At 57.2% G+C, this 56,863-nt stretch carries 52 protein-coding genes (2 of these 52 running past the window's edge); 21 read left to right on the top strand and 31 right to left on the bottom strand.

What is annotated here, in order from left to right; all coding sequences use genetic code 11:
* Positions 1–1,167: the 3' portion of an S-type pyocin domain-containing protein gene (locus tag ABRP31_RS26670; protein WP_349971205.1), read on the top strand. Its footprint begins 720 nt before the window's first position; 1,167 of the gene's 1,887 nt are visible here — the last part of the coding sequence; the start codon falls outside the window, past its left edge; the stop codon is at positions 1,165–1,167.
* 77 nt (positions 1,168–1,244) lie between these two features.
* Here the strand turns inward: ABRP31_RS26670 and ABRP31_RS26665 are convergent, their stop codons facing one another.
* Positions 1,245–1,871 carry a TonB family protein gene (locus tag ABRP31_RS26665; RefSeq protein ID WP_349971204.1) on the bottom strand — a complete coding sequence of 209 codons (627 nt, stop codon included), beginning with the start codon at positions 1,869–1,871 and terminating at the stop codon, positions 1,245–1,247.
* Between the two features lie 23 nt (positions 1,872–1,894).
* The gene (locus ABRP31_RS26660) at positions 1,895–2,530 is read right to left on the bottom strand and encodes an energy transducer TonB (protein ID WP_349971203.1); all 636 of its coding nucleotides are present in this window, start codon (positions 2,528–2,530) and stop codon (positions 1,895–1,897) included.
* 270 nt (positions 2,531–2,800) lie between these two features.
* Between ABRP31_RS26660 and glpT the strand changes: the two genes are divergently transcribed.
* Complete coding sequence (gene glpT, locus ABRP31_RS26655) at positions 2,801–4,138, top strand: glycerol-3-phosphate transporter (RefSeq protein WP_349971202.1); 1,338 nt, start codon at positions 2,801–2,803, stop codon at positions 4,136–4,138.
* 263 nt (positions 4,139–4,401) lie between these two features.
* Here the strand turns inward: glpT and ABRP31_RS26650 are convergent, their stop codons facing one another.
* Entirely contained in the window at positions 4,402–5,076 is a 675-nt protein-coding gene (locus ABRP31_RS26650; RefSeq protein ID WP_349971201.1) for a gamma-glutamylcyclotransferase, read from the bottom strand.
* A 342-nt stretch (positions 5,077–5,418) separates the two neighbouring features.
* Here ABRP31_RS26650 and ABRP31_RS26645 point away from each other — a divergent pair, with 342 nt between their 5' ends.
* Entirely contained in the window at positions 5,419–5,913 is a 495-nt protein-coding gene (locus ABRP31_RS26645) for a sn-glycerol-3-phosphate transporter (protein ID WP_349971200.1), read from the top strand.
* Positions 5,914–5,924: 11 nt separating this feature from the next.
* Here ABRP31_RS26645 and ABRP31_RS26640 read toward each other — a convergent pair whose 3' ends face one another.
* The 5 genes from ABRP31_RS26640 to ABRP31_RS26620 all read right to left on the bottom strand — a co-directional run bounded on the left by ABRP31_RS26640 (position 5,925) and on the right by ABRP31_RS26620 (position 11,584).
* Complete coding sequence (locus ABRP31_RS26640) at positions 5,925–6,893, bottom strand: CDP-6-deoxy-delta-3,4-glucoseen reductase (RefSeq protein WP_349971199.1); 969 nt, start codon at positions 6,891–6,893, stop codon at positions 5,925–5,927.
* On the bottom strand, positions 6,893–8,359 hold the full coding sequence (ubiD, locus tag ABRP31_RS26635) for a 4-hydroxy-3-polyprenylbenzoate decarboxylase (RefSeq protein WP_087271921.1): 1,467 nt from the start codon (positions 8,357–8,359) through the stop codon (positions 6,893–6,895). Before ubiD ends, ABRP31_RS26640 begins: the two co-directional genes overlap by 1 nt.
* Positions 8,360–8,778: 419 nt before the next feature.
* Positions 8,779–10,038 carry a transcription termination factor Rho gene (gene rho / locus ABRP31_RS26630; RefSeq protein WP_024689162.1) on the bottom strand — a complete coding sequence of 420 codons (1,260 nt, stop codon included), beginning with the start codon at positions 10,036–10,038 and terminating at the stop codon, positions 8,779–8,781.
* Positions 10,039–10,268: 230 nt separating this feature from the next.
* On the bottom strand, positions 10,269–10,598 hold the full coding sequence (gene trxA / locus ABRP31_RS26625) for a thioredoxin TrxA (protein ID WP_005792406.1): 330 nt from the start codon (positions 10,596–10,598) through the stop codon (positions 10,269–10,271).
* A gap of 281 nt (positions 10,599–10,879) precedes the next feature.
* The gene (locus ABRP31_RS26620; RefSeq protein WP_087271918.1) at positions 10,880–11,584 is read right to left on the bottom strand and encodes a FadR/GntR family transcriptional regulator; all 705 of its coding nucleotides are present in this window, start codon (positions 11,582–11,584) and stop codon (positions 10,880–10,882) included.
* A 252-nt stretch (positions 11,585–11,836) separates the two neighbouring features.
* On the opposite strand from ABRP31_RS26620, the gene ABRP31_RS26615 reads away from it, so the two are divergent.
* The 4 genes from ABRP31_RS26615 to ABRP31_RS26600 are packed head-to-tail and all read left to right on the top strand — an operon-like array spanning position 11,837 to position 14,688.
* Positions 11,837–12,622 (top strand): transporter substrate-binding domain-containing protein, encoded by a 786-nt coding sequence (locus tag ABRP31_RS26615; protein ID WP_349971198.1) that lies wholly within the window; start codon positions 11,837–11,839, stop codon positions 12,620–12,622.
* 29 nt (positions 12,623–12,651) lie between these two features.
* Complete coding sequence (locus tag ABRP31_RS26610; RefSeq protein ID WP_087271912.1) at positions 12,652–13,317, top strand: amino acid ABC transporter permease; 666 nt, start codon at positions 12,652–12,654, stop codon at positions 13,315–13,317.
* Complete coding sequence (locus ABRP31_RS26605; protein WP_193441876.1) at positions 13,314–13,964, top strand: amino acid ABC transporter permease; 651 nt, start codon at positions 13,314–13,316, stop codon at positions 13,962–13,964. Before ABRP31_RS26610 ends, ABRP31_RS26605 begins: the two co-directional genes overlap by 4 nt.
* Complete coding sequence (locus ABRP31_RS26600) at positions 13,951–14,688, top strand: amino acid ABC transporter ATP-binding protein (RefSeq protein ID WP_349971197.1); 738 nt, start codon at positions 13,951–13,953, stop codon at positions 14,686–14,688. The genes ABRP31_RS26605 and ABRP31_RS26600 overlap by 14 nt, the downstream gene beginning before the upstream one ends.
* Before the next feature lie 138 nt (positions 14,689–14,826).
* Here ABRP31_RS26600 and ABRP31_RS26595 read toward each other — a convergent pair whose 3' ends face one another.
* On the bottom strand, positions 14,827–16,194 hold the full coding sequence (locus tag ABRP31_RS26595; protein WP_349971196.1) for a CYTH domain-containing protein: 1,368 nt from the start codon (positions 16,192–16,194) through the stop codon (positions 14,827–14,829).
* 299 nt (positions 16,195–16,493) lie between these two features.
* Entirely contained in the window at positions 16,494–17,036 is a 543-nt protein-coding gene (locus ABRP31_RS26590; protein ID WP_349971195.1) for a hypothetical protein, read from the bottom strand.
* 204 nt (positions 17,037–17,240) lie between these two features.
* Here ABRP31_RS26590 and argE point away from each other — a divergent pair, with 204 nt between their 5' ends.
* Together argE and argA are read left to right on the top strand one after the other, a co-directional pair.
* Positions 17,241–18,389, top strand: coding sequence for an acetylornithine deacetylase (gene argE / locus ABRP31_RS26585; RefSeq protein WP_349971194.1), 1,149 nt, complete (start codon positions 17,241–17,243; stop codon positions 18,387–18,389).
* Between the two features lie 125 nt (positions 18,390–18,514).
* Positions 18,515–19,819: an amino-acid N-acetyltransferase gene (argA, locus tag ABRP31_RS26580; protein WP_087271900.1), complete on the top strand. Its 1,305-nt coding sequence runs from the start codon at positions 18,515–18,517 to the stop codon at positions 19,817–19,819.
* Between the two features lie 137 nt (positions 19,820–19,956).
* On the opposite strand, the gene gshA is transcribed toward argA, so the two are convergent.
* The 3 genes from gshA to ABRP31_RS26565 form a co-directional block, all read right to left on the bottom strand.
* Entirely contained in the window at positions 19,957–21,546 is a 1,590-nt protein-coding gene (gene gshA / locus ABRP31_RS26575; protein ID WP_349971193.1) for a glutamate--cysteine ligase, read from the bottom strand.
* Between the two features lie 197 nt (positions 21,547–21,743).
* A complete protein-coding gene (locus ABRP31_RS26570; protein WP_087271894.1) occupies positions 21,744–22,127 on the bottom strand; it encodes a PaaI family thioesterase in 384 nt (127 codons plus the stop codon).
* A complete protein-coding gene (locus ABRP31_RS26565) occupies positions 22,127–24,454 on the bottom strand; it encodes a Tex family protein (RefSeq protein WP_087271891.1) in 2,328 nt (775 codons plus the stop codon). The genes ABRP31_RS26570 and ABRP31_RS26565 overlap by 1 nt, the downstream gene beginning before the upstream one ends.
* A gap of 292 nt (positions 24,455–24,746) precedes the next feature.
* Between ABRP31_RS26565 and ompR the strand changes: the two genes are divergently transcribed.
* The gene (gene ompR, locus ABRP31_RS26560) at positions 24,747–25,487 is read left to right on the top strand and encodes a two-component system response regulator OmpR (protein ID WP_027902703.1); all 741 of its coding nucleotides are present in this window, start codon (positions 24,747–24,749) and stop codon (positions 25,485–25,487) included.
* 167 nt (positions 25,488–25,654) lie between these two features.
* Complete coding sequence (locus tag ABRP31_RS26555; RefSeq protein ID WP_087271888.1) at positions 25,655–26,977, top strand: ATP-binding protein; 1,323 nt, start codon at positions 25,655–25,657, stop codon at positions 26,975–26,977.
* A gap of 147 nt (positions 26,978–27,124) precedes the next feature.
* On the opposite strand, the gene rimK is transcribed toward ABRP31_RS26555, so the two are convergent.
* Genes rimK through ABRP31_RS26540 form a run of 3 tightly spaced genes read right to left on the bottom strand, consistent with a single transcriptional unit; the run spans position 27,125 to position 29,308 of the window.
* Positions 27,125–28,030: a 30S ribosomal protein S6--L-glutamate ligase gene (gene rimK / locus ABRP31_RS26550; RefSeq protein ID WP_020293260.1), complete on the bottom strand. Its 906-nt coding sequence runs from the start codon at positions 28,028–28,030 to the stop codon at positions 27,125–27,127.
* Positions 28,027–28,476, bottom strand: coding sequence for an ATP-dependent zinc protease (locus tag ABRP31_RS26545; protein WP_176470003.1), 450 nt, complete (start codon positions 28,474–28,476; stop codon positions 28,027–28,029). The genes rimK and ABRP31_RS26545 overlap by 4 nt, the downstream gene beginning before the upstream one ends.
* Before the next feature lie 49 nt (positions 28,477–28,525).
* Positions 28,526–29,308, bottom strand: a complete 783-nt coding sequence (locus ABRP31_RS26540; protein WP_087271885.1) for an EAL domain-containing protein — start codon at positions 29,306–29,308, stop codon at positions 28,526–28,528.
* A 117-nt stretch (positions 29,309–29,425) separates the two neighbouring features.
* Between ABRP31_RS26540 and ABRP31_RS26535 the strand changes: the two genes are divergently transcribed.
* Positions 29,426–29,830 carry an RNA-binding S4 domain-containing protein gene (locus tag ABRP31_RS26535; protein WP_087271883.1) on the top strand — a complete coding sequence of 135 codons (405 nt, stop codon included), beginning with the start codon at positions 29,426–29,428 and terminating at the stop codon, positions 29,828–29,830.
* Between the two features lie 194 nt (positions 29,831–30,024).
* Here the strand turns inward: ABRP31_RS26535 and ABRP31_RS26530 are convergent, their stop codons facing one another.
* Positions 30,025–30,825, bottom strand: a complete 801-nt coding sequence (locus ABRP31_RS26530) for a phosphatase PAP2 family protein (RefSeq protein ID WP_349971192.1) — start codon at positions 30,823–30,825, stop codon at positions 30,025–30,027.
* A 101-nt stretch (positions 30,826–30,926) separates the two neighbouring features.
* Between ABRP31_RS26530 and hslO the strand changes: the two genes are divergently transcribed.
* Positions 30,927–31,820, top strand: a complete 894-nt coding sequence (hslO, locus tag ABRP31_RS26525; RefSeq protein ID WP_087271877.1) for an Hsp33 family molecular chaperone HslO — start codon at positions 30,927–30,929, stop codon at positions 31,818–31,820.
* Between the two features lie 178 nt (positions 31,821–31,998).
* Positions 31,999–33,540 carry a phosphoenolpyruvate carboxykinase gene (locus ABRP31_RS26520; RefSeq protein WP_087271874.1) on the top strand — a complete coding sequence of 514 codons (1,542 nt, stop codon included), beginning with the start codon at positions 31,999–32,001 and terminating at the stop codon, positions 33,538–33,540.
* A 187-nt stretch (positions 33,541–33,727) separates the two neighbouring features.
* Here ABRP31_RS26520 and ABRP31_RS26515 read toward each other — a convergent pair whose 3' ends face one another.
* Both ABRP31_RS26515 and ABRP31_RS26510 read right to left on the bottom strand, forming a co-directional pair.
* The gene (locus ABRP31_RS26515) at positions 33,728–34,858 is read right to left on the bottom strand and encodes a hypothetical protein (RefSeq protein ID WP_349971191.1); all 1,131 of its coding nucleotides are present in this window, start codon (positions 34,856–34,858) and stop codon (positions 33,728–33,730) included.
* A 190-nt stretch (positions 34,859–35,048) separates the two neighbouring features.
* Complete coding sequence (locus tag ABRP31_RS26510) at positions 35,049–35,873, bottom strand: hypothetical protein (protein ID WP_349971190.1); 825 nt, start codon at positions 35,871–35,873, stop codon at positions 35,049–35,051.
* 183 nt (positions 35,874–36,056) lie between these two features.
* Here ABRP31_RS26510 and ABRP31_RS26505 point away from each other — a divergent pair, with 183 nt between their 5' ends.
* Together ABRP31_RS26505 and ABRP31_RS26500 are read left to right on the top strand one after the other, a co-directional pair.
* Positions 36,057–37,994 (top strand): ATP-dependent DNA helicase RecQ, encoded by a 1,938-nt coding sequence (locus ABRP31_RS26505; RefSeq protein ID WP_349971189.1) that lies wholly within the window; start codon positions 36,057–36,059, stop codon positions 37,992–37,994.
* Between the two features lie 101 nt (positions 37,995–38,095).
* Positions 38,096–38,527: a thioesterase family protein gene (locus tag ABRP31_RS26500; protein WP_349971188.1), complete on the top strand. Its 432-nt coding sequence runs from the start codon at positions 38,096–38,098 to the stop codon at positions 38,525–38,527.
* 56 nt (positions 38,528–38,583) lie between these two features.
* Here the strand turns inward: ABRP31_RS26500 and ABRP31_RS26495 are convergent, their stop codons facing one another.
* Positions 38,584–39,045 (bottom strand): YMGG-like glycine zipper-containing protein, encoded by a 462-nt coding sequence (locus ABRP31_RS26495; RefSeq protein WP_243243977.1) that lies wholly within the window; start codon positions 39,043–39,045, stop codon positions 38,584–38,586.
* Positions 39,046–39,462: 417 nt separating this feature from the next.
* Between ABRP31_RS26495 and ABRP31_RS26490 the strand changes: the two genes are divergently transcribed.
* Positions 39,463–39,735 (top strand): hypothetical protein, encoded by a 273-nt coding sequence (locus ABRP31_RS26490; RefSeq protein ID WP_349971187.1) that lies wholly within the window; start codon positions 39,463–39,465, stop codon positions 39,733–39,735.
* A gap of 52 nt (positions 39,736–39,787) precedes the next feature.
* On the opposite strand, the gene ABRP31_RS26485 is transcribed toward ABRP31_RS26490, so the two are convergent.
* From ABRP31_RS26485 to ABRP31_RS26475, 3 genes are all read right to left on the bottom strand, one after another.
* Positions 39,788–42,124, bottom strand: coding sequence for an FdhF/YdeP family oxidoreductase (locus tag ABRP31_RS26485; RefSeq protein WP_349971186.1), 2,337 nt, complete (start codon positions 42,122–42,124; stop codon positions 39,788–39,790).
* Positions 42,121–42,960 (bottom strand): formate dehydrogenase accessory sulfurtransferase FdhD, encoded by an 840-nt coding sequence (gene fdhD / locus ABRP31_RS26480; RefSeq protein WP_087271853.1) that lies wholly within the window; start codon positions 42,958–42,960, stop codon positions 42,121–42,123. The genes ABRP31_RS26485 and fdhD overlap by 4 nt, the downstream gene beginning before the upstream one ends.
* A 94-nt stretch (positions 42,961–43,054) precedes the next feature.
* Positions 43,055–43,942 (bottom strand): LysR substrate-binding domain-containing protein, encoded by an 888-nt coding sequence (locus ABRP31_RS26475; RefSeq protein ID WP_349971185.1) that lies wholly within the window; start codon positions 43,940–43,942, stop codon positions 43,055–43,057.
* A gap of 152 nt (positions 43,943–44,094) precedes the next feature.
* Between ABRP31_RS26475 and lysM the strand changes: the two genes are divergently transcribed.
* Positions 44,095–44,544, top strand: a complete 450-nt coding sequence (lysM, locus tag ABRP31_RS26470; RefSeq protein WP_349971184.1) for a peptidoglycan-binding protein LysM — start codon at positions 44,095–44,097, stop codon at positions 44,542–44,544.
* Between the two features lie 86 nt (positions 44,545–44,630).
* Here the strand turns inward: lysM and yrfG are convergent, their stop codons facing one another.
* Complete coding sequence (yrfG, locus tag ABRP31_RS26465) at positions 44,631–45,293, bottom strand: GMP/IMP nucleotidase (RefSeq protein ID WP_087271845.1); 663 nt, start codon at positions 45,291–45,293, stop codon at positions 44,631–44,633.
* A gap of 99 nt (positions 45,294–45,392) precedes the next feature.
* On the opposite strand from yrfG, the gene nudE reads away from it, so the two are divergent.
* Together nudE and cysQ are read left to right on the top strand one after the other, a co-directional pair.
* Positions 45,393–45,959: an ADP compounds hydrolase NudE gene (gene nudE / locus ABRP31_RS26460; RefSeq protein ID WP_349971183.1), complete on the top strand. Its 567-nt coding sequence runs from the start codon at positions 45,393–45,395 to the stop codon at positions 45,957–45,959.
* Positions 45,956–46,798, top strand: coding sequence for a 3'(2'),5'-bisphosphate nucleotidase CysQ (gene cysQ / locus ABRP31_RS26455; protein ID WP_349971182.1), 843 nt, complete (start codon positions 45,956–45,958; stop codon positions 46,796–46,798). Before nudE ends, cysQ begins: the two co-directional genes overlap by 4 nt.
* A gap of 198 nt (positions 46,799–46,996) precedes the next feature.
* Here the strand turns inward: cysQ and ABRP31_RS26450 are convergent, their stop codons facing one another.
* From ABRP31_RS26450 to rfbB, 7 genes are all read right to left on the bottom strand, one after another.
* Positions 46,997–47,452, bottom strand: a complete 456-nt coding sequence (locus ABRP31_RS26450) for a thioesterase domain-containing protein (RefSeq protein WP_349971181.1) — start codon at positions 47,450–47,452, stop codon at positions 46,997–46,999.
* A 17-nt stretch (positions 47,453–47,469) separates the two neighbouring features.
* Positions 47,470–48,837, bottom strand: a complete 1,368-nt coding sequence (locus ABRP31_RS26445) for a sigma-54 dependent transcriptional regulator (protein ID WP_087271835.1) — start codon at positions 48,835–48,837, stop codon at positions 47,470–47,472.
* Entirely contained in the window at positions 48,834–50,648 is a 1,815-nt protein-coding gene (locus tag ABRP31_RS26440; RefSeq protein ID WP_349971180.1) for an ATP-binding protein, read from the bottom strand. The genes ABRP31_RS26445 and ABRP31_RS26440 overlap by 4 nt, the downstream gene beginning before the upstream one ends.
* A 204-nt stretch (positions 50,649–50,852) precedes the next feature.
* A complete protein-coding gene (gene rfbD, locus ABRP31_RS26435; protein WP_349971179.1) occupies positions 50,853–51,731 on the bottom strand; it encodes a dTDP-4-dehydrorhamnose reductase in 879 nt (292 codons plus the stop codon).
* Positions 51,728–52,276, bottom strand: a complete 549-nt coding sequence (gene rfbC, locus ABRP31_RS26430) for a dTDP-4-dehydrorhamnose 3,5-epimerase (protein ID WP_349971178.1) — start codon at positions 52,274–52,276, stop codon at positions 51,728–51,730. Before rfbC ends, rfbD begins: the two co-directional genes overlap by 4 nt.
* The gene (rfbA, locus tag ABRP31_RS26425; protein ID WP_349971177.1) at positions 52,273–53,148 is read right to left on the bottom strand and encodes a glucose-1-phosphate thymidylyltransferase RfbA; all 876 of its coding nucleotides are present in this window, start codon (positions 53,146–53,148) and stop codon (positions 52,273–52,275) included. Before rfbA ends, rfbC begins: the two co-directional genes overlap by 4 nt.
* Entirely contained in the window at positions 53,145–54,227 is a 1,083-nt protein-coding gene (gene rfbB, locus ABRP31_RS26420; RefSeq protein WP_349971176.1) for a dTDP-glucose 4,6-dehydratase, read from the bottom strand. Before rfbB ends, rfbA begins: the two co-directional genes overlap by 4 nt.
* Before the next feature lie 253 nt (positions 54,228–54,480).
* Between rfbB and ABRP31_RS26415 the strand changes: the two genes are divergently transcribed.
* A protein-coding gene (locus ABRP31_RS26415) for an aminotransferase (protein WP_349971175.1) crosses the window boundary here: on the top strand, positions 54,481–56,863 show its 5' portion. Its footprint extends 530 nt past the window's final position; only the first 2,383 of its 2,913 coding nucleotides appear in the window; it begins with the start codon at positions 54,481–54,483; its stop codon lies beyond the right edge, outside the window.

The raw sequence follows: 56,863 nt of genomic DNA, 5'->3' as shown, positions 1-56,863 counted from the left end.
GTACGGGCGCAAGCCGTAATACAAGATCTGGAAGAGAAACTGATTCGCTTGGCGTCGGCGACGGGCGTTGGCCCTTTGAAGGATGAAAGTGTACTCGTTGCAATGATCGACGACATTGACGTACTCCCTCGGATTATCACTGCCCACCCAGACAACTCCAGCAGTTCCGATAAAACCGGTACCGAACTCAAGCAGGCAATACGTTCGGCCGTTAGCGGCCTTACTTGGGAAGCAACCTTGTTGGGGGAGGGAAAAACTGTCAAGCACGCAAGTGTCATGTCCTTTCGATTTGATACCCCGGGGTGCGGAGAGCGGTTTGCAATCAGCTTACCGCTATCGGATTTTATGCCCAGCGAGGGCCAGAGTTGGCAAGAGCTTGCTCAGGCTAATGCCGAGGTCGATTTGCCTTTCCGTATGAGCTCGGGCGTGGCCAAGAAACTCAACGGCAAGCTGAGTCATGGGCTGAGGGAAATTACCGAGCTCGCTCATATATACGTCGTGCCTACAAACGGCACAACCATCGCATCAAAAGTCAAAGTCCGCTCAGCGGTATTGGATGTTGCTACCGGCGCGTATCGTTTTGTGCGTCCGGGGCGCCCTGTGAACCAGGTCCTGTGGATGCCGCAGTCCCTTTCGAATTTGGATGACACATCAGACAGGCGCTCCACACGCATTAGCAATACGGCACCGGTCAGAGTGCCGGTAGTAGAGGCAATTCCTTTCATTGAGGACTTGGGTTTTGATGACTGTATCGTTGTCTTCCCCTGCGAGTCTGAACTTGAGCCTGTCTACATCATGTTCAAACGCGCCTGGGAGTATCCAGGGGTAGCGACTGGTGCCGGTCAGCTCGTGAGCGACAATTGGCTGCAAGCTGCCGCAACCGAGACGGGGGCAGTCATTCCCTCTTCGATTGCAGACCAGCTTCGCGACAAGGTATTTAAAAGATTCAGCTTCTTCAGAGAGGCGTTCTGGAAAGCTGTTGCAAGCGACTCTGAGCTTGCTGCGCAATTTTCGCCTCAGGACCTCGCTGCAATGACTGAAGGATGGGCACCCTCGGCGCAACGGCAATCAGGCAAGCTGGAAATACGTTACGTGTTATCCCCTGAGGACGGAGGGGACGTCTACGACATGGACAACATGCGCATTTTTGCTCCCTTGGTGGTGTGATGTACTGATGTCTGTATAGAAGTATCCGCCACCCTCATCGGTTGGCGGATCTTAGATCCGGGATCACCTTCGACGAGCTACAACACCTCCCTCAGCTGTATTGGCAACAGGTCAGCATAAAACGCTCGGGGATTTTCCCTGCACCCTTCAATAATCGCGGGTTTTGCCATGTGGAAATCGTCGATTAATACCTGCCTTTCCTCTTCAGTCACGAACGCGCTGACCACTGCTCCGTTGAGCAGGTAATTTCGGGTGTCACGAAATATTTTTGCTTCCTCGACAGGGAGGCTGTGTCGAGTCCAGATCAACTCGTTATTAAGCTGACTGCAACGCAGTTTCTTCAGTTCGACATTCGCGCTGAGGCTAGAAATATTGGGTGTCTGAGCATCGAAGTCGTAACTCAAAAGAATACTTTCACCGTGAGGTTTGTCTGCAGGCGGCGTCCAGGCAGTGAAGCGCCAGGTTGGTGCCACTTGCTTCACTGCTTCGGCAAGCCGCGGGTCTGAAGCCTTGACGATGTCTTTGAATAAAACTGTGCCGTTGGCGTTGATGAATAGTCGAACCTTGACCTTCCCACCCTCTTTGTTCCTGAGCATTTCCTTGGGGTATTCGGCATGAGGCAGATATAGGGGTTTGGGGTAGGAAGTGCCTGCCTGTGTGGTGAGCGACAATGAGAGGCTCACGAGAATCAGGAAAATGCGCATGTTGAAATCCTTTGAACCGACGATCACAACAGCGTCCGAATCTGTTGAGGTAAATAATCCGCATATCTAGCATCCGGATTTCGCCTGCATTCCTTGATGATTCCTGGAATGGCGCTCTCAAGTTCTGCAAACAACACAGCGCGCTTCTCCGGTTGCGCCACCTGATAAGCGACGTAGCTTCCGGCAAGGTGCTGGCGGGTATGCCAGAACACATCAACCTTGTTCAAAGGCTCCTTCGGGTAATCCAGTTTGCTGATCTTGACCTCGTAGTTGAGATAGGCGCAGAGGGTATTTTCCAGGCCGACGGTTATTTCCTTTGAAAAAGGCTCAATGCCGCGGGCACCGAAGAGAATTGGAACGACGATGCTGACGTTGCCAGGTTTTCCGTCGGCAACCTCCCATGGCTGGTAGCGCCATTTCACGATGGCGTGCAGGGCCGCCTCGGACAGCTTGGGATGGCTGCTCTCGATGATCCTTGTGCTCTGAATCGTGCCGAAAGCGCTCACGGTCAGGTTGATCAGGACCTTGCCCGTGTAATGCGATTTCAGCAGCTCCTGAGGATATTCAGGGCTGGGCCTGGAAACGGGGACGAGCAAGGCGTCGCTTGCCAGCGTCAGGGTGGAAAACCACCCAAACAAAATAAACACAAAGAACTTCATTACCGACCTCTAACACCTATGGGCTCGGGTTGGCCCAGTAGCCTGCGATGGTAGGTATCTGTCGTGGGTGAGCAGAACCCCATGACTTCCGATACGGCCGTAGGAGAAGTCCTAAAAATTCGTATTCAGTTACACATTGATGAGATGTTCATAATACAACACGAGCTACTCCTCATTTCCTGCAAATTCTCAGACGAGAAGCAGTGCTTTTTTCTGTAATGAAAATGTAATATTCACTTTCGCGCAGAAAAACAAAAATGGAGTGTCTCGATGTTTGCCTTCTTCCGTCCCGCCGCACATCAGGCACCCCTGCCTGAAGAAAAAGTCGACAGTACGTACCGACGACTACGCTGGCAGATCTTCGCGGGTATTTTTATCGGCTATGCCGGTTACTACCTGCTTCGTAAAAACTTCTCGTTGGCGATGCCTTACCTGATTGACGAGGGTTATACCCGGGGACAGCTGGGTGTGGCGATGTCGGCAATTGCGATTGCCTACGGTTTGTCCAAGTTCCTGATGGGCATTGTTTCCGACCGTTCCAACCCACGCTACTTCCTGCCATTCGGTCTGCTGGTTTCAGCGGGCGTGATGTTCATATTTGGTTTCGCGCCCTGGGCGACGTCCAGCGTGACGATCATGTTCATTCTGTTGTTTATCAACGGTTGGGCGCAGGGCATGGGCTGGCCGCCAAGCGGACGGACCATGGTGCACTGGTGGTCGCAGAAAGAGCGCGGCGGCGTGGTGTCGGTGTGGAACGTGGCGCATAACGTAGGTGGCGGTCTGATTGGCCCGCTGTTCCTGCTAGGCATGGGTTGGACCAATGACTGGCACGCTGCGTTTTATGTGCCGGCCGCTGTGGCATTGCTGGTGGCCGTGTTTGCTTTCGCGACCATGCGTGATACTCCACAATCGGTTGGCCTGCCGCCCATCGAGCACTACAAGAACGATTATCCGGAAGGCTACGACGCCAGCCATGAAGAGGAATTTTCCGCCAAGGAAATCTTCGTCAAATACGTTCTGCGCAACAAAATGCTGTGGTACATCGCGCTGGCAAACGTGTTCGTTTACTTGCTGCGCTATGGCGTTCTGGACTGGGCACCAACTTACTTGAAAGAGGCCAAGCACTTCACCGTCGACAAGACTTCGTGGGCTTACTTCCTCTATGAGTGGGCCGGTATTCCGGGCACGCTGCTGTGCGGCTGGATGTCGGACAAGATCTTCAAAGGCAACCGTGGTTTGACTGGCGTGGTGTTCATGGTCCTGGTGACCATCGCGACACTGGTTTACTGGCTGAACCCGCCGGGCAATCCGACCGTTGATATGATCGCCCTGGTGTCCATCGGCTTCCTGATCTACGGCCCGGTTATGTTGATCGGCTTGCAGGCGCTGGAGCTGGTACCGAAAAAGGCCGCGGGTACGGCGGCAGGTTTCACTGGCTTGTTCGGCTACCTGGGTGGCTCGGTCGCCGCCAGCGCAGCGATGGGCTATACCGTTGACCACTTCGGCTGGGATGGTGGTTTCGTCCTGCTGATCGGTGCTTGCGTGCTGTCTATCGTCTTCCTGCTGCCGACGTTGTGGCACAAGCAGATCGAGAGCGCGAGTCGCTAAGGCGGTGACGGGGCATCCGCTGATTAAGCGTGTGCCCCTCGGCTAATAGAATCGTGCCGAACATGGATCTGTAGGCGTGAGCTTGCTCGCGATTCGGTCTCTTGGCCGACGAATTTTGTCGCATGAGCTGACCCTATCGCGAGCAAGCTCACTCCTACAGTCAAAGTATCCGATCCGTGAGACCGCCTGTATACCTGACACTCCAGGCGGCGATGATGTGGCGGATGTACCGACCTCTTCTCGGATCAATCTGGTCCCACGAGTTAAACCCCCTGCTCCTCAACCCAACACCGCTTCAACCGCGCCTCCAGATTCAAATCCGGCATGGCGTGGCTGCGCAGTGCGTTGGCGGTTTGTTCGACGTAGTCGCGGGTGGTGCCATAACGGCCGCTGGCGCTGGCCAGTACCTGACTGAGTACGCTGTCCGGCAGGTTGCCCGCGTAGCTAGGCAAGTGTCGCTCCAGCACAAATCCAAGCGCTTGAACCCGTCGGCCGTCTGCCAAGCGGCAGTTGAGCCAATGTGGGCGGTAGGAAGGGAAGGGCATTTCTCGCTGCCACAGGGCGAGCAGCGATTCTTCAAGATTGTCCTCCGGCAAGCGGTAGGCAAAGCCGCTGCAGGAACCGCCGCGATCCAGGCCGAATACCAGGCCCGGCATTTCCGGGGTGCCCCGGTGCTCGTGCGACCACAGGTACAAACCGCGATGGTAGCCATGAATACGACCGCGTTGGCGCTCGACTGCGGTGCACTCGGGGCGCCAGATTAATGACCCATAAGCAAACAGCCAGACGGGCCCACCTTCATGAAGTTGCATGGTTTTTTTCATCGAGAGCATCAATTGCTCGCGGGTCAGTTGTGGACCCAGATCGATAACGGGCGGGTACGTCAGCCCCAGACCGTCGTGGACGGCCGCTGACAAGCTATTGATTTGATTCTCCATTCGGGCTCCCCTGGCCTGTGAGTGGCCAGTTGTAGCGGATCTTGTGTAAGTGACGCGTTCAATACGACGCAGGCTAAAACAGTGTGCGCCGTGCTGATGATTCGGCGATCACGTTTCACGAGTGAAACACTTGAATCTATTTAATAAAAAAAACAATGCAATTAGCAAACCACGCAAGTTGTGTACAGGCGAATGCAGAACATTTCCCGATAAACGACGCGCGGCCGTCGTGTTTAATTCACGGACGAATCCTACGTAACATTGGGAGACTTCCGCTTACGGAGTCAACCGCGCGAGTCGTATAACGCCCAGCCTTAAAGTCATAAGCGAAAAGGTCTGGGCATGAAAGCGGGTGTAGCTATCAACGGAATATTGCTCGTAGCGCTGGGCGCCGGGGCAATACAGGCGAAGGCCGACTTACAGGCAGAAGAGAGCGGGGACGGTTTTTGGGTCGTGCAAACCAGCGTGTATACCCGGCATTTTTCGCCCTCACCGGAGCATAACAATCGCCAGAACTTGATCGGTCTTGAGCGCAATGAAGCATCAGGACTGGTCTATGGTGGCGCGACTTTCCGCAATTCGTTCGCGCAGCGTTCCGTGTACGGCTATGTTGGCAAGCGCTTCAACAGCAGCCGGTATCCGGCCGTGTATCTAAAGGTCACCGGTGGGCTGCTGCATGGCTACCGCGGGCAGTACCGCGACAAGATTCCGTTGAATCGCTTCGGCGTGGCTCCTGTAATCATCCCTGGGGTGGGAATCAACCTTGGGCTGGTCGTCGCGGAAGCTGTCCTGCTGGGAGCCTCCGCTGCGATGCTTAACGTAGGGTTTCGCTTTTAACGGCGTCCTGATCAGGGGCGCGGTGCGTAGGCAAATACGTCGGCACGCATCTGGTGTGCATCCATCCCGGCGCTGACCAATGCGTCGAGGGTGCCGTAGATCATGGCCGGTGAGCCGCTGGCATAGACATGGACTGCCGACAGGTCGTCGATGTCTTCGCAAACGGCTTCATGCAGCATGCCGCAACGTCCTTCCCAGCCACACAGGTCACTGACCACTTTGTGCAGAAACAGATTGGGCAGTTTTTTCCATTCTTCCCAGTGCTTGATTTCGTAGAAGTCGTCCGGGCGACGCGCACCCCAGTACAAGTGCACCGGATGGGTGAAGCCTTTGGCGCGGCAGTGTTCGATCAGGCTGTGCATCTGCGCCATACCGGTACCGGCGGCGATCAGCACCAGCGGGCCATCGGGCAGATCGGCCAGGTGCGTGTCACCGAATGGCAGCTCGATGCGGGCCATTTGATCGCGCTGCAGTTGCTCAATCAGGCTTTGCGCGCTGGCTTCGCGGACCAGTACGTGCATTTCCAGATCGCGACCGCTGTGGGGCGCGGAAGCCAGGGAGAACGCCGACTTTTCGCCGCTGTCCTTATGGATCATCAAGTACTGGCCGGCGTGATAACGCGGCGGCTTGCCTGCCGGAGCGCGCAAGCCGACCCGCCAGACATCACCACCAACTTCCATGCACTCGCTCAACTGGCAGGCGAGGCTGCGAACGGGTAACTCACCCAGAGCGAGCACGCCGTCCCACAGCACTTCGCAGTCTTCCAGTGGCTCTGCAAGGCAGGTATAGATCTCGCCGTGGCTCAGCTCATCATCGGCCTGTTTCACGCGACCTTGCACCAGCAGCGCCGAGCACACGTGGCAGTTGCCGTTGCGACAGCTTTGCGGGCATTCATAGCCCAGGCGTTGAGCGGCATCGAGAATCCGCTCGCCGGGCAAGGTTTCCAGCACCGCACCCGAAGGCTGCAAAGTTACGCGCATCAATCTATTCCCAACTGATTCCAGATTTCGTCGACCCGGCGTGTAACGGCTTCGTCCTTGACGATCACCCGACCCCACTCACGCGTGGTCTCACCCGGCCATTTATGCGTTGCATCCAGCCCCATTTTTGAACCCAGTCCGGAAACCGGCGAGGCGAAATCCAGATAATCAATCGGCGTGTTTTCGATCATTACCGTGTCGCGCTTGGGGTCCATGCGCGTGGTAATGGCCCAGATCACGTCGTTCCAGTCCCGGGCATTGATATCGTCGTCGGTGACGATAACGAATTTGGTGTACATGAACTGTCGCAAAAACGACCACACACCGAGCATCACGCGTTTCGCGTGGCCGGGGTACTGCTTCTTCATGGTCACCACTGCCATCCGGTACGAGCAACCTTCGGGTGGCAGGTAGAAGTCGGTGATTTCCGGGAACTGCTTTTGGAGGATCGGCACGAACACTTCGTTCAATGCGACGCCGAGAATCGCGGGCTCATCAGGTGGACGGCCGGTGTAAGTGCTGTGATAGATCGGCTTGATGCGGTGGGTGATTCGCTCGACGGTAAATACCGGGAAGCTGTCGACTTCGTTGTAATAGCCGGTGTGATCGCCGTACGGGCCTTCATCGGCCATCTCGCCCGGATGGATGACGCCTTCCAGAACGATTTCCGCGCTGGCGGGGACTTGCAGGTTATTGCCCCTGCACTTGATCAGCTCGGTACGGTTGCCGCGCAGCAAACCTGCGAAAGCATATTCGGAGAGGCTGTCCGGTACCGGCGTTACGGCGCCAAGAATGGTTGCCGGGTCCGCGCCCAAGGCAACGGACACCGGGAACGGTTCACCGGGGTGCTTGATGCACCATTCCTTGAAGTCCAGCGCGCCGCCACGATGGCTCAACCAGCGCATGATGACTTTATTGCGGCCGATGACCTGCTGGCGGTAGATGCCCAGGTTCTGGCGTTCTTTATTCGGACCGCGAGTGACGGTCAGGCCCCAGGTGATCAGTGGCCCAACGTCGCCAGGCCAACAGGTCTGTACCGGCAGCATGCCCAGATCTACATCATCGCCTTCGATGACTATTTCCTGGCAAGGCGCGTCGTTGACGACCTTGGGCGCCATGGAGATGACTTTCTTGAAGATTGGCAGCTTGGACCAGGCGTCTTTCAAGCCCTTGGGTGGTTCAGGCTCCTTCAGGAATGCCAGCAGCTTGCCGATTTCTCGAAGCTCGCTGACTTCTTCAGCGCCCATGCCCATGGCAACGCGTTCTGGTGTGCCGAACAGATTCCCTAATACTGGAATATCAAAGCCGACTGGCTTTTCGAACAGCAGAGCCGGGCCCTTGGCGCGCAAGGTCCGATCGCAGATTTCGGTCATTTCCAATACTGGGGAAATGGGCATTTGAATGCGTTTCAACTCTCCGCGCTGCTCAAGCTGCTGCACGAAATCCCGTAGATCCTTGAATTTCATTAACCCGGCCACCGATAAAATAGGTTCGTATCGTACCTGCTCTTAGAGTTCGTGGCAGCTTTGAAGTATCGGGATTGGGTCGCTAATACCAATTGTTGAAATACATTCCTGTGGGAGCGAGGCTTGCCCGCGATAAGACCTCCGCGGTTTTTATCTGGAGTCGAGTCCAGCCTCATCGCGGGCAAGCCTCGCTCCCACAGGAATCAATGATGACGTGGGACCGGCTTCAGCCGGGAAGAGGTCGGGACAGACGCTTAATATTCATCTGCAGAAATACCGCCTTCCCGGCTAAAGCCGGTCCCACGTCGTCACATCAGCTTGCGGGCACACATAAAGCTTCCCGCCGGGATTTAGCGCTATTTCAGAATAAAAAAATGGCGCCGGTGAGGGCGCCATTTTTTGTGCTGCGGTTCTGCCTGTTACTTGCGTTTCATCGACAGGAAGAACTCGTCGTTGGTCTTGGTCTGCTTCAGCTTGTCGATCAAGAACTCGATAGCAGCGACTTCGTCCATCGGGTGCAGCAGTTTGCGCAGGATCCACATACGTTGCAGCTCGTCATCGGCGGTCAACAACTCTTCGCGGCGGGTACCGGAACGGTTGATGTTGATTGCCGGGAACACGCGCTTCTCAGCGATCTTGCGATCCAGAGGCAGCTCCATGTTGCCGGTGCCTTTGAATTCTTCGTAGATCACTTCGTCCATCTTCGAGCCGGTTTCAACCAGCGCGGTGGCGATAATGGTCAGCGAGCCGCCTTCTTCGATGTTCCGTGCTGCGCCGAAGAAACGTTTCGGTTTCTCCAGAGCATGGGCATCGACACCACCCGTCAGTACCTTGCCGGAGCTTGGAATCACGGTGTTGTAGGCGCGAGCCAGACGAGTGATGGAGTCGAGCAGGATCACCACGTCTTTTTTGTGTTCGACCAGGCGCTTGGCTTTCTCGATCACCATTTCAGCAACCTGCACGTGGCGGGTTGGCGGCTCATCGAACGTCGAGGCAACCACTTCGCCGCGCACGGTGCGCTGCATTTCGGTTACTTCTTCCGGACGCTCATCGATCAGCAGAACGATCAGGTGCACTTCCGGGTTGTTACGCGTGATGTTCGACGCGATGTTCTGCAGCATGATGGTCTTGCCCGCTTTTGGCGGAGCAACGATCAGGCCGCGCTGACCTTTACCGATCGGGGCGCACAAGTCGATTACGCGGCCGGTCAGGTCTTCAGTGGAACCGTTACCGGCTTCCATCTTCATGCGCACGTTCGGGAACAACGGCGTCAGGTTTTCGAAGAGGATCTTGTTCTTCGCGTTTTCCGGACGGTCGTAGTTGATCGTGTCGACCTTGAGCAGTGCGAAGTAACGCTCGCCTTCTTTCGGTGGACGGATCTTGCCGACGATGGTGTCGCCAGTGCGCAGGTTAAAGCGGCGGATCTGGCTCGGCGAGACGTAGATATCGTCTGGGCCGGCGAGATAGGAAGCGTCTGCAGAGCGCAGGAAACCGAAGCCGTCCTGGAGGATCTCCAGCACGCCATCACCGGAAATTTCCTCGCCGCTTTTGGCGTGCTTTTTCAGCAGGGAGAAAATCACATCCTGCTTGCGCGAACGGGCCATATTTTCTATGCCCATCTGTTCGGCCATTTCGAGCAGATCGGTAATCGGCTTTTGCTTGAGTTCAGTCAGATTCATATGGGAATGACGTAATCATGTAGGAGGGGAAAAATTAAGCTTGTGGGCTTAATGAGGCCGCGCCGCAGAGAAGGCGACAGGATCGCGTACTAAATCGAAAGGAGAGCGTCGGCGACGGCTAGCAGGGGGCAACGGAGAAGCCGTTGCGGGGCCGAATGTACCACTTGATTTTCGAGGCGTCTAGTATCGATCCCGAAAAAAAGCCCCGCAATTTGCAGGGCTTTGGTGCATCAGATGTTGGCGTCCAGGAACGCTGCCAGCTGAGACTTCGACAGCGCACCGACTTTGGTGGCTTCAACGTTGCCGTTTTTGAACAGCATCAGAGTCGGGATACCACGCACGCCATGCTTGGCCGGGGTTTCCTGATTTTCGTCAATGTTCAGCTTGGCGATAGTCAGTTTGCCTTTGTAGGTTTCGGCGATTTCGTCCAGAACCGGGGCAATCATTTTGCACGGGCCACACCACTCAGCCCAGTAATCAACTAGTACAGCACCGTCAGCCTTGAGGACGTCGGCTTCAAAGCTGGCGTCGCTGACATGCTTGATAAGGTCGCTACTCATGGAGTTCTCCGAGTTAGTAGGCTAAAAAACGTGGCCCATCATAGCGGGCCTTGCCCCGTTCAGGAAGTCGGCTTTGATTGAGTATGGCTATAGAGGTCCATGAGTCTGGTTATAGGGGGAGGGTTTTAGCAAGGCCGATCTTCAACCAGCGCGAAACTTCACCCGGAATGAATCCCTGTATGAGCTGCCGAAGGCTGCGATGGCGGCGTATCAGAATGAATGCTTCGCAGCCTTCGGCAGCTCCTACAGGTACGTGTGCTTCCTGCAGATCGTCAGATGCTCTAGCTCGCTGGCGAAACGAAAACAATCCCGGTCCGCAGGGCTGCATTACGAATGTGCTCGTGCATGGCTTTCTGCGCGGGGCCCGATGCGTGGCGGGCCAGGGCGCGGAGGATCTTGCGGTGTTCCTGCCAGGTTTCCATTGCTCGCGAGGGGCGGATAAAAGGCATTTTCTGGCTTTCGAGGAAGATATCGGCACCTGCAGTGATGATGCCGAGCATGGCTTGATTGCCGCTGGCGATCAGAATGTGCCGATGGAATTCGAAATCCAGCCGTGACGCCGACTCGAAATCCCCGGCGCGCAGCTCCAGGCGCATGGCTTCGACGTTGTCTTCCAGTACGTCCCGCTCGTCGGCGGTCAAGGTCACGGCCGCCAGCCCTGAAGCAAAACCTTCCAGTGCATAACGCAGTTGAAACGTATCAGCTGGTGAAACCTGTGCGTCGAAAGGCCAGGAAAAACCGCCTGTGCGCTTTTCTGGTTCAGAAATCGCCTGGACGAACACGCCTTTGCCGGGCTGTACGCTGACCACGCCAAGTGCGCTCAGCGACGACAACGCTTCGCGCAACGACGCACGGCTGACGCCAAGGAGGGCCGCCAGATCACGCTGCGACGGCAGGCTATCGCCGGGCTGATAGCCTTGTTCGGCAATCAATTTACGGATTGCCCTCAAGGCTGACTCGGGTACGGCAAGTGGGCTATAGGGCATCACTGTTCAGGCCAGTCAGTCCGCGAAAAGTCCCTTTTATAACCATCTTCACAATTCGGCAAGCGACGCCCAAGCCTAGGGCGGCCGGGCTCTCTGGCGCGCCAAAGCAGGGCGTCGAATGGTTTGACTGGTCAGACCAGTAAGACCGAAATTCAGCGCAAAGCCTTGGTTTATGGCTGCGTATGAACGGATGGCATGGGCTGTGCACTGAGGTTGCGGACAAACACCTGTCGTCCTTCACGGAGTCTTCCTATGACCAAGCGTTACAGCGCTCTGCTTACTGCCCTGTTTGCCAGCCTCATGCTCAGCCAGGCACCTGCCCACGCCGATGGTCTGGACGACGTCGTGAAACGCGGCACGTTGAAAGTTGCCGTGCCACAGGACTTCCCGCCGTTTGGCTCGGTAGGTCCGGATATGAAGCCCCGTGGCCTGGACATCGACACCGCGAAGCTGATCGCTGACCAGCTCAAGGTCAAACTGGAGCTGACGCCGGTCAACAGCACCAACCGCATTCCGTACCTGACCACTGGCAAGGTGGATCTGGTGATCTCCAGCCTCGGCAAGAACCCTGATCGTGAGAAAGTCATCGACTTCTCCAAGGCCTACGCGCCTTTCTACCTGGCGGTATTCGGTCCACCTGAGGCGTCGATCAAAGGTCTGGACGATCTCAAAGGCAAGACCATCAGCGTCACCCGCGGCGCTATCGAAGACATCGAGCTGACCGCTGTTGCGCCGAAAGAAGCGACCATCAAGCGCTTTGAAGACAACAACTCCACTATTGCGGCTTATCTGGCTGGCCAGACTGACCTGATCGCCAGCGGCAACGTGGTAATGGTCGCGATCAGTGAGAAGAACCCGAAGCGCATCCCTGAGCTGAAAGTGAAACTCAAGGATTCCCCGGTTTATGTGGGTGTCAACAAGGATCAGGGCGCGCTGCTGGCCAAGGTCAATGAAATCATTGATGCCGCCAAGAAAGATGGCTCGCTGGAGAAGAACTCCCAGACCTGGCTCAAGCAGCCCCTGCCCGCTGACCTCTGATAACTGTTCACTGATTTCGGAGGCTGCCAATGGCTTACAACTTTGACTTTGCACCGGTCATGCAGAATGCCGATCTGCTTCTGCGCGGGGCGTTGTTTACCTTGGAGTTGACCGCCATTGGCACGTTGCTCGGGGTCGGCCTGGGCATCATCGGCGCCATCGTGCGGGCCTGGAAGATTCAGCCGTTCTCGGCGATTTTCGGGGTCTATGTCGAGCTGATACGCAACACGCCGTTCCTGGTGCAGTTGTTCTTCATCTTCTTCGGGCTGCCGTCTCTGGGCCTGCAGATTTCCGAATGGCAGGCGGCGATTCTGGCCATGGTGATCAACCTGGGTGCTTACTCAACGGAGATTATCCGTGCAGGCATCCAGGCGATTCCCAAAGGCCAGCTGGAAGCCGCTGCCGCGTTGGCGATGACGCGCTTCGAAGCGTTCCGCTACGTCGTGCTGATTCCCGCATTGGGTAAAGTCTGGCCGGCATTGAGCAGCCAGATCATTATCGTGATGCTCGGTTCGGCAGTCTGTTCACAGATCGCTACCGAGGAGTTGAGCTTCTTCGCCAACTTCATTCAGTCGCGTAATTTTCGGGCTTTCGAGACGTACATCGTCACGACGCTGATCTACCTCTTTATGGCACTGATGGTTCGCCAGCTTCTGGCCTGGATTGGTCGTCGCTACATTTCGAGGAAAAGCTGATGGATTTCACCCTCTGGGATGTTGTGCGTAACTTGCTCACCGGCCTGCAGTGGACCCTGGCCCTGTCGTTGGTGGCGTTCATCGGCGGCGGCGTGATCGGTTTGCTGGTCATGTGTATGCGCATCGCCAAGCTCAATGCGCCACGCGTTATCGCCAAGGTTTACATCGAACTGTTTCAGGGTACGCCGCTGCTGATGCAGCTGTTCCTGGTGTTCTTCGGTGTGGCTTTGCTGGGCGTTGATATTTCTCCATGGGCCGCTGCAGCGTTGGCCCTCACGCTGTTTACCAGTGCTTACCTGGCTGAGATCTGGCGCGGTTGCGTCGAGTCGATCGCCAATGGCCAGTGGGAAGCGTCTGCCAGTCTGGCGATGACGCCGCTGGAGCAACTGCGTTATGTAATTCTGCCCCAGGCGCTGCGCATTGCCGTTGCGCCTACAGTCGGGTTCTCGGTGCAAGTCGTCAAAGGCACCGCAGTGACCTCGATTATTGGTTTTACCGAATTGACCAAAACCGGCGGCATGCTCGCCAACGCTACGTTCCAGCCCTTCATGGTGTATGGCTTCGTCGCTCTGGGCTACTTCATGCTCTGCTATCCCCTGTCCCTCAGTGCCCGTTACCTGGAAAGGAGACTGCATGCCTCTGCTTAGAATTTCCGCGCTGCATAAATATTACGGCGACCATCACGTTCTCAAAGGCATCGACCTGACGGTTGAAGAAGGCCAGGTCGTGGCGATCATCGGTCGTAGCGGCTCGGGCAAAAGTACGCTGCTGCGTACGTTGAACGGGTTGGAGTCGATCAACGACGGCGTTATCGAAGTCGATGGCGAGTACCTGGATGCCGCCCGCGCAGACCTGCGCTCGTTGCGGCAGAAAGTCGGCATGGTCTTCCAGCAGTTCAACCTGTTCCCGCATTTGAGTGTTGGCGAGAACGTGATGTTGGCACCGCAGGTGGTGAAGAAGGTTTCGAAAGCTGAAGCCAGGAAGATTGCCAAAGAGATGCTTGAACGTGTCGGGCTGGGTGAGAAGTTCGATGCCTTCCCTGATCGGCTTTCAGGTGGTCAGCAGCAGCGCGTGGCGATTGCTCGTGCGCTGGCGATGTCGCCCAAGGTATTGCTCTGCGATGAAATCACCTCGGCGCTGGACCCGGAGTTGGTCAACGAAGTGCTCAGCGTGGTGCGTCAACTGGCAAAAGACGGCATGACGCTGATCATGGTGACCCACGAAATGCGCTTCGCCCGTGAAGTGGGCGACAAACTGGTGTTCATGCACCAGGGTAAGGTGCATGAAGTGGGCGATCCGAAGATCCTGTTCGCTAACCCTAGAACGCCAGAGCTGTCGAATTTTATCGGGTCGGTGGAGCAGGGGGCTTAAGAGGCCCATACAACTAAATTTGAAAAGTAATCTCTTGTAGGAGCCGGGCTTGCCCGCGATAAGGCCAGGCGTGATCTAGAGTGAATCGCGTCCAGTCTTATCGCGGGCAAGCCTGGCTCCCACAGTTATTAGCGTTGCTTACAACCGCAGCAACGTCTTCCACGCACGGCTCTGGAACACGACGATGGTCTGTTGCACGCGAGCATCCAGCACTTCATCACTGATCGGCTGTTCGGCCAGCTGCACCAGCTTGTTCAGCTCCCCGTACAGACGATCCAGCTCCGGCAGGTCCAGCGCGCCACGGGCGTGGTGCAGCCAGGCCTGAATGCGCTCGATACGCGGCAGTTGCTCGGCCAGATCTTCTGGTTGCTGTTGATAACGACCCAGTTGCAAAGCCGTGGCTTCATCGGCCAGAAAACGCGGCAGCCAGCTATCCAGTTGCGCGGCGCCTTGGCGATTGCCGCGGTTATTACGTTCCACTGTCCAGCTGCGTGCGAGCAACCAGCGCGAAGTGGTCAGCGAGAACAGGCCCCAGCGCGGGTCCTGCAGCTCTTCAAGAAACTGCTCGTGAGCTGCGCCACGCACATCCTCATCTTCCTGGCCTGCCTGAACCAGTGGACGCCAGTCTTCCAGCAAGGCATCCAGCGACGAACGCAGTTCGCTGCTGGTGCTGCGTGGTGCGGCCTGGCCGAGGCTGCCGGTCAGTGCGCGCAACTCCGCGAGCAACGCAACCCAGTCCTGAAGCAAGCGCCAGTGGCCGTTGAAACGGTATTGCTCGGCCAGACGCTGGCTGCTGCCCAACAAATGCAGGGCCAGTGCAGCGTAAGCATCATCCAGCGGCATTTCAGCGTAGAACTGCGGAGCCGGGAGCGTCAGCGAATAGCTGCTGGCGTCCAGCAGACGATAGCCGCGTTCGGCCTTGCTGATGTCGCACGGCATCAGCGGCAGGGTCACGGCCAGTTCAGCGGCCAACTCCAGCAGTGCGGACGGATCGCCTTCGCGTAATTCCAGCTCCAGCTCGCAGATTTCTTCCTTCTGCTTGCCCGCCACTACATGACCGAGATCCAGTGCTGCTTCGATCACCACCTTGGTTTTACCGCGGCCCCAGGCGATCTCTGCACGCTCTCGGACGAAGTCAGTGGTAAACAGCGGCTTGATGGTTTTCTTGTCCAGCTCGGCCAATTGCTCAGGCCAGCATTCGCCGTCGAGCTTCTTCAGGTCCAGCTTGGCCTTGGGCAGGTCCCAGTTGAACTCGTTGCGCTCGGAGAACCCGGCCACGCTTTGGCCGCGAGTCTTCATGGTCTGGATGATCTGATCGCCATCACGGCGCACGCGCAGGGCAACCTTGGCGTTGGCCAGGTCGCGCTCGGGCGTATCGAAATACTGATTGGACAGCTCCACGCTCTCCCAGCCGCTCTTGTTACGCTTTTTCAGCAACGGGTGATCGCGCAGTGCAGCGAGGGTTTCGCGGCTGACGCGGAGTTTGATTTCTGTTTCTTTCTGCATGGCCGGGAATCCAGACGCTTTTACTGATAAACGGGGTGCAGCCGGTTGTTGCGTGGCTACTTAGGGTGGGCAGTGTACAGGACATGGCCTTTAAGCTGCCCGCTAAGCTCTCATGTCGCGCCCATATTGCTTCGGCGGGCGTATTTAAGTAGAGTTGGACCCTCGAAGCGACTGACCGGATGAGATTGAGCGCTTCCCAGCGGCGAAAGCCGTACTCGCGCAAGGCGGGTCGAGAGTGGTGTCCGGATCTGCTTTACCGCATACGAAAAAGGCGCCCTCAACCGGCGCCTTTTTTCGTTTTACCGCCGTGTTGAAGTCGGCTGGTGCAAATATGTCTTGCCGCAGAGCAGGACAAAGGCGATTGACCCTTTAAGCTTTGGTCCCTCGTTTCTCTTATCATCGTGGTAAGCGCTTTCTACTACCAGGTTCAAATCCTGCCACTGACGTCGTTCACGGCTAGCTCGGCGGATTTCAAAAAATACGTAGTAGGGGCCGGATGGGGAGTCGACCGTAATCGAATAGCACCAATTGCGCTCTGCTGCAGTTTCCCAAACCTTGGCTTTTGGATGCCCAAGACTTTCAATCAACGGACGTAAATGGCGGGATAATTCGTATCTGATGGGGCAAAAGGATCTCGGTCGCTGCGTCTGCGAGTCGATGATGGGTTCACCGTTGGTGTGCAACGCTGGATCATAAGCCTTGCTGAAGCAGTGAGTAGAAAACGTTACGTGAACCCGCAGGTCGCGCTTCGCCAGTTTGCTGTTGATGACAAAAGTAAAGGGCTCAAGGTGCGAGAGTTCGTAGCGTTCAGCGCCTGTCGGCGTAGATGAAAAATAAGACATTACGCTCGCCAACCTTTAGAGCGCACATTTTATCCCATGGGGGTGAAACGGCTCTGAGTGAAAACGCGACGTGCCGTTGTTGAATTGCCCTTCGTCATTGTGAGGATTCGTCTTTTACCCCTTTCAAACCTTCCTTAACGGTTTATTCCCACTGCCCGATACCCCTATGATGGTCGGCAAGCTCTCCCGTTAAAGGAAACGCACATGCCCTTGCCGTCCATGAAAGACCAATTCGCCGCGTTGATTGCCGCCCCTTCGGTGAGCTGCACCCAGCCTTCACTGGATCAGTCCAACCGTGCGGTGATTGATTTGCTGGCCGGTTGGCTGGGCGATCTGGGTTTTGCGTGTGATATCCAGCAGGTTTCGCCGGGCAAGTTCAACTTGCTGGCCAGTTTCGGCAGTGGTCCTGGCGGGCTGGTATTGGCCGGGCACAGCGACACGGTGCCGTTCGATGAGGCCCTGTGGAAAACTGATCCGCTGAAGTTGACCGAAGTCGACAACCGCTGGGTCGGGCTGGGCAGTTGTGACATGAAAGGTTTCTTCGCGTTGATTATCGAAGCCGTGCAGCCGTTGCTGGATAAGCCGTTCAAGCAGCCGCTGTTGATCCTCGCGACCTGCGACGAAGAAAGCTCCATGGCAGGCGCTCGTGCGTTGGCCGAGGCGGGTCGGCCTTTAGGTCGTGCGGCCGTGATCGGTGAGCCGACGGGCCTCAAGCCGATTCGTTTGCATAAAGGCGTGATGATGGAGCGCATCGATATTCTCGGACGCAGCGGTCACTCCTCTGATCCAAGTCTGGGACACAGCGCTCTGGAAGCCATGCACGATGCAATCAGCGAGCTCAAGGATTTGCGCAAGCAGTGGCAGCTTGAGTACCGCAACCCGCAGTTCAGCGTGCCGACGCCGACCCTCAATTTCGGTTGCATCCACGGCGGGGATAACCCGAACCGGATTTGCGGTCAGTGTTCATTGGAATTCGACCTGCGCCCGCTGCCAGGCATGGATCCGACTGTACTGCGCGCCGCGATTCGTCAGAAGCTGGAGCCGCTGGCCGAACTGCATCAGGTAAAAATTGATTACGCGCCGTTGTTTCCTGAGGCTCCGCCGTTCGAGCAGGCCGCCGATGCGGAACTGGTGCGTGTCGCCGAACGTCTTACAGGGCATCGCGCCGAAGCGGTAGCATTTGGGACCGAGGCCGCTTATTTTCAGCGTCTGGGGTGCGAAACGCTGGTATTGGGCCCCGGTGATATTGCCTGCGCGCATCAGCCGGGTGAGTATCTTGAAATGTCACGTTTGCAGCCTACAGTGCGTCTGTTAAGCCAACTGATTGAACATTATTGCCTGAGCCCGAAATGAATCGGCTCATGCCTGAATTAAAAATAAGGAGAGTGCGCGTGCAGCCATGCTTGTTCCGACGATAACCACCACACGGTTGTGAGTGTTTCTGTCTTTCGTCCTTTTATCAGCAGGCTCTTCAGGTTATGCACGAATACGTCAATTGGCTTCGCCACGCTTCGCCTTATATCAACGCTCACCGGGAACGTACCTTTGTCGTCATGCTGCCCGGCGATGGCGTTGAACACCCGAACTTCGGCAATATCGTCCACGACCTGGTGCTGCTTCACAGCCTCGGCGTGCGTCTGGTGCTGGTTCATGGCTCGCGTCCGCAGATCGAAAGCCGCCTGGCTGCTCGCGGTCTGACGCCGCAATATCACCGCAACTTGCGCGTGACTGACGCCGCAACGCTGGACTGCGTCATCGACGCGGTCGGTCATTTGCGTCTCGACATCGAAGCGCGTCTGTCCATGGACATGGCCGCCTCGCCGATGCAGGGCTCGCGCCTGCGGGTCACCAGCGGCAACCTCGTCACTGCACGGCCCATCGGCGTGCTTGAAGGCGTGGACTACCAGCACACCGGTGAAGTGCGCCGGATCGACCGCAAGGGTATCAATCGCCTGCTGGACGAGCGCCACATCGTGCTGTTGTCGCCAATCGGTTACTCGCCAACTGGTGAAATTTTCAACATTGCCTGCGAAGACGTCGCTACCCGAACCGCTATCGATCTGGGTGCCGACAAGTTGCTGCTGTTCGGCGAGGAGCGCGGCTTGATGGACGAGCAGGGCAGGCTGGTGCGTGAGCTGCGTCCACAGCAAGTACCCGCGCATATCCTGCGTCTGGGCAGCAACTACAACTATCAGGCGGAATTGCTGGATGCTGCTGCTGAGGCATGCCGAGGCGGTGTGGGCCGTAGCCATATCGTCAGCTACGCCGAAGACGGCGCGCTGCTCACCGAGCTGTTTACCCGCGACGGTGGCGGTACGCTGGTGGCGCAGGAGCAATTCGAGCTGGTGCGCGAAGCAGCCATTGAAGACGTCGGCGGCTTGATGGATCTGATTACGCCGCTGGAAGAGCAGGGCATTCTGGTGCGTCGTTCACGTGAAGTGCTGGAACGTGAGATCGAGCAGTTCAGCGTGGTCGAGCGCGAAGGTTTGATCATCGCCTGTGCGGCGTTGTATCCGATTGTGGATTCGCAAGCCGGAGAGTTGGCCTGCCTGGCGGTCAACCCTGAGTACCGCCATGGCGGCCGTGGTGACGAGTTGCTTGAGCGCATCGAAACCCGTGCTCGCGAACAAGGTTTGAAAACCCTGTTTGTGCTTACCACGCGCACGGCGCACTGGTTCCGCGAGCGTGGCTTTGAGCCAAGCAGCGTTGATCGCCTGCCTGCTGCCCGTGCATCGCTCTATAACTTTCAGCGTAATTCGAAGATTTTCGAGAAGGCGTTGTAAAAGCCGGATCGTTGCGGCAAACACCGATTTTGTAGGAGCTCACGAGCAACGCGAGGCAGTGATAGGGGTGTTTCAGGTAAACCGCTACCGCTGCCTCGCGTTGCTCGTGAGCTCCTACAGATAATCGTGCTTCCGGCTCAGTTACTAATCCGCAAAATACTCGCCTGATACGCGCCGACGAAGGTGTCGAAATCCACCGGTTCTTCGGTTTGCTCCAGCTCTGCCTGTTCGGCAATCGAGGTGGTGGCCAGCTCTTCGAAGTGCGCCTGCTCTTCGGCGCTCAACGGGTTGCTGCGGAAGTATTCAGCGTGCGCACGGCTTTGACGCAGCGAGAATGCGGTAAACCCCTCGTTGTGCTGCTTCATGCTCGTCAGCACTTTCGCCGATGGGGTCAGCGACGCGTCATCGACCTTGGCTTGCTGCGCCGTGATGGATTTGATGTGCTCGTCAGTGCCTTGCGCCTGATCCAGCAATTGCGCGATGGGCTTGATCTTCTCCAACAGCTCGGTGGCCCATGCTTTCAGGTCGATGGTGCCGTCGTTGCGGTTGAGCTCCAGGCCTGGGCGACGTCCTTCCTTGACCACGGTCAGGAAGTTCGACGCAGCGTTACGGCATTCGTTATTGGCCAGTTGCGGGCTTTCCTGCAGGGCGCAGTACAGCACGAAGGCGTCGACGAAACGGGCTTGCTGCAAGTCGATGCCGGTTGGCAGGAACGGGTTGATGTCCAGGCAGCGAACCTCAACGTACTGTACGCCTCGGGCCATCAGCGCCTGGATCGGACGCTCGCCCGAGTAGGTCACTCGCTTGGGGCGAATGTTGGAGTAGTACTCGTTCTCGATCTGCAAGACATTGGTGTTGAGCTGAACCCACTCACCTTCGGCATTATGTGTGCCCACTTCGACATACGGCGCATACGGCGTTGCCACTGCTTTGCGCAGGCTGTCGGTGTAGCTGATCAGATCGTTGTAGCAAGGCGTCAGGTCCGCTTGAGCGTTGCTCTGATAGCCAAGGTCGCTCATGCGCAGGCTGGTCGCATAAGGCAAATACAGCGTGTCAGCGTCGAACTGTTCAAGCTTATGGGCACGGCCGCGCAAGAAGCCTGCATCCAGCGCTGGTGAAGCGCCGAACAGGTACATCAGCAGCCAGCTGTAGCGCCGGAAGTTTCGGATCAGGCCGATGTAAGCATGCGATTGGTAGTCGCGAGCATCGCCTTCGAAACTTTCGGTTTGCTTGAGCAGCGGCCAGACGCTTTCCGGCAGCGAGAAGTTGTAATGGATACCCGCAATGCATTGCATGGTTTTGCCATAACGCAGGGCCAGGCCTTTGCGGTAGACGTACTTGAGCTTGCCGATATTCGACGTGCCGTAATAGGCAATCGGAATATCTTTTTCATCCGGCAGCGGACACGGCATCGACGGGCTCCAGAGGAGCTCGTTACCCAACTTGGTGTAAGCAAAACGATGGATTTTATCCAGGCTGTCCAGTGTTTCGACCGGGTTGGCCAGCGCCGGAGTGATGAACTCCAGTAACGATTCTGAATAGTCTGTGGTGATCTGGCCATGGGTCAAAGCCGCGCCCAAGGCTTGCGGATGCGGCGTCTGCGCCAGTTGGGCATCGCCGGTTACACGCAGGCATTCGCGCTCAATACCGTGCAGGCACTGCTCCAGCAGGGAGAGGTTAGTGCGCTCGCTAAGCAAAGCCAGGCGGCGGTTGAGAAGTTCGCTCAAGTTGGATTCCTTCACGCGTCAGTCGCCCCAATATGGGGGTGGATGTGACGGTGTACAAGGGTGAGGATTAACTGGCGATGTCGCCTGGTTTGGTTCTGCGACGCCATTATCGATAGCTCTTTCTGGCCACAGCGCGCATGGAAAATTCCGACGCTTATTCAATAGCGCCGAAATTACCTCAATTTGGCCTGTCTGTACTAGACGACAGCGAACGTGCCTTGTGCTTTGGCGACAAGTTTCTCGCCCTGAAGCACTTCAGCTTCAACCACCAGCGTGCGACGGCCCGCGTGCAGCACTTTGGCGATGCACAGCACTTCGCCTTCAGAAACTCCACGCATGTAATTGATTTTGCATTCGATGGTCACGCTGCGCTGATCGAAACCGTGGGAGCTGGAACAAGCCAGCCCCATGGCGATGTCGACGAGGCTGAAAATCGCCCCGCCGTGCATCATATTTCCGCGATTGCGCAGGTGGTCTTCCAGCGGCAAGGCCACTTCGGCAACGCCCACGTCCAAACGGCGTAACTGGCAGCCTATGGCCCGGAAGTACGGGCTTTCCGTAAAGCCTGCCGGAACGTCCATCAGCGCTTCTTCAACTGTTTGGCGTTGGCGAACAGCGAAGCCATGGCGTTATTGGCCGGGGCTGCTGCTGTTGCGGTTTCCTTGCGTGGGACGCTGCTCTGCTGCTGGCGCGGGGCAGAGCCTGGGCGTGAACCACGAGCACCGTCGATTTTCTCGCCCGGTGTGTCGCTCATGCGCATCGACAGGCCAACGCGCTTGCGCGGGATGTCGACTTCCATGACTTTGACCTTGACCACGTCACCGGCTTTGACCGCTTCACGCGGGTCCTTGATGAACTTCTCGGACAGCGCCGAGATATGCACCAGACCGTCCTGATGCACGCCGATATCGACGAAAGCGCCGAAGTTGGTGACGTTGGTCACAACACCTTCAAGCATCATGCCTGGTACCAGGTCCTTGAGGTCTTCGACGCCTTCCTGGAACTCGGCAGTCTTGAACTCTGGACGCGGGTCGCGGCCCGGCTTCTCAAGCTCTTGCAGAATGTCAGTGACGGTTGGCAGACCGAAGGTCTCGTCAGTGTATTTTTTCGGGTCCAGGCGCTTGAGGAAGCTGGCGTCGCCGATCAGCGAACGGATATCCCGGTCTGTTTCGGACGCGATACGCTTCACCAGCGGATAGGCTTCCGGGTGAACAGCCGACGAGTCCAGCGGGTTATCGCCGTTCATGACGCGCAGGAAGCCTGCAGCCTGTTCGAAGGTTTTTTCGCCCAGGCGCGGGACTTTTTTCAGCGCTGCACGAGATTTGAATGCGCCGTTTTCATCGCGGTGCGCCACGATATTCTGCGCCAGTGTGGTGTTGAGGCCGGAAATCCGTGCCAGCAGGGCCACCGATGCAGTGTTCACATCCACGCCCACGGCGTTTACGCAGTCTTCCACCACAGCGTCCAGACCGCGCGCCAATTTCAGCTGCGACACGTCGTGCTGGTACTGACCGACACCGATGGATTTCGGGTCAATCTTCACCAGCTCAGCCAGCGGGTCTTGCAGGCGACGGGCGATAGAAACCGCGCCACGGATCGACACGTCCAGATCCGGGAATTCCTTGGCGGCCAGTTCCGAGGCGGAGTAAACCGATGCGCCCGCTTCGGAGACCATAACCTTGGTCATTTTCAGACCTGGGTATTTTTTGATCAGTTCGGCGGCCAGCTTGTCGGTTTCGCGGCTGGCGGTGCCGTTGCCGATGGCGATCAGATCAACAGCGTGCTTGGCGCAGAGCGCAGCCAGCACAGCGATGGTTTGATCCCACTGGTTTTTCGGAACGTGCGGGTAAACCGTGGCGTAATCCAGCAGCTTGCCGGTGGAATCGACCACGGCGACCTTGCAACCGGTGCGCAGGCCCGGGTCCAGGCCCAGCGTGGCGCGCGGGCCAGCCGGTGCGGCCAGCAGCAGGTCATGCAGGTTATGGGCGAACACGTTGATCGCTTCGGTTTCCGCGCCATCGCGCAGTTCGCCTAGCAAGTCGGTTTCCAGGTGGCTGTAAAGCTTGACCTTCCAGGTCCAGCGCACGACTTCGGCCAGCCACTTGTCAGCCGGACGGTTCTGGTTTTGCAGACCAAAACGCTCGCCGATCATCAGCTCGCATGGATGCAGGGTGCCGGGCAGTTCTTCACCGACTTTCAGCGCCGAGCTGAGGAAGCCTTCGTTGCGACCACGGAAAATAGCCAGGGCGCGGTGCGACGGCATGCTTTTCAGTGGCTCGTCGTGTTCGAAGTAATCGCGGAACTTGGCGCCTTCTTCTTCTTTGCCGGGCACTACGCGAGCACTGATCACGGCTTCCTGTTTGAGGAAGCTGCGCAGCTTGTCCAGCAGGGTGGCGTCTTCGGCGAAGCGCTCCATGAGGATGTACTTCGCGCCTTCCAGCGCAGCCTTCACGTCGGCAACGCCTTTTTCGGCGTCCACAAAACGTGCAGCTTCGGCTTCCGGACTCAAAGCAGGGTCGTTGAACAGACCGTCTGCCAACTCGCCAAGGCCTGCTTCCAGCGCGATCTGGCCTTTGGTGCGGCGTTTTTGCTTATAAGGCAGGTACAAATCTTCGAGGCGGGTCTTGGTATCGGCCAGCTTGATATCACGGGCCAGCTCCGGAGTCAGCTTGCCTTGCTCTTCGATGCTGGCAAGGATGCTGATGCGGCGCTCGTCGAGTTCGCGCAGGTAGCGCAGCCGCTCTTCAAGATGACGCAGTTGCGTGTCATCGAGGCTGCCGGTCACTTCTTTGCGGTAACGGGAAATGAAAGGCACGGTAGAGCCTTCATCCAGTAGGGCGACGGCCGCTGCGACCTGTTGTGGGCGTACGCCAAGTTCTTCGGCGATGCGGCTGTTGATGCTGTCCATGAGACCACCTGGAGTTGTGAGCAAAATACCTGATTACAAAGTGGTCGCGAGCTGCGCAGACCTACTTTCGCAAGAATACTGTCGAACGGCCATGTTCAGGCGTTGCCTGACTTTGAGGGCGGCGCATTATACCCAGCACAGCCCGATTAGGGGATGAGCCGACAAAAGCGCTGTTTTTGCTCAGGAGAAGCAAGGCTTGAGTGGCAGCCCCGGTAAAATCTGCTAACAATGCACACGGTGCGTATCACAGCAGCTACGCCATAATGCGCCCCGAGATCAAAGGAGCATCTGAATGAGCAGCACTGCACAAACTGCCGAAGGCGAAAAAATCCTTATTGTTGATGACGATCCGGGTTTGAGCAGCCTGTTAGAACGTTTTTTCACCAGCAAGGGTTATCGTGCCCGTGCTGTGGCCAACGTTGAGCAAATGGATCGCTTGCTGGCCCGCGAAGTTTTCAATCTTGTCGTGCTTGACCTGATGCTGCCGGGCGAAGACGGGCTGTCAGCCTGCCGTCGTCTGCGGGCCGCTAACAATCAAGTGCCGATCATCATGCTGACCGCCAAGGGCGATGAGCTGAGCCGCATCAAAGGCCTCGAACTGGGCGCTGACGATTACCTGGCCAAGCCATTCAATCCTGATGAGCTGATGGCGCGAGTCAAAGCTGTATTGCGCCGTCAGGCCGCTCCGGTACCGGGCGCACCAGGCAGTGAAGACGAGTCAGTCACCTTTGGTGATTACGAGTTGTCCCTGGCCACTCGCGAACTCAAGCGTGGCGATGAAGTACACATGCTCACCACAGGCGAGTTTGCGGTACTCAAGGCGCTGGTGATGCATGCGCGCGAGCCGCTGACCCGCGACAAACTGATGAACCTGGCTCGTGGCCGTGAATGGGATGCGCTGGAGCGCTCAATCGACGTACAGATTTCCCGTCTGCGTCGCCTGATCGAGCCGGATCCTTCCAAGCCGCGCTACATTCAAACGGTCTGGGGTGTTGGTTATGTATTCGTTCCGGACGGTGCGGGTACACGATAATCGAGCGCTTTTAGGAGCACAGCCCGCTGTGGTGATTGCCAGTCACGTCGATAGCCCCGAACAGGGCTATCGACGTTTTGGTTTTCGCTGATCTGGCGTCGGGTTGTCGTTCGCGTTTAGCAAACCTGCGAGCCTGGCTCGCTCCTGCAAAGTGTATAGCTGCAACTATGAAAACCCCGCTCTGGTTCCCGCAAAGCTTCTTCTCCCGCACCCTGTGGCTGGTGCTCATCGTCGTGCTGTTCTCCAAGGCGCTGACCCTGGTTTATCTGCTGATGAACGAGGACGTGCTCGTCGACAGGCAATACAGCCACGGTGTCGCGCTAACCCTGCGCGCCTATTGGGCGGCCAACGAGAATGACCGGGAGGCGATTGCCGATGCGGCAGGCCTGATCCGTGTAGTGGGCGGCGGCGTTCCGGAAGGTGAGCAGCATTGGCCCTACAGCGAAATCTATCAGCGCCAGATGCAGGCCGAGCTGGGTGCGGACACTGAAGTGCGCTTGCGCGTGCATGCGCCACCTGCGTTGTGGGTTCGGGCTCCGAGTCTGGGCGATGGCTGGTTGAAAGTGCCGTTGTATCCGCACCCGCTGCGCGGCCAGAAAATCTGGAGCGTGCTGGGCTGGTTCCTGGCAATTGGTTTGTTATCCACCGCCTCGGCGTGGATCTTCGTCCGGCAACTCAATCAGCCTCTCAAGCGTTTGGTGTTCGCCGCCAGGCAATTAGGGCAGGGGCGCAGCGTGCGTCTGCCGGTCAGCGATACGCCCAGTGAAATGACTGAGGTATATCGCGCGTTCAACCAGATGGCCGAGGACGTCGAGCAGGCAGGGCAAGAACGAGAGTTGATGCTCGCGGGTGTTTCCCATGACCTGCGAACACCATTGACCCGCTTGCGTTTGTCACTGGAGTTGATGAAGGGCGAAAACGAGCTCACCGAAGGCATGGTCCGCGACATTGAAGACATGGATGCCATTCTCGATCAGTTCCTGGCGTTTATTCGTGACGGCCGTGATGAAGAGATTGAAGAGGTAGACCTCAGTGAACTGGTGCGTGATGTGGTTGCCCCGTTCAATAATCCGGAGAATCCTGAAGAGCAGATACGTCTGTGTCTTGAGCCGATTCCGCCATTCCCGTTGCGACGGGTTTCAATGAAGCGATTGCTCACCAACCTGATTGGCAATGCCATGCACCACGCAGGCAATGGCATTGAGGTTGCGGCTTATGTGTCCGGCGACACCAGTGCGCCTTACGTGGTGCTGAGCGTTCTGGACCGTGGAATCGGGATTGACCCGTCGGAGCTTGAAGTGATCTTCAATCCGTTCATCCGTGGTGATCGTGCCAGAAGTGGCAAGGGCACGGGGCTGGGGTTGGCGATCGTTAAGCGGATTGCAGCGATGCACGGTGGCAATGTTGAATTGCGCAACCGCTCGGGCGGTGGGCTGGAAGCGCGTGTGCGCTTGCCGTTGGGGCTGATGCTGCCGAGAGGGGCGGTTTAAAAAGCCACCCAATCGGTTTCCTGTGGGAGCTGGGCTTGCCCGCGATAAGGCTGAACACGATCTAAAGTGAATCGAGTCCGGTCTTATCGCGGGCAAGCCCGGCTCCCACAAAAGCATTGACTGCTCAAGATTATCGCAAGGGCTGGTTTAACCCTTCCCTTTGGTCCGCGTCATATGCGGTCCGCTGTTCTTCTCCAGATACTCAATGATCATCCCGGCCACGTCTTTGCTGGTAGTTACTTCGATGCCTTCCAGCCCCGGTGAAGAATTGACCTCCATCACCAGTGGGCCGTGATTGGAACGCAGGATGTCGACACCGGCGACGCTCAGGCCCATGACCTTGGCGGCGCGGATAGCGGTCATGCGCTCTTCGGGGGTGATCTTGATCAGGCTGGCGCTGCCGCCACGGTGCAGGTTGGAGCGGAATTCGCCGGGTTTGGCCTGGCGCTTCATCGACGCAATAACCTTGTCACCGACCACGAAGCAGCGGATATCCGCGCCACCCGCTTCCTTGATGTACTCCTGCACCATGATGTCCTGCTTGAGGCCCATGAAGGCCTCGATCACCGACTCAGCCGCTGTGGCCGTTTCGCACAGCACCACGCCAATACCCTGTGTGCCTTCAAGTACCTTGATCACCAGCGGTGCGCCGTTGACCATCTGGATCAGGTCAGGGATATCGTCCGGTGAGTGAGCAAAGCCTGTCACCGGCAACCCGATCCCGCGCCGCGAGAGCAATTGCAGCGAGCGCAGTTTGTCCCGCGAACGAGCGATGGCGACCGATTCGTTGAGCGGGAAAACGCCCATCATTTCAAACTGACGCAATACCGCGCAGCCGTAAAAAGTCACTGAAGCGCCGATGCGCGGGATCACTGCATCGAAGCCCTCCAGCGGTTTGCCGCGATAGTGGATCTGCGGCTTGTGGCTGGCGATATTCATGTAGGCACGCAGGGTGTCGATCACCACCATCTCATGGCCACGTTCAATACCAGCTTCGACCAGACGACGGGTTGAATACAAACGCGGGTTACGCGAAAGCACAGCGATCTTCATGCAGCACCTGTGGCAGAGGTAGTCGAGACCGGGAAAACCGGTTTGTCCTGAACGTAAGTAATGCCTGGATTGACGACCAACTGGCCATCGATCAAAGCGTTGGAGCCGAGCAGCAAGCGATAGCGCATTGCTTTGCGGCAGGCCAGCGTGAATTCCACAGGCCAGACACGATCACCCAAAGCCAGGGTGGTGCGAATGACGTAGCGGACCTGCGCGTGACCGTTGGAGCTCTTAATGGTTTTCATCGCGACCAACAGCGCTTCGCAACGGCGATGGCGCAACTGGACCACTGTGCCCAGATGGGCGTTGAAACGGACCCACTTTTGGCCATCGCGTTCGAAAGGTTCGATCTCGGTAGCGTGCAGGCTTGAGGTGCTCGCGCCGGTATCGATTTTCGCCCGCAGGCCCGCGACCCCAAGGTCGGGCAGCGCCACCCACTCACGCAGGCCGATGACTGTCAGATGATCAAATGTTTTCAATGAATTTCCGTACTTCTTATGCTTTCTGCCAGACCCCTGAATCGATCTGGGCCAATGCTTTGAATGCAGGTCTGGCGAACCAGTAACCTTGCATCAGGTAAATCCCGCAGTCCGCGAGAAAGTCACGCTCCTCGGCACATTCGATGCCTTCGGCAATGACTGTAACCCCCAACTCCGCACACATTGTGACAACCCCACGAACGATAGCCTGACGCGGCCGGTCGCGGTGAATATCTCTGATTAATTGCATGTCGAGTTTTATCAGGTCCGGCTGAAAGTCAGCGAGTAAGGTCAGGCCCGAGTATCCAGCGCCGAAATCGTCGATGGCCGTCATGAAACCGAATTGGCGGTATTCACGCAGAATATTGGTCAGGTGGCGATTGTTATCGACGTGCTCACTTTCGATCGTCTCAAAGATCAGCCGGTCCAGCGGAAAGTCATGCCGGCGCGCTGCCTCAAGCGTGCTGCGGATGCACAACTCAGGTCGATAAACCGCATTGGGCAGAAAGTTGATCGAAAGCCGCTCTTGCATCTGCAACGTAGCAGCCCCCGCAATGGCGTGGGTCCGGCACAATTGATCGAAGCGATAGCGGTTCTTGTCAGTTACCTGATTCAAGACCGAAAACGCACCTTCGCCATTGATGCCACGCACCAGTGCTTCGTGCGCAAAAACCGACTGGTCGCGCAGGTCAACGATAGGCTGATAGGCAAAGGCGAAAGAGAAGTCCAGATCGGGGCTGTTTCTGCAACCGTCGCAGCCGCTGGCGGGTGAGGTCAATGACGGGGGAAACTCAGTCATATCACGTTCCATGAATAGGGTGTTGGAAAGAGCCAGGGTTGCAGATCGTCGCAAACGCTTGCAGCACGCGGTGCGTGCCGTAGTACAGTCTGACTACGACCTGATTGAGGAATTCATATGGCTCAAAAGTCAGAGGAAGACGATAAAGTCCGCCTGGATAAATGGCTATGGGCGGCCCGCTTCTACAAGACTCGCGCCTTGGCAAAAACGGCGATTGAAAGCGGTAAGGTGCACTGCCGTGGCGAGCGTTGCAAGCCGGGCAAAGAACCGCGCATCGGTGATCAGTTTCAGATTCGTACAGGCTTCGATGAGCGTACGGTCGTTGTTGAGGCCCTGTCGATTGTCCGCCGCGGCGCGCCGGAGGCCCAAGCGCTTTACAGCGAGACGCCCGAGAGTATTACCAAACGTGAAAATGAAGCCGCGCAACGCAAGGCCGGGAATCTGGGTGTGACTACCGACGGCAAGCCGACCAAGAAGCAGCGTCGGCAACTGTTCGATTTTCGTGGAGCGGTGCGCGAATAAATGAACCTCGCGAACCCGTAGGACCGGCTTTAGCCAGGAGAGCGGTATTTCTAGTGACGAGACGCCGGTCCTGCGAATGGCGTAGATCCTGTGGGAGCGGTGCTTGCCCGCGATAAGAACACCGCAATCTATCCTGAATCGCATCCAGCTTTATCGCGGTCAAGCACCGCTCCCACAGGGGGTGAGTGATCAGTTCAAACCCCGCGCACCACGCTCATTCTGCTCACCACCGGCAACTTCTGAAGCAGCGTGAAGATCGGCGCTGTAACCTTCAGCCAGAAATTACTCATCACTGCTGCAAACGGGGTGTAATAACCCCAGCCCAGCGCGAGTAAAGCGATCAGCACGCCGCCGATATAGTCGTCTTGCCCCCAGTGAGCGCCCGCAACCAGGCGCGGCATCATGAAAAGGAGCGCCAGTCCCCAGATCACAACGCGCTGAACGAAGGAGCGGCTGAACACCGTCATGAACATCGCCCAGATCAACAGCACCGAAGCATGATCGCCAGGGAAGCTTTGGCTGGAGCGGTCTTTGAGTTCCCAGGCCTTTTCCAGGTGAGGGTACATTTCGCTCAGGCGAATCGCGCCTTCAAGCACCATGGACGGGCTGTCGTGTTGCAGGCTCGAATGATCCAGCCATTTTGAAAACAGTGTGCGGATGATCAACAGCAAAAGCAGAATCGAAACGAACCCGAACAGCGCTGCGCGCACTTGAGTGGCTTTAAATACCCACTCACCTTTGATCAGCAGGCACAGCAGGATCAGACCCACCACTGCATCGAAAGGCCGCATACTTCCAACCGTCCAGATGGATCGCCACACTGCGTTCTGTTCAAGAGGCTGATTGAGTGCATGAAACAGCCACTCATCAAACTGGGTAAACAGGGCATGGCCGGCTGGCCACATCCAGGCGCCCAGCAGCCCAAGGGCGATCAAATTGCACAGCACGAGTCGGCTGATGTTCCACTTCGCTTGGAAGAGTGTGGGATAGCCCATAAAATGGCCCTTATCTACATGGCAAGACGCGCTTGGAGCGCTTTAAACGGCGCTTTATAGACGCTTGTCATCAATTTGTCATCAATTCAGATACCTTCCCCATGACTGATATCGAGTACTCCCAGCGCTTCATTTTTGACGAAAGCGATGTTCGCGGTGAGCTGGTCGCGCTTGAGCGAAGCTACGCCGAAGTCTTGGCCAAACATCCCTACCCGGAGCCGGTAGCGCAACTGCTTGGCGAGCTTTTGGCCGCAGCAGCCTTGCTCGTCGGCACGCTTAAATTCGATGGTTTGCTGATTCTTCAGGCGCGGTCCAGCGGTGCTGTGCCGTTGCTGATGGTCGAATGCTCAAGCGAGCGTGAGCTGCGCGGGATCGCCCGTTACGATGAATCGCTGATTACGCCGGGTGCCGGCTTGCAGGAGCTGATGCCTGACGGCTCGCTGGCCATGACCATTGATCCGCGCCAGGGCAAACGCTATCAGGGGATTGTGGCTCTGGACGGTGTTGACCTTTCTGACAGCCTTTCAAGCTACTTCGTGATGTCTGAACAGCTCGGCACGCGCTTCTGGCTCAAGGCTGATGGGCACCGTGCGCGAGGCTTGCTGCTGCAGCAATTGCCAGTGGCGCATCAGACTGATCCTGAGGAACGTGACGCTACCTGGGAGCATGTCACGACACTGGCCAGTACCCTGACAGCAGAAGAATTGCTGAGCCTGGACAACGAGACCGTACTGCATCGGCTGTTCCACCAAGACCCCGTAAGAATGTTTGAAATTCAGCCGCTATGCTTCCGCTGCAGCTGCTCGCGGGAACGTTCGGCCAATGCGCTGGTCAGTCTTGGACTGGAAGATGCGCAGCAACTGGTTATTGAGCATGGTGGCAGCGTCGAAATCGACTGCCAGTTTTGCAATCAGCGCTATCTTTTCGATGCCACTGATATCGCTCAGCTCTTCGCTGGGGGTGGAGTCGACTCGCCATCTGATACGCGCCACTAATCGAGCACGGATTTCGCCTCACTACAGGCTGTGGGCAGCGGTGGGGCGGTTCTGACGGGAGGCCTACCATTCTTGGGCGTTTCTGGCATAATCCGGCCCACTTTTCCGCTGTAGTAGTGGTTGTTTTTTTACTACAAAACCGTTTGGAGCACTCGGCCACTGGCCGACGGGGACCCTCATGACTCAAACCAATAACGCTGTGTACACCGATCTGAGCATCGACGACCTGGTCAAGCAAGCGCTTGCCCGCGGCGAAGGCGAACTTTCCGACACTGGCGCTCTGGTTGTGAGAACAGGCCATCGTACTGGCCGTTCGCCGGTCGATCGTTTCATCGTTGAAGAGCCAAGCACTCAGGACGCAATTGCCTGGGGCCCGATCAACCGCAAGTTCCCGGCTGACAAATTCGACGCATTGTGGGATCGCGTTGAAGCGTTCAACAACGCACAAGAGCATTTTGTTTCTCACGTGCATGTAGGCGCTGCTGAAGACCACTACCTGGCTGTGAAGATGACCACCCAGACTGCCTGGCAGAACATGTTTGGTCGTTGCCTGTTCATCAACCCTGCTCAGTACAACCCTGCAGGTCGTCAAGAGTGGCAAGTGCTGAACGTTGCCAACTTTGAATGCGTTCCTGAGCGTGACGGCACCAACTCCGATGGTTGCGTGATCCTCAACTTCGCACAGAAGAAAGTACTGATCGCTGGTATGCGTTACGCCGGTGAAATGAAGAAAGCCATGTTCTCGGTGCAGAACTTCCTGCTGCCGGCGGCTGACGTGCTGCCAATGCACTGCGCTGCCAACATTGGCGAAGAGGGTGACGTCACCCTGTTCTTCGGTCTGTCCGGTACCGGCAAAACCACCCTGTCCGCCGATGAAAGCCGTTACCTGATCGGTGACGACGAGCACGGCTGGGGCGAGGGCGTGGTGTTCAACATCGAAGGCGGTTGCTATGCCAAGTGCATCGACCTCTCTGAGAAGAACGAGCCGGTCATCTGGAAAGCCATCAAGCACGGCGCTGTGCTGGAAAACGTCGTGATCGACGAGGCCAAGCACGCTGACTATTCCGACGTCAGCCTGACTCAGAACAGCCGCGCTGCTTACCCGTTGGAGCACGTTGCCAAACGTTCCGAGAAGAATCTGGGTGGCGAGCCAAACGCAGTGATCTTCCTGACCTGCGACCTGACCGGCGTACTGCCGCCAGTGTCGATCCTTAGCGAAGAGCAAGCGGCTTACCACTTCCTGTCGGGTTACACCGCACTGGTTGGTTCTACTGAAATGGGTTCGGGTAGCGGCATCAAGTCGACCTTCTCCACCTGCTTCGGCGCACCGTTCTTCCCGCGTCCGGCTGGCGAATACGCCGAGCTGCTTATCAAGCGCATCCGTGGCTTCGGTTCCAAGGTTTATTTGGTTAACACCGGCTGGACTGGCGGCGGCTACGGCGTCGGTAAGCGCTTCAACATCCCGACCACTCGTGGCGTGATTTCAGCGATCCAGAGCGGCGCGTTGATCGGCGCAGAAACCGAGCACCTCGACACCATCAACCTCGACGTGCCATTGGCCGTACCGGGCGTTGAAACCGGCCTGCTCAACCCACGTAACACCTGGGCTGACAAAGCTGCCTACGATGAAGCTGCCAAAGCACTGGCTGGCCTGTTCATCGAGAACTTCAAGAAGTTCGAAGTGAGCGACGCAATCAAGGCTGCGGGTCCACAGTTGTAATACGGACTGGCAGAACAAAAAAACCGCCCTTAGGGGCGGTTTTTTTGTGGGTTTGAAAGCGGGCGACGGCTGCTCTCAGGTCAGGGCAGTGCACTGTCTGACGGCGAACAATGAATCTGTAGAAGTGCCCTTATTCGCGAGACGCCAGGCCTGCATACGCAGATATGAAACCAGCCGCTTAAATGCATCACTGAATATCTTTATACGCTTCATTACCTTTAGCCAGCGATGCTGCCAAACCGGGTTGTGGCGTGAACGCCTTGCCCATCACTGACGAAAAGTGGGTGCCCTTATCGCCGAGGCTCACATTTCGTTCGTCTTTGTTTTGCTCTGTCAGGCCGGTATAGCTGAACTTGCGCATCGCGATAAAGGTAGCTTCGTGCATGACAATACTTTGATGCAGCGCACTGACCTTTGCAGGTGCCAGGCCCAGTTTCTTGTTCAGTGGAGCACCCCAACGGGTCAGGCATACTTCTGCGAAATGTCTGACCAACTGGCCTGCTTCCGTCAAAGAACCGGGGCCGTCGGCGCCTTTGAGCGAGGCATTACCGACTAAAGTGGCGTGACGGCCAGCCATTGGAAAAATGCTGACCCGAGTCGCGGGATGGGTCTGGGGAATAACACACGAAAAGCCTTTAGAGCGTTCGTCCCGAGCGAAAAAACCTACATATTCTTTAACGTTTTTGCCGAGGGCAACTTTCTCAAGCTGGAAGTTCAAAGGGCCCGGAACCGGGTCAACCGCAAAAATATTGACTGGGATATTACGTAGATCGGGGTCCCCCGCCATGGCGTTCGCCACCATATGGCAACTGACACCACCGCGGCTCCAACCTACCAGGTTGACCTGCGTCGGGATGATCCCGGCCTTGCGAAAGGTTTTGATGATTTGTTCTTGCAGGTCTTGCTGCGTAATTTTGCGGTCACCGTAGTCGTAGTGGCGCCACAGCCAGGAACCTGATGTCTCCACGTCGTGAATGGGCAGTCCGGCGGCTTTCAACCGCTTATACTCGACTTCGGTGAGTTTAGTGCGTTTCCAGTCGGCCTTACCCTTGATCAGGTTTATTGCATGTTGCACATTTTCGTACCAGCCTTTACCAAACGCGGTGCCGGTCCAGCCGTAACCTTTGGGTTCGGTGAATAATTCATCTGCTTGTAAATTGCCACTGCCAGGGCCATCAATAGCGACCCAGTCGACGAACTCTCGATTGGCCATATTGTTGGCCAGTGTCGAAACCAGTTCCCCATTCCAGTAGTTTTTGTTCAACGTGTCATATTTGGTAGAGCCTGTACCGCAAAAGAAAATCGTAAATACACTCATGAGAAACCTCCGTGTTTTATGAGTACGGAGCAGACTAGAGAAGTATTTTTGCTTTCGCTTGGGTATGTTGTTACTTGCTGTTGTAAGCCACAGCAGGGGCTGTTGGAGGCTGCAAATGGTTTTGTATCAGGATTAATCCGTCTGTAGCCTTCGGCAGCGCATAGTTGAAATACACGTCAAATTAAATGCCTTATCCCGCCTCAAACGTCCTGTTCGCCTCGCAATAGCGTTCCTGGGTTTGTTTGCTTTGCTCGTCCCGGTCTTTGGCGGCGCGTTTGGTCCACTCCTGACAGGACTCCTTGAAGAACACGACAGCGGCGCGGCGGCACTCGCGGTTTTCGACGCTGCCTTTACTGAAGTTCATGCATACGCTGCTGTTGTCGATGTGGTTGTTGAAGACTCGAAAGTCCGCGTGGTAGCGGCTGCGACTGTCCACAGCGCGGAAACTGACGCTGGCAACAGTGAAGGCTCTCGTCGCCCGTTCGGAGTTGGTACGAGCGAGGTCTGATTTGAAGTTCGCCATGTAGCTGGAGGAGACCATGCCTTTGGCCGGTTCGCGTTCGGTAGCTTTTGGTACCTGGCCAAAACGGCAATTGAGCACATTTTCGTCGATCACGTTGCCATTCTTCATGCATTCGTCCAGCGGCTGGGCACTTGGGGGTGGCACTTCACGCCGGACCACATTGGGGCCAAGGTAAGGCTCGGCTGCCAAGGGTGGGGCAGGCTGGGGCGGGGTTTCGATCAGGGCCGGCGGTGGTTCCGTCGCTACTGCTACGGGCTGCTCGATGGTTGGCCTGGATGCCAGCGGCAATGGCTTTGCTCGAGGGAAAAGCAGGTACGCAGCAAATCCTGCTATAGCCAGCAGGATCAACAGCGGCGAATAGCCTCGGCGTTTGCTGCGGTGTGCAGGTCTGCGTTTGCCCGGATGAGCCCCTAACACGATATCGACCTTGCCTGGGGTCAAGCGTTGGATGTGGGTAAATCCATCTTCACTGGGTTGTTTACCGGCATCCATTCCTGTTCCTTTGGCCTGATCGAGGCAATGCTTGATGGCGCAAAGGTTAAACCGGGTAAATAGCCTTTTGCTAGTAGCCCTTGCCTGTATCCTTACTCATTTTTGTAATGCTTTGGTTGTTTTCTGACCGAGCTGGCCGCGTTAAGGTCTTGCACCTGATTGCGGTCAATGGAGTGGCAGCTTATGCACAAGCGTCTTGAACAGGTTTTCGGCTATTCAGAGTTTCGTCCGGGGCAGGAGGCCGCCATCAGTGCGGTATTGGCGGGGCGCTCTGCGGCGGCTATTTTCCCGACAGGGTCAGGCAAGTCGTTGTGTTATCAACTACCCGCGTTGATGCTTCCGCATCTGACACTGGTGGTCTCGCCGTTGCTGGCATTGATTCAAGACCAGTTGGCGTTTTTGCAGCGCCACGGCATTTCGGCAGCCAGTATCGATTCGGCGCAAAGCCGCGATGACGTTGCGCAGGTCATGGCCCAGGCACGCTCGGGTGAGTTGAAAATCCTGATGATTTCCGTAGAGCGTTTGAAGAACGAGCGTTTTCGAAACTTCATTTCGCAGGTGCCGATTTCCTTGTTGGTGGTGGACGAGGCCCACTGTATTTCTGAATGGGGCCACAACTTTCGGCCCGATTATCTGAAGCTGCCGGATTACCAGCGCGAATTTCGCATTCCCCAGGCGCTGCTGCTCACCGCCACGGCCACGCCGCAGGTTATTGATGACATGCAGGCGAAGTTTGCCATTGAGCCGCAGGACGTAGTGACTACGGGGTTCTATCGTGAAAACCTCAATCTGTGGGTCGAACCCGTGACCGGGTGGGATAAGCGACGCCGGTTGGTGGAATGGCTGGGTGCCAAGCTCGATCAACCGACTATCGTTTATGTCACGTTGCAGAAAACCGCTGAATACACCGCCGAGCACTTGACGCAGAACGGTATTGCAGCCAGCGCTTATCACGCCGGGTTGCCCCACGATCAGCGCGAGTCTATCCAGAGACAGTTCATGGACGGGCAGCTCAACTGCATTGTGGCGACCATTGCGTTTGGCATGGGCATCGACAAGAGCGACATCCGCAATGTGGTGCATTTTGATCTGCCCAAATCCATCGAGAACTACAGCCAGGAAATCGGCCGTGCCGGGCGTGATGGCGCGCCGTCTGATTGCTTGGTGTTGGCCAATCGCGACAGCCTCAACGTCCTGGAAAATTTCGTCTATGGCGACACGCCGGAACTGTCTGGCATTCGTTATGTTCTTGAGGATTTACTCGATGCCGGGCCGCAGGGGCAGTGGGAGTTTCTACTCGGGCCGCTGGCGGACCAGAGTAACGTTCGCCAATTGCCGCTGAAAACCTTGTTGGTGCAGTTGGAGCTGCGCGGGATCATCGCGCCACGCTATGCGTATTTTGCGGAGTACCGTTTCAAGTTCCTGATTGAGCCGGATGCGCTGGTGCAACGTTTCGAAGGTGAGCGCCGGCAGTTCGTAGAAGCTTTGGTGACAACTTCTGCACGGGCAAGAACCTGGGCGACCGTGGATTTCGATGCGATGTATCAGCAGTACCAGGCTGAGCGCGCAAGGGTCGTCACAGCGCTGGATTACTTTCAGGAAAAAGGCTGGATTGAGCTGGAAAGCAAGCAGATGACCGAGGTCTACAGCTTGTTGGTCACTGATTTTGATGCCGAAGCGCTTAGCATTGAGCTGCATGAATACTTCAGCGAGCATGAAACTTCAGAGGTGGAGCGTATTCACGCGATGCTTGAGTTGTTTGCCAGCGAACAATGTTTAAGCAGTCGGCTGGCGGATTATTTCGGTGATCAAAAGGCACCACGCCGCTGCGGGCATTGTTCGGTATGTGCCGGGCAGGTCGCGCGTTTACCGGAGCCTCCGGCCTTGGCACCGCTGGAGGCACAGAGCTTCGAGCAACTGTGCGGTGAGTTCATCCGTAAACATCAGGATTACCGTGACCATGCCCCAAGTGCAGATTGCCTGACGCGCTTCTTGTGCGGCATTAGTGTGCCGTTGTTCACCAAGCTCAAGGCCCGCGGGATACCTGGTTTTGCGCAGTTGGAGGATTATCCTTATGCGGCGGTGCGGGATTGGGTGCGGGGTAATATCCACTCTGAATAGTTGTAGGAGTTGCCGAAGGCTGCGAGCGCGGTGTGTCAGACAAATAGTATTCGCCGCCTTCGGCAGCGCCTACAGATGCCAACTTACGACAAGAGAACTCCATGACCAACACAACCCCGCAACGGGCCGACTACCGACACTTCCAGCCCATCACCACACGTTGGCACGACAACGATATCTACGGCCATGTGAACAACGTGACTTACTACAGCTTTTTCGACAGCACAGTGAATACCTACCTGATCGAGCGCGGTGGGCTGGATATTCATGACGGTTCGGTAGTGGGCTTTGTGGTGAGTTCTTCATGCGATTACTTCGCGTCGATTGCCTACCCTGACTTGATCGAAGTCGGTTTGCGGGTCGCGAAGCTGGGCAATAGCTCTGTGCAATACGAGCTGGCGGTGTTCAAGGTTGGCGAGGACGAGGCTTGTGCGGCGGGACGCTTCGTTCATGTGTTTGTGGATCGGGCGTCGAATCTGCCGGTATCCATACCCGACATCCTGCGCGAGGCGTTGCAGGTTTTAGTCGTCTGAAACAACACTGGCCGCTTCATGGGCGGCCAGTGTGCTTTTCAGGTCAAACACGTCAATTAACGATGGCGGTAATGGTGTTTGTTTTTGCGGTGGCCATGAGCGTGTCCGCGCGGGCCACGGTCACCGCGATAGCGACGGTTATCACGATCGTCGGCGCGGCTTTCGTTGCCCATGTAGTTACCCAGCGCACCGCCAGCACCGCCACCTGCGGCTGCGCCGACGAGGCTGCCAGTGTTGCCGCCAACGCTGCGACCGATCACGTTACCGCCCGCAGCGCCCAGACCGCCGCCAATGGCTGCTTCTGTACGATTGCGACGGTCCGCACCGACAGCAGCGCCGCCCGCGCCACCCAGGCCTGCGCCAATCGCTGCACCTGTGCTGCCGCCCAGTTGTTGGCCGACAACGGAACCGAGTACCCCACCCAATGCACCGCCCACGCCCGACTCAACCGTACCGCCTGCTGAGGCGAGACCACTGGCCAGAGTGAGTGACAACAACAGAATCGAGGAATACTTCATGCAATGAACCTCAAAGGGATGACGGCGCCGATCCTGAGGTTCTGAAAAGATTGTGGCAACGCAAATCCGACGAGTAACACGACTGGTACACAAATAGCTAAGTTACTGTTTTTGCTAAGGAACTTAAGTCTTAATTGGCAGTCTGAGCTTACTTGATCAAGGCCCGTTTCTCACGAAACGGGCCTTTTTTATAGCCCTTGAGAAAGCATTTCCTGGATCCTCCAGCATACAACGCGGGAAAAATCCCTACGCTTCTCAGTCAGATTCTTCTCGTGTTTGACGTTGTTTCTGTAGTCCATTTCCGACAATAACGACATCGATATCCAAGCCATTCTCTTAAAATTTTCCTACGGCGCCGATCGATCTTGGTGTAGGTCGCTTGGCGGGTCTGTATATGAATCTGATAAAGAGAGAGCTATGGGCTGGACTATTGAAAAGAGCGCGAAGAACTTCAACTCCAATCTAGGGGTGGCGGCTCAGGCTACTTGGGACCGATTCCAGAACGCTGTTCATCAAGGGATTCATCCGAAGCTTGCTGCGCAGCTAGCGGGCGACACTAATTACAAACTACTCGGCACCGCGAAAGTCGGACAATTCCAGATCAGGCTGAGTCAAAGCGATAGAGCCACATTCACCGTGGATGAGTCGGCTCACGTTGTGAAAGTGCTGCAGGTAGGAGGGCACACGTAATACATGAGTGCGGACCAGACGCGTCAGCGCAAGGTCCGCACCAGATTATGTCTTAAACAATCCGGGCAGTTTCAGCCGAGCGCTCCAGCTTGATCGCCACGAACTTCGAGGTTGGCGTGCTGCTGCCATCCCCAACGCTTTCCAGCGGCACCAGTGGGTTGACCTCTGGGTAGTAAGCGGCAGCCTGGCCAGCCGGGATGTCGAAAGCGAGCAAGGTGAAGTTTTTCACACGGCGCTCGCGACCATCGCCCCAGATCGAAATCAGGTCAACTTTCTGCCCTGGCTGGTAGCCCAGGCGGATGATGTCGGCTTCGTTGACGAACACCACGTCACGCTGACCCTTCACGCCGCGATAACGGTCATCCAGGCCATAAATAGTGGTGTTGTACTGATCGTGGGAGCGCATGGACTGCATGATCAGATCAGGCTCTTGACCGGTGGAGCGCACGCTGGCGTGTACCAGATCAAGCGGCAACATGTTGGGTTTGAAGTTGGCGCGCTCCGTCGCGGTATTCCAGCGACGAGCACCGGCCGCGTTGCCCAGGTAGAAGCCGCCCGGGTGTTCCAGACGCTGGTTGAAATCTTTGAATCCCGGAACGGTGTCGGCGATCAGCTCGCGGATGCGGTTGTAATCTTCCACCAGCCATAGCCAGTCCACAGGTTGCTTACCCAATGTCGCGTTGGCGATGCCCGCGAGAATTGCAGGCTCGGAACGCATATGGCGCGACGACGGCTGCAACTGGCCATTGGAAGCGTGAACCATGCTGAACGAGTCTTCCACCGTCACTGCTTGTGGACCGTTGGCCTGCATGTCGATGTCAGTACGACCGAAGCACGGCAGGATCAACGCTTCTTTACCGTGGCTCAAGTGGCTGCGGTTGAGTTTGGTGCTGATCTGCACGGTCAGGTCGCAGTTGCTGAGGGCTGTAACGGTACGAGCGCTGTCGGGCGTAGCTTGGGCGAAGTTACCGCCCAGTGCGATGAAGACTTTGGCGCGACCTTCGGCCATGGCGTGGATGGCTTCAACCACGTTGTGACCATTTTCACGCGGGACTTTGAACTGGAAGCGACGCTCCAGTGCATCAAGGAAAAACGCCGGTGGACGCTCGTTGATGCCCATGGTGCGGTCGCCCTGCACGTTACTGTGGCCGCGCACCGGGCACAGACCAGCGCCTGGGCGGCCAATGTTGCCGCGCAGCAGCATCAGGTTGGCGATTTCCTGAATGGTCGCCACCGAGTGGCGGTGTTGGGTAATACCCATCGCCCAGCACATGATGACGTTTTTGCCTTTGAGGTACATGCGCGCGGATTTTTCGATATCCACCAGCGTCAGGCCAGACTGCTCGACGATCTTGTCCCATGGGGTGTCGTCGATAGTCGCCAGATAGTCGAGCACGCCATGGGTGTGTTCGTTCAGGAACGCGTGGTCGAACACCGACGGCTCGTTGGCTGCTTGCGCATCGCGCTCCCATTGCAGCAGGAACTTGGCCATACCGCGCAACAACGCCATGTCGCCACCCAGTGCCGGGCGGAAATAGGCGGTGTTGGTTGGACGGTCACCGTTGGTGAGCATCTCGATCGGGTGTTGCGGATGCTGGAAGCGCTCCAGACCACGCTCTTTAAGCGGGTTGACGCACACTACCTGAGCGCCGCGTTGAACCGCTTCACGCAAAGGCTCAAGCATGCGCGGGTGGTTGGTGCCGGGGTTCTGGCCCCAAACGAAAATCGCATCAGCGTGTTCAAAGTCGTCGAAGGTCACGGTGCCTTTACCGACGCCAACGCTTTGCGACAATGCAACGCCGCTGGCCTCATGGCACATGTTCGAGCAGTCAGGGAAGTTGTTGGTGCCATAGGCGCGCACGAACAGCTGGTACAAATAAGCGGCTTCGTTGCTAGCCCGGCCCGAGGTGTAGAACTCGGCCATGTTCGGGTTCGGCAACGCTTTGAGGTGCTTGGCGATCAGCGCAAAAGAGTCGTCCCAACTGATCGGCTTGTAGCGATCAGTTTCGGCGTCGTAGACCATTGGCTCGGTCAGACGGCCTTGGTATTCCAGCCAGTAATCGCTTTGCTCGCGCAGTGCGCTGACGCTGTAGCGGGCGAAGAAAGAAGGGTCGACACGACGCTTGGTCGCTTCCCAGTTCACCGCCTTGGCGCCGTTTTCGCAGAACTTGACCATGCCGCTTTCCGGCGAATCACCCCACGCGCAACCAGGGCAGTCAAAGCCGCCGTTCTGGTTGGTCTTGAGCATCATGCGCAGGTTTTTCAGCGCGTTGTCGCTGGATAGCCAGTGATGAGTCACGCTGATCAATGCACCCCAACCACCGGCGGCACCTTTGTAGGGCTTGTAACGCGGGACTGGTTTCTGGTCGGCTTCTTTATGCAGGCTCATGCTTGACTCTCCATCACGGGACTAAAAACCCGCGGCGCACTGTGTTGCGGCAGGTGAATTAGGTTCAGGTTATGACGACGTGCCCATTGCAAGGCCAGGCCGGTAGGCGAGGACAAGCTGACCAGCGTCTGGATACCGGCGCGCAGGACTTTCTGGATCAACTCCAGGCTGCAACGACTGGTGACGATGGCAAGGCCGCCGATTATTGGAATTTCCTGGCGCACCAGGGCGCCGATCAACTTATCGAGGGCGTTGTGTCGACCGATATCTTCCCGGCCCAGCAGCAATTGCCCTTGGTTATTCATGAAAACTGCGGCATGTACCGCGCCACAATGGCGACCCAGCGGCTGGAATTCACCGATCCGCTGACGCAAACCTTCAAGCCACTCGATAGGCGGCAAAGGCGCGCCAGGCAAGACGTTCAGTTCAGGCAGCGCCTGTTCAACAGCTTCCACTCCGCACAAACCGCAGCCGCTGGTGCCGGCCATTTGCCGACGCTGCTGTTTGAGGTCCCAAAAGGCGCGGCTGGCGATTTCGACCTCGGCCTGCTGTGCAGACCCGCAGCCGCTGAGTTTGATGTCGTAGATTTCATCGGGTGAGGCAATGATGCCGCTGCCCAGACTGAAGCCCACAACAAAGTCTTCAAGATCGGTCGGAGTGACCAGCATGACCGCCTGGCTTATGCCGTTAAAGGCGATGGCCAGCGCTACTTCTTCAGCGAGATCGGCAGGCGCCGACACATCGCGGTCGAGGTTCGAGTAGCTGTAGGACTTGCTTGCAGCGGGCGCTGGCGATTGGTCTGCGGGCGCCGTACTGACCGTTCGCTTGGCGTGCATGGGAACGTACCGGCAGAGTGATATCGCACAAGACTAGGCCTCTTGTCGAAAATCGTCTAATCGCTAGTTCCAATGCGCTGATAGATGACGTCGATCAATGTTTTTCGGTGAGTTTCTGATAGAGCGCAAAACACGCTTCCGCCAACACTGACCTAGGAGCGCCACGACGCATGATCATGCCCAGCCGCGCCATTGTGCGGGCGTCGTCGATGGGTTGCAGGCGCAAATCTTCGGTCAGGTTTTCCAGCTCGCCCTCAAGCGGCATGATCGCGCAGCAGAAGCCGCCATGGACCGACTGTAATAACTGATGAACGGCATCGGTTTGCAGCAACGGATTGAACTGCAAACCACGGCTATGGAAGTTGTTATCGATGGATTGGCGGAAATGCATACCGCTGGTCAGCAAGCCCAAAGGCAGCTCAATCAGGTCTGCCCAGGTCAACGGCCGCTCGCCAAAGTTGAAGTGGCGATGATCGTACAGCAGACCCATGCGGGTTTCGGCCAAGGTCAGGGAGTCGAAGCGTTCGCTGTCCAGATGCTCCATGTAGGAAACGCCCAGATCAATGCGATTGCTCGCCAATTGTTCCAGGATCTGCTCGGAACTGAGTGCCGACAGCTCGAAGCGCAGGTTGGGGTGGCTTTCGTGCAGCAACCGCAATAACGGCAGTGGGTCGAAGCTCGACAACGGCACTACGCCCATTCGTAGGGTGCCGACCAAGTGACCGCGACAAGCAGCGGCTTCGGCCTGCAAGCCGTCATAAGCGGCCAGTACCGTGCGTGCCCAAGCCAGCACTCGCTCGCCCGGGGCGGTAAAACCCTCGAAGCGCTGCCCGCGAACGACCAGTGGCAGCTCAAGCTCTTCTTCCAGATTGCGCAAGCGCATCGACAGGGTCGGCTGAGTGATGTTGCAACGTGCGGCAGCCTGGCCGAAATGCCTCGTTTCATCGAGGGCGATCAGGAATTTGAGTTGTTTGATGTCCATATTCGCTCCGTTAGGCACTGCAAGCGCACGATTCTAGCCTGTAGACGTATCGGATGGGCGGTCGGCTGCCGGTCGGACGGCCGTTTCCCATGATCTGTTACGACTAACCTTGAATGTTGGGCACAACAATAACAATCAAGGAGAGCCGCAAAATGATCAGTTTCAGTTTCTTGAAGGAAGCCGGGGAGAAGATCCTCGATGCAATTACCCCCGGTGATGCCGACGCCTCGAATGACGCGCTCAAAAAGCACATATCAGAAGTAGGGCTCGGCAATCCCGACATTCAGACCGTCGTGGAAGGCAGTACGGTGACGGTCACTGGCGAAGTCGCCAGCCAGGAAGAGAAGGAAAAAATCCTTCTGACACTGGGCAATATCAAGGGTGTGGAAACGGTCGACGATCAGATGACCATCGCTGCTGGTAACGCGACGGCTACTCCGGCGAAATTCGTTACCGTCGAAAAGGGCGACACCCTCAGCGCCATATCCAAACGGGTCTACGGTGACCCGAATAAATATCAAAAAATCTTTGAGGCCAACAAACCGATGCTCAAGGATGTGGACAAGATTTATCCGGGGCAGGTGTTACGTATTCCGGATTAGCGAAGATCCCTGTAGGAGCTGCCGAAGGCTGCGAATGGATTCCCTGACACGCCCGGATCTCAGTCTTCGGCAGTTCCTACATATTTTTAGAGCCCTTCAATCAACTCCCGATAGTCCTTAACCGCCGCGAACTCCTCGGTGTCTTTTGGTCCTTTCTGGCTGTTCGGTTCACTGACCGCCAGAAGATGGCCGATGCCGAAAGTGCGGGCGCTGCGCAGGATCGGCAGGGTGTCGTCGATAAACAGGCTACGGGCCGGGTCGAAGGCGATATCGGCCTGCAGTGCATCCCAGAAGTGCGGGCTTTCCTTGGGGAAGCCGTAGTCATGGGAACTGATCAAACGTTCGAAATACGGCGCCAGCTCGATCCGCTCCATCTTCAGTGACAACGAGTCGCGATGGGCGTTGGTGATCATGATCACCCGCTTGCCTGCCTGCTTGATCGCTGCAAGGAAAGTTTCAGCGTCGGGCCGCAGGGCAATCAGGTCAGCTGTTTCCAGCTTGAGGTCTCGCACTGAAAGCTTTAACTCGGCGCTCCAGTAGTCCAGGCAATACCAGTTGAGCGTGCCCGCATTCTTCTCAAACAGCGGCTTCATCTCCAGCAGCGCCATGGCCAGGCTCACGCCATGCAGCTCGGCATAGCGCTGCGGCAAATGTTGCAGCCAGAAGTGCTCATCGTAATAAAGATCGAGCAGGGTGCCGTCCATGTCGAGCAGAACGGTATCGATGTCGCGCCAAGGCATTAAAGGCATTCAGGTCTCGCAAAGTATCGATGGGTGAAGTCAGCATATCCGAGACAGACAATCGGAAAAGCCACGGTATAGTAACCCGTCCACGCAAAGGAGCCCGACATGCGCCAGAAACCCACCGTACTTGCCCGCGAAATCGTCGCCAGCAGCCGTTTGTTCCGTGTTGAGGAGCTGCAATTGCGCTTCGCCAACGGTGTCGAGCGCACTTATGAGCGGTTGGTCGGGCGCGGTAATGGTTATGGCGCGGTCATGATCGTGGCAATGTTGGATGCCGATCATGCGGTCTTGATCGAAGAATATTGCGGCGGCACAGACGAATACGAGCTGTCTTTGCCCAAGGGGCTTATCGAGCCGGGCGAAGACGTTCTGGCCGCTGCCAACCGTGAACTCAAGGAAGAAGCAGGCTATGGCGCGCATCAACTGGAGCACCTGACCGAGCTTTCCCTGTCGCCGGGCTACATGAGCCAGAAAATTCAGGTGGTGCTGGCTTCCGATCTCTACGAAGAGCGTCTGGAGGGCGACGAGCCTGAGCCCATGCGCGTGGACAAAGTGAATTTGCGCGAGCTATCAAGTTTGATTGAACATCCCCAGTTCAGTGAGGGCCGAGCCTTGGCCGCACTCTATCTGGCGCGTGATTTTCTGACCCAGCGTGGACTGTTTTTGCCATGACCGATGTTTTCAGCAATCTGCCACACCCGCTGTTGGAACCCGTGATCAAACTGGCTCGTCTTGCCGGGGAAGTCATCCTGCCGCACTGGCGCGCCAATGTGACGGTGACGTCCAAGGCTGATGATTCGCCCGTCACTGCGGCGGACATCGCTGCCCATCAGCTGCTTGCTGAAGGCCTGCTGGCGCTGGCACCTGATATTCATGTGCTGTCTGAAGAAGATGCTGATATCCCGCTGAGTGAGCGCGCGAAGTGGGAGCGCTGGTGGCTGGTCGATCCGCTGGATGGCACCAAGGAGTTTATTTCCGGCAGTGAAGAGTTCACCGTAAACGTCGCACTGATCGAACGTGGTCGTGTGGTGTTTGGCGTTGTTTCGATGCCGACCAATAATCGCTGCTACTTTGGGGGCGCCGGATTGGGCGCGTGGCGCAGCGATGACGATGATCATCTGACGCCGATCAGCGTGCGTCAGGAGCCGGGCACGGGACATGATTTTACGGTTGTCGCCAGCCGACGTCACACCAGCCCCGAGCAGGAGCGTCTACTCGCCGGCTTGTCTGCTGCGGTTGGGCATTTACACCTGACCAATATCGGCAGCTCGCTGAAGTTCTGCCTGTTGGCCGAAGGTGCTGCCGATTGCTATCCCCGCCTGGCACCGACCTCTCAGTGGGACACCGCCGCCGCGCAAGGTGTGCTGGAGGGCGCTGGGGGTGAAGTGCTCGAACTGTCCGGTGAGCCATTCAGCTATCCGCCGCGTGAATCCCTGTTGAACCCGTTCTTTCTGGCGCTGCCAGCGGGTGCCGCCTGGCGTTCCGACTTGCTGGAGTTAGCGCGCTCCTGATTGCACATGTAATTTCTGTAGGGGATTGCTGTGAGTGCTGTCTCGCGGCAAACATGGATCTGTAGGAGCGCACGAGCACCGCGAGGCCGCGAAGGCGGTGTATCAGACAGGACGCCATCGCTGCCTCGCGGTGCTCGTGAACTCCGACAGAAAAGCATTCCCAAATCAGGTTATTGCATTGTGTTGATAAGAGCTTCGCTACCGATGCAACACAAACTGCCCGATAAAACGCACTGCTTCCTGATCACTTCCTTGAGCGCAAATTCGTGTCGGTAACGTCAATCGTGCCCGGCCACGGCGCTGGTAGGTAGTGACAAATCTTTCCCAGACGGTTTCATCCGGTGCATCGCAAATCGCCACAGCATCTTCGCGAACCGGCAAGGGGTAACTGATCTGCCCGTCCTGAATCACGATGTGCCCGCCTTCGATACCGGCCTCCTGCAAGCGCAAGTGCAACCAGCCCCAACCCGCCAGCACGGCCCCGCAGTACAGGCTTCCGCCAAACACCGTGCTCTTGTGATTGATGTTGGGCGCGAGTGGCAGATGCAGGCGCAACTGATGATCCTGCCAGCTCAAGACTTTCATACCCATCGCCTGAGTGAGCGGGATGTCGTAATGCAGCACCTGTTGCAGTGCGGCGGCCTCTAGTGACATCTCATTGTCCTCGGGTTTCATTCCTGCTCATCCGCGCCGCCGCCGAAGCTCAGGCCGTGTTTGCGCAGTTTGTCGTGCAGGGTTTTACGCGGCAGGCCCAGCGCCTCGGCCAAGCTGCGCACGGAGCTGTGCGGCCGGGTCAGCTCGGCGGCGATCAAGGCGCGCTCAAAACTTTCAACCTGCTCGCTTAATCCGCCCGTAATCGTCGGCACCACCGGCACTTCATTACCTTCCAGAGCAAGCTCCAGACCCAAGGCAAAGCGCTCGGCGGCGTTTTGCAGTTCGCGCACGTTGCCTGGCCAGGTATGGCGCAGCAATAGAGCGCGTTGCGCAGGCTGCAGTTCATGTTTGGGCAAACCGTGGCGCATGCTTGCCGCGTCCGCATAGTGCTGGAACAGCATCAGCGCATCTTCGCCACGCTCGCGTAACGGCGGAATTCGTAACGGCGCGACGTTGAGCCGGTAATACAAGTCGGCGCGGAAGCGGCCTTGATCGGCTGCCTGACGCAAGTCTTCCTTGGTGGCCGCAATCACCCGAATATCCAGAGGGATTTGCTGGTTGCCGCCTAGTCGCTCGACCATTCGCTCTTGCAGCAGGCGTAGCAGTTTGACCTGCACGTCCATGCTCATGCTTTCGATTTCATCAAGGAACAGTGTGCCGCCATTGGCGAATTCGAATTTGCCTATGCGGCGTTTCTGCGCCCCGGTAAAAGCACCCGGCTCATGCCCGAACAATTCACTTTCGACCACGGATTCGGCCAGCGCCCCCGCATTGATCGCGACAAATGGTCCGGTGCGGCGGTTCGACAAATCATGCAGCGCTCGCGCTACGACTTCTTTGCCTGCACCGGTTTCGCCGAGGATCAGCACATCAGCCTTGGTGGCGGCCAACGCCCCGATCTGTTGGCGCAAACGCAGCATGGGAGCCGACTGCCCCACCAGACGAGCACTCAGCTGTTGGCGGTCGCTCAAGGCCAGTCGCAGGCTGCGGTTATCCAGCACCAGACGTCGCAGGGCCAATGCCCGGCGCACGCTGTCGAGCAGTGCATCGCTGGCAAAAGGCTTTTCCAGAAAGTCGTAAGCACCGGCACGCATCGCTTGCACCGCCAGCGGTACATCGCCATGGCCGGTGATCAACAGGACCGGCAGTTCGGGGTCTCTGCCGTGCAAGTCACTCAACAGCTCAAGACCGTCCATGCCCGGCATGCGAATGTCGCTGACTACAACGCCAGGCCAATCGCGCTCGATTCGTGCTGCCAGGCCGTTGGCTTCAGGCAGGGTCAGGACTTTCAGGCCGGCCAGATCCAGCGTCTGGCTAAGGGCCTGGCGCAGGTGCGGGTCGTCGTCGATCAGCACTACCTGGATCCGGCTGTCGATGGCGGTCATGCAGATAAATCCTCTGGCGGTTGAAGGTTGACTCCGGAAGCGCCGTCACGCAGACGCAGTGTCAGCAGCGCGCCTCCAGTCGGGTGGTTGTCGAACAGCAGTTCGCCGCCCAAAGCGCGCATCAGGGTATCGCAGATCGCCAATCCGAGCCCCAGCCCTTGAGTACGGGTTTTGGTGGTAAAAAAGGGTTCGCGTGCTCGTGCCAGCGCATCCTGGGTAAAACCGGGGCCATTGTCCCGAATAAACAGGTTGACGCCTTCTGACGTCTGTTCGGCACTGATCCAGATTCTGCGCGGTGGACCTTTTTCGGTCAGGGCGTCCAGGGCATTGGCCAGCAGGTTGCCGAGCACCTGACGCAGCCGGGTTTCACCGGCCTGTACCCATAGCGTGGCATCGGGCAGATCGCGAATCAGTTCGACCTCCATGGCGCGCCGCCGCTTGGCCAGCAGCGCCAAGGCATCGTCCAGCGCAGGTTGCAGCGCGACGCTCTCCGGCGCATGCCGGTCGCGACGGGCGAAAGCACGTAAATGAGCAATGATTGACGCCATGCGGCCCGTCAATTCGCCGATCTGCTTGAGGTTACCTCGGGCGTCATCAGTGCGAGAGTGATCCAGCAGGATTTCTGCGTTCTCCGCATAACTGCGGATCGCTGCCAAAGGCTGGTTAAGCTCATGGCTGATGCTGGCAGACATGGTGCCCAGCGCGGACAACTTGCCAGCTTGCACTAATTCATCTTGAGCGCGGACCAGTTCCTGCTGCGCCTGTTCGCGCTCAAGGACTTCCTGCCTGAGGCGGCTGTTCAGGCCTTCCAGATCACTGGTGCGCTCCACCACGCGTACTTCCAGCTCGCGACGAGCCTTGGCTTCGAATGCAATACGATCCAGATAGTGCCGACGCCGCTGGATCATGATGCCTAACAACAACATCACTACTAATAACGCCGCGCCCCCAATGGCAACAACGGTGCGAACCGGACGATCAATCAATGCTCGCGGCGCCAGAATGTTCACACTCCAGCCTGTTTCGTCGATTTGCTGACTTTGGGTTAGCCATGCTTTCTCGTCGAGCAGCAACGGGCGTGGATCGCGGGTCGGGTAGGGCTGGATCGCCACGATGGATTGTTTTTCTTCATCGCTCAGTGCGCGCGTCGAGCGGAAGCGCCATTCCGGCCGGGAGGTCAGGATGACGACGCCATTGTGGTCGGTGAGCAGCAGTTGCTCAGGGGTTTTGCCCCATAGGTTTTCGGTGTGGTCCAGATCAATTTTGACCACCAGCACACCGATTACCTTGTTTGCGTCACGTACCGCCGAGGCAAAGAAGTAACCACGTTTGGCAGACGTCGTACCCAAGCCGAAAAAACGTCCAAGGTTGCCAGCCATGGCATCGCTGAAATAGGGGCGAAAGGAAAAGTTGCGGCCTACAAAACTATCGCGCTTGTCCCAGTTCGACGCGGCAATAGTCGTACCTTCGGCGTTCATCAAGTACATGACTTCCGCGCCGGTCTGGCGAACGATGGTTTGCAGCAGATGATTAGCGGCTTCCTGTGGAGCGCTGCCCTGCGGGGCTTTTAATGCGGCGGGCAGGTCCGGCAACTGGCTGAGAATCTGCGGCAGGGTTTCATAGCGATGCAGCGTGCCCAACAGGTTGGCAACGTAAAGGTCCAGAGTTTGCCGATTCTGGCTCACCAGTTCGTTACGGTAATAACGCTCGGCCAGATGTTCCAGCGGCCACAACAGTGGTGCCAGACACAGGGCCAGCAGCGCAAGGCTGCGCCAGCGTGGGCGGGGTGGGAGGGTGGAGTTTGTGGTCATTGTTGAACTGCGCTAAGGGTCGGCTTTTCTGTAGAAGATATCGCAGTATCACGGACGCCGTGCGGTGACGAAGCAAACATTAATCCTGTAGGAGCGCACGAGCACCGCGAGGCCGCGATAGCGGTGTATCAGACAGGACGCCATCGCGGCCTCGCGGTGCTCGTGCGCTCCTACAGTTTCGGTAAGGTCCCGAATAGTGCAGAACTACTGCTCAGCCAGGCACTCCAGTAACGCGCTGTGCCAGTCCGGCTGTTGCACGCCCCATTCGCGTTGAAGAAGACTGCAGTCGAGCCGCGAGTTGAGCGGGCGAGCTGCAGGTGTCGGGTAGGCGCTGGACGGAATAGCCTCCAGTGCCGCGCATTTTTTACCTTGCACAACCAACTGCTCGCCAATGGCCTGAGCAAAGCCAAACCATGACGTTTCGCCGCTGGCGGTCAGATGGTACGTGCCCCAGGCGCCAGGTTGTCCGTCACGCCAGCGTTCGATCAACTGGCGCGTACTGCGCGCAATCGTACCGGCCCAGGTCGGCGCACCCACCTGATCGGCGACGACGTTCAGAGAGTCGCGCTCTTGCAGCAGGCGCTGCATTGTCAGCAGAAAGTTACGACCCGTGTTCGAGTAAACCCAGCTGGTCCGCAGGATCAAGTACTGCCCGCCGACGTACTCGATAGCCTGTTCACCCGCCCACTTGCTGGCACCGTAGACGCCCAAAGGTGCGGGTTGATCCTGCTCGGTCCAGGGCGTGGCCTTGCTACCGTCAAACACGTAGTCAGTTGAATAGTGAATCAACGGAATACCTAGCTCTTTCGCTTGATCGGCAAGCATTCCGGCAGCGATAGCATTCACTGAAAGAGCGGTTTTCTGGTCAGTTTCAGCCTGATCCACTGCGGTATAGGCTGCAGCGTTGATGATCAGGTCAGGCTTGAATTCCTGGATCTGGTCGAAGTCCGCCATCTGATTGCTCAGGTCCAGTTTGTCGCGGCCCAGGACAACCACTTCACCAAGATCCGCGAGGGTTTTCTGCAGGGCTTGGGAAACCTGGCCGTGCTGGCCGATGACGACGATTTTCAGTGGCTTGCTCATGGGAACAGGTCAGCCTCTTTGAATGCTTTGCCGTTTTGATCTTTGGCGGACAGTTGCGGCGTGCCACTCAGCTGCCAGTCGATTGCCAGATCCGGGTCGTCCCAGCGGATGCAGCGCTCGGCTGCCGGGGTGTAGTAATCAGTGGTTTTATAGAGAAATTCGGCGTAATCGCTGAGCACTACAAAACCATGGGCAAAGCCTGCTGGAATCCATAATTGCCGAGCATTTTCAGCAGACAGCCTGACACCCGTCCAGCGGCCAAAAGTTGGCGAGCTTTGGCGAATGTCCACGGCAATATCCAGAACCTCGCCCGCCGTTACCCGCACCAGTTTGCCCTGCACATTTTCGATCTGGTAATGCAGGCCGCGCAGTACGCCTTTGGCCGAGCGTGAGTGGTTATCCTGCACGAAGGTCAGATCACGCAGGCCGGTGGCATCGGCAAAGGCCTTGGCATTGAAGCTCTCATAGAAAAAGCCGCGTTCGTCACCGAAGACACGAGGCTCAAGGATGAGTACCTCGGGGATATCGCTGGCAATCACATTCAACGTTTTTCTCCTGCAAGCTTGAACAGATACTGACCGTAACCCGTCTTGCCAAAGTATTGAGCGCGTTCCAGCAGGTGTTCGCGATCAATCCATTCGTTCTGGTAGGCAATTTCTTCCAGGCAAGCGACTTTAAGGCCTTGGCGGTGTTCGATCGTCTGCACGTATTGCGAGGCTTCCAGCAGACTGTCATGAGTGCCGGTATCCAGCCAGGCAAAGCCACGACCGAATCGCTCAACGCGCAGATCGCCGCGTTGCAGATAGGCATTGTTGATGTCGGTAATTTCCAGCTCGCCACGCGGCGACGGTTTGACGTCCTTGGCAATGCGGATGACTTCATTGTCGTAAAAATACAACCCCGTCACTGCATAGCTGGATTTGGGCTCTTTGGGCTTCTCTTCGATGGAAAGCGCCCGGCCGTCCTCGTCGAAGTCGATAACCCCGAAACGCTCTGGATCCTTGACCCAGTAGCCAAATACCGTCGCGCCGTTTTTCTGCTCTTTGGCCTTGCGCAGTTGTTCGCCGAAGTGCTGACCGTGGAAGATGTTATCGCCCAGAATCAGACATACCGAATCATCGCCAATGAACTCTTCGCCAATCAGGAACGCCTGCGCCAGGCCTTCGGGCTTGGGTTGCTCGGCGTATTGGAAACTTACCCCAAACTGGCTGCCGTCGCCCAGCAGACCCCGGTATTGAGGCAGGTCCTGAGGGGTGGAGATGATCAGGATTTCCTGAATGCCCGCCAGCATCAACACCGAGATCGGGTAATAGATCATCGGCTTGTCGTAAATCGGCAGCAGTTGCTTGGAAACACCTAGAGTGATGGGGTGCAGGCGCGTGCCTGAACCGCCGGCCAGAACAATTCCTTTTGTCATGCGATTAGATCCTTGGGGGCAGTAAAGCCCAGTCGTTGGCCCTGATAGCTGCCGTCCTGTACGCGGCGGCACCATTCCAGATTATTCAAATACCACTGCACGGTTTTGCGCAAACCTGATTCGAAGGTTTCTTCGGGGGTCCAGCCCAGATCGTGTTCGATCTTGCTGGCGTCGATCGCATAGCGTTGATCATGGCCCGGTCGATCCACGACATAAGTGATCAGGTCAGCGTAGTTGGCAACACCGTCAGGACGTTGAGGTGCCAGCTCTTCCAGCAGCGCACAGATGCCGCGCACCACATCAATATTCTTTTGCTCGTTATGACCGCCAATATTGTAGGTTTCACCTACCGCACCTTCGGTCACCACCTTGTACAACGCACGGGCGTGGTCTTCGACGAATAGCCAGTCGCGCACTTGCAGACCGTTGCCATACACCGGCAGCGGTTTGCCCGCCAAAGCGTTGAGAATGACCAGCGGGATCAGCTTCTCCGGGAAGTGAAACGGCCCGTAATTATTTGAGCAGTTGGTCACGACCACCGGCAGTCCGTAAGTCCGCTGCCAGGCCCGGACAAGGTGATCGGATGCGGCCTTGCTGGCCGAGTAGGGCGAGCTTGGCGCATACGGTGTGGTTTCGGTAAACAGGTCATCGACGCCATGCAGGTCGCCATACACTTCATCGGTCGAAATGTGATGGAAGCGGAACGTCTCACGCTCGGCCTCAGGCAGCTTCAGCCAGTAACCGCGCACCGCTTCCAGCAGGCTGTACGTGCCGACGATGTTGGTTTGAATAAACTCGGACGGGCCATCAATGGAGCGGTCGACGTGGGACTCGGCAGCCAGGTGCATGACGGCGTGCGGCTCAAAGCGGGCCAGCACCTCGCCGACTTTGGCCTGATCGCAGATATCTGCCTGAACAAACTCATAGCGCGTGTTGGTGGCAATGCTAGACAGCGACTCAAGATTGCCTGCGTAGGTGAGTTTGTCGAAGTTCAGCACCTCATGGTCGGTGCTCTGTATCAAATGACGGATCAGTGCCGAGCCGATAAAGCCCGCGCCGCCAGTAACGAGTATTCGCATAGGATTGCCTTGTGCCTTCCAGGTCTTAAGACTGATGGAGCATAGCTTGTTGTTGTAACGCCAGACGTGCAAGCAGGATTAACCAAGAACCCGCAGATAGTTAATGAAAATAATTGATCATGTAGGGGCCTTGCGCCATTAAACCGGCACCCACTCCCGCACTGTGCATGACTTGGTGATCAGAGCCCGGCCCACCTATAGTTGTAGGCCTGTTAAATTCCCCCGCTGCTCATTTCAGGATTGAGGTTGTTGCATGCCGCTCGCTACGTTGATTCGTCGTTCCAGCCTGCCTTGTCCAGAGGTCAGTACCGAGCAGGCGCTGCAGCTGCTTGAGCAACACTATGGGTTAAGCGGCACGCTGAAAGACTTGGGCAGTCAGCAGGATCGTAATTTTCTGCTTGATACCGGCGAGCGGCGTTTCGTGCTGAAAATCTGCCATGGAGATTATTCAACTCTGGAGCTGGAAGCGCAGCATGCTGCGCTCCGGCATCTTGCAGCAGAATCGCGAGCCAGAGTCCCCGGCGTGATGCTTACTGTTACGAACGAGCAACTGTTGTCGCTAGAGATCGGTGGGCATGCAGTGCACGCCAGGCTATTGGAATTTATCGATGGCCAGGCTTTGAGTGATTCAAGTCACCTGCCGCTGGACGTTGTGGTTGAGCTGGGCGAGTTATGCGCAAACGTGGATCGCTCCCTCGCCAGCTTTGAACATCCCGGGCTTGAGCGTGTTTTGCAGTGGGATCCGCGCAATGCCCAAGCCTTGATCAAGCATCTGTTGCCAGTCATTGATAACGATGAAGAGCGCGCGTGTCTCGCGCAGGCGGCCGAACTGGCGCAGCGACGTTTAAGTTCGCTGGTTGCGAAGCTGCCCGTGCAGACAGTGCATCTGGATATCACCGAATATAACGTCGTCTGGACGCGCAGTACTCACCAACGCTGGCAGCTGCAAGGTTTGATCGACTTCGGCGATTTGGTCAGCACCTGGCGGGTAGCTGATCTGTCGGTCACCTGCGCAGCTCTGCTGCACCATGCCGATGGCGACCCGTTATACATCCTGCCGGCCATTCGCGCTTACCACGCGATCAACCCATTGCAACTTGAAGAACTGCAGGCGCTATGGCCTTTGATCGTGGCCCGTGCTGCGGTGTTGGTGCTGAGCAGCGCACAGCAAGCCAGTGTTGAACCTGATAATGCTTACATTCAGGCCAATATCGACAGTGAATGGGGCATCTTCGATGTGGCGACTTCCGTGCCGCTGCCCTTGATGGAGGCAGCGATTCTTGCGGCGGTTAACGTCAGTGCTCCGCCAGCCTCAGTCATCGACTATCAGCCACTGCTGCCCGGCCTGAGCGGGGGAGCGTTCCGATTGGTGGACTTGGGAGTGCTCAGCGAGCACTTTGTCGCGGGCAACTGGACGCAGAACGGCATCGATGAGCAGTTGCTCAAACAGGCTGCACAAGCTACCGGACAGTCAGCCAGTCGGTTCGGGGAGTACCGACTGTCGCGCACCGTGATCGACAGCGCCAAAGAGCCAGAAACTTTCGCCCTGCATGTCGAGCTGTACCTGGCTGCAGCCGCTGCGTTGCACGCACCTTTCAGCGGTACGTTGAGGCTGACCGCTGATGCGGCGTTGTTATTGGTGGGGGCTCAGATGAGCCTGAAAATATGGGGCGCAGGACTGGAGTTGACGCCGGGTGCCAGCGTCGCCGCCGGTGCCATTATCGGCAAGGGTAGCGGTCCATTGCTGTTGCAATTGTGTGGCGTTGAGAACCTGAGCCCGCCGCTCTTTACCACCCCTTCCTGGGCAAGTGCATGGCGGGCTTTGTGTCCGTCGCCTGCGGCGCTGCTGGGATTTGATTGCGATGCGCCCTCGTTGCCCGACTCCGCTGAACTGCTGGCGCGCCGTGACGCAAGCTTCGCCCGATCGCAAAAACACTATTATCAGGCCCCGCCGCAGATCGAGCGTGGCTGGCGCAATCATCTGATCGACATGCAGGGCCGCTCCTATCTGGACATGCTCAACAACGTAGCGGTGCTGGGCCACGGTCATCCGCGCATGGCCACTGAAGCGGCGCGGCAATGGTCGCTGCTGAACACTAATTCGCGCTTTCATTACGCGGCGATTGCCGAGTTTTCCGAACGCTTACTCAAGCTGGCGCCAGAAGGCATGGACCGCGTATTTCTGGTTAACAGCGGCACCGAGGCCAACGATCTCGCGATTCGTCTTGCCTGGGCTTACAGCGGCGGGCGCGACATGCTCAGCGTGCTGGAGGCTTACCACGGTTGGTCAGTGGCGACCGATGCGATTTCTACGTCGATTGCCGATAACCCGCAGGCGTTGAGTACACGTCCGGATTGGGTGCATCCAGTGACCGCGCCAAACACCTATCGCGGCGAGTTTCGAGGTACGGACAGCGCGCCGCAGTATGTACGAAGCGTCGAGCATGTCCTGCAGCAACTGGCGGCACAACAGCGCCAGGTTGCAGGCTTTATCTGTGAGCCGGTATACGGCAATGCCGGTGGGATTTCGCTGCCTGCGGGTTATCTGCAACAGGTCTATCAAAAGATCAGAGAGCAGGGTGGCGTGTGCATCGCCGACGAAGTGCAGGTCGGTTATGGCCGCTTGGGTCATTACT

It is taken from the genome of Pseudomonas caspiana (assembly GCF_040224095.2).
Classification (GTDB): Bacteria; Pseudomonadota; Gammaproteobacteria; order Pseudomonadales; family Pseudomonadaceae; genus Aquipseudomonas; species Aquipseudomonas caspiana.
The sequence above is the reverse complement of the archived record's forward strand: the minus strand, read 5'-3'. Positions and strand labels throughout refer to the sequence as shown.

Coding starts and splice junctions, on each gene's coding strand:
- argA (WP_087271900.1), top strand. CDS start 18,515: ATGCACGAATACGTCAATTGGCTTCGCCACGCTTCGCCTTATATCAAC.
- ABRP31_RS26515 (WP_349971191.1), bottom strand. CDS start 34,858: ATGAGTGTATTTACGATTTTCTTTTGCGGTACAGGCTCTACCAAATAT.
- lysM (WP_349971184.1), top strand. CDS start 44,095: ATGATCAGTTTCAGTTTCTTGAAGGAAGCCGGGGAGAAGATCCTCGAT.
- yrfG (WP_087271845.1), bottom strand. CDS start 45,293: ATGCCTTTAATGCCTTGGCGCGACATCGATACCGTTCTGCTCGACATG.
- trxA (WP_005792406.1), bottom strand. CDS start 10,598: ATGAGTAGCGACCTTATCAAGCATGTCAGCGACGCCAGCTTTGAAGCC.
- ABRP31_RS26600 (WP_349971197.1), top strand. CDS start 13,951: ATGCCTCTGCTTAGAATTTCCGCGCTGCATAAATATTACGGCGACCAT.
- rfbD (WP_349971179.1), bottom strand. CDS start 51,731: ATGAGCAAGCCACTGAAAATCGTCGTCATCGGCCAGCACGGCCAGGTT.
- ABRP31_RS26535 (WP_087271883.1), top strand. CDS start 29,426: ATGGCTCAAAAGTCAGAGGAAGACGATAAAGTCCGCCTGGATAAATGG.
- ABRP31_RS26660 (WP_349971203.1), bottom strand. CDS start 2,530: ATGAAGTTCTTTGTGTTTATTTTGTTTGGGTGGTTTTCCACCCTGACG.
- ABRP31_RS26475 (WP_349971185.1), bottom strand. CDS start 43,942: ATGGACATCAAACAACTCAAATTCCTGATCGCCCTCGATGAAACGAGG.
- ABRP31_RS26595 (WP_349971196.1), bottom strand. CDS start 16,194: ATGCAGAAAGAAACAGAAATCAAACTCCGCGTCAGCCGCGAAACCCTC.
- rho (WP_024689162.1), bottom strand. CDS start 10,038: ATGAATCTGACTGAACTCAAGCAAAAGCCGATTACCGATCTGCTCGAA.
- hslO (WP_087271877.1), top strand. CDS start 30,927: ATGACTGATATCGAGTACTCCCAGCGCTTCATTTTTGACGAAAGCGAT.
- ABRP31_RS26500 (WP_349971188.1), top strand. CDS start 38,096: ATGACCAACACAACCCCGCAACGGGCCGACTACCGACACTTCCAGCCC.
- ABRP31_RS26510 (WP_349971190.1), bottom strand. CDS start 35,873: ATGGATGCCGGTAAACAACCCAGTGAAGATGGATTTACCCACATCCAA.
- ABRP31_RS26610 (WP_087271912.1), top strand. CDS start 12,652: ATGGCTTACAACTTTGACTTTGCACCGGTCATGCAGAATGCCGATCTG.
- nudE (WP_349971183.1), top strand. CDS start 45,393: ATGCGCCAGAAACCCACCGTACTTGCCCGCGAAATCGTCGCCAGCAGC.
- ABRP31_RS26570 (WP_087271894.1), bottom strand. CDS start 22,127: ATGGACGTTCCGGCAGGCTTTACGGAAAGCCCGTACTTCCGGGCCATA.
- ABRP31_RS26530 (WP_349971192.1), bottom strand. CDS start 30,825: ATGGGCTATCCCACACTCTTCCAAGCGAAGTGGAACATCAGCCGACTC.
- ABRP31_RS26650 (WP_349971201.1), bottom strand. CDS start 5,076: ATGGAGAATCAAATCAATAGCTTGTCAGCGGCCGTCCACGACGGTCTG.
- ABRP31_RS26520 (WP_087271874.1), top strand. CDS start 31,999: ATGACTCAAACCAATAACGCTGTGTACACCGATCTGAGCATCGACGAC.
- ABRP31_RS26555 (WP_087271888.1), top strand. CDS start 25,655: ATGAAAACCCCGCTCTGGTTCCCGCAAAGCTTCTTCTCCCGCACCCTG.
- ABRP31_RS26640 (WP_349971199.1), bottom strand. CDS start 6,893: ATGCGCGTAACTTTGCAGCCTTCGGGTGCGGTGCTGGAAACCTTGCCC.
- glpT (WP_349971202.1), top strand. CDS start 2,801: ATGTTTGCCTTCTTCCGTCCCGCCGCACATCAGGCACCCCTGCCTGAA.
- ABRP31_RS26665 (WP_349971204.1), bottom strand. CDS start 1,871: ATGCGCATTTTCCTGATTCTCGTGAGCCTCTCATTGTCGCTCACCACA.
- rfbB (WP_349971176.1), bottom strand. CDS start 54,227: ATGCGAATACTCGTTACTGGCGGCGCGGGCTTTATCGGCTCGGCACTG.
- ABRP31_RS26565 (WP_087271891.1), bottom strand. CDS start 24,454: ATGGACAGCATCAACAGCCGCATCGCCGAAGAACTTGGCGTACGCCCA.
- fdhD (WP_087271853.1), bottom strand. CDS start 42,960: ATGCACGCCAAGCGAACGGTCAGTACGGCGCCCGCAGACCAATCGCCA.
- ABRP31_RS26645 (WP_349971200.1), top strand. CDS start 5,419: ATGAAAGCGGGTGTAGCTATCAACGGAATATTGCTCGTAGCGCTGGGC.
- ABRP31_RS26440 (WP_349971180.1), bottom strand. CDS start 50,648: ATGACCACAAACTCCACCCTCCCACCCCGCCCACGCTGGCGCAGCCTT.
- ABRP31_RS26490 (WP_349971187.1), top strand. CDS start 39,463: ATGGGCTGGACTATTGAAAAGAGCGCGAAGAACTTCAACTCCAATCTA.
- cysQ (WP_349971182.1), top strand. CDS start 45,956: ATGACCGATGTTTTCAGCAATCTGCCACACCCGCTGTTGGAACCCGTG.
- rfbA (WP_349971177.1), bottom strand. CDS start 53,148: ATGACAAAAGGAATTGTTCTGGCCGGCGGTTCAGGCACGCGCCTGCAC.
- ABRP31_RS26445 (WP_087271835.1), bottom strand. CDS start 48,837: ATGACCGCCATCGACAGCCGGATCCAGGTAGTGCTGATCGACGACGAC.
- ABRP31_RS26590 (WP_349971195.1), bottom strand. CDS start 17,036: ATGTCTTATTTTTCATCTACGCCGACAGGCGCTGAACGCTACGAACTC.
- ABRP31_RS26540 (WP_087271885.1), bottom strand. CDS start 29,308: ATGACTGAGTTTCCCCCGTCATTGACCTCACCCGCCAGCGGCTGCGAC.
- ABRP31_RS26620 (WP_087271918.1), bottom strand. CDS start 11,584: ATGCCCTATAGCCCACTTGCCGTACCCGAGTCAGCCTTGAGGGCAATC.
- ABRP31_RS26505 (WP_349971189.1), top strand. CDS start 36,057: ATGCACAAGCGTCTTGAACAGGTTTTCGGCTATTCAGAGTTTCGTCCG.
- ABRP31_RS26485 (WP_349971186.1), bottom strand. CDS start 42,124: ATGAGCCTGCATAAAGAAGCCGACCAGAAACCAGTCCCGCGTTACAAG.
- ompR (WP_027902703.1), top strand. CDS start 24,747: ATGAGCAGCACTGCACAAACTGCCGAAGGCGAAAAAATCCTTATTGTT.
- ABRP31_RS26495 (WP_243243977.1), bottom strand. CDS start 39,045: ATGAAGTATTCCTCGATTCTGTTGTTGTCACTCACTCTGGCCAGTGGT.
- argE (WP_349971194.1), top strand. CDS start 17,241: ATGCCCTTGCCGTCCATGAAAGACCAATTCGCCGCGTTGATTGCCGCC.
- ABRP31_RS26615 (WP_349971198.1), top strand. CDS start 11,837: ATGACCAAGCGTTACAGCGCTCTGCTTACTGCCCTGTTTGCCAGCCTC.
- ABRP31_RS26450 (WP_349971181.1), bottom strand. CDS start 47,452: ATGTCACTAGAGGCCGCCGCACTGCAACAGGTGCTGCATTACGACATC.
- ubiD (WP_087271921.1), bottom strand. CDS start 8,359: ATGAAATTCAAGGATCTACGGGATTTCGTGCAGCAGCTTGAGCAGCGC.
- rimK (WP_020293260.1), bottom strand. CDS start 28,030: ATGAAGATCGCTGTGCTTTCGCGTAACCCGCGTTTGTATTCAACCCGT.